The sequence below is a fragment of the Paracoccus sp. J55 genome (assembly GCF_000513975.1).
In the GTDB taxonomy this organism is placed as follows: Bacteria; Pseudomonadota; Alphaproteobacteria; order Rhodobacterales; family Rhodobacteraceae; genus Paracoccus.
Genome location: NZ_AZVA01000007.1, coordinates 111,484 through 166,340 on the forward strand (window position 1 = coordinate 111,484; position 54,857 = coordinate 166,340).

Annotated in this window: 54 protein-coding genes (2 of these 54 only partly in view); 29 read left to right on the plus strand and 25 right to left on the minus strand. The window is 68.2% G+C overall.

The window, feature by feature from the left end; genetic code table 11:
- Positions 1-522 carry the 3' end of a PhoX family phosphatase gene (locus PARJ55_RS0109050; RefSeq protein ID WP_028712740.1) on the plus strand. The gene continues 1,470 nt to the left of window position 1, outside the view, so 522 of the gene's 1,992 nt are visible here — the last part of the coding sequence; its start codon lies off the left edge, out of view; it ends in the stop codon at positions 520-522.
- Positions 523-583: 61 nt separating this feature from the next.
- On the opposite strand, the gene PARJ55_RS0109055 is transcribed toward PARJ55_RS0109050, so the two are convergent.
- The 4 genes from PARJ55_RS0109055 to aztA all read right to left on the minus strand — a co-directional run bounded on the left by PARJ55_RS0109055 (position 584) and on the right by aztA (position 4,469).
- Positions 584-1,822 (minus strand): metallochaperone AztD, encoded by a 1,239-nt coding sequence (locus PARJ55_RS0109055; RefSeq protein WP_028712741.1) that lies wholly within the window; start codon positions 1,820-1,822, stop codon positions 584-586.
- A gap of 61 nt (positions 1,823-1,883) precedes the next feature.
- On the minus strand, positions 1,884-2,813 hold the full coding sequence (aztC, locus tag PARJ55_RS0109060) for a zinc ABC transporter substrate-binding protein AztC (RefSeq protein ID WP_028712742.1): 930 nt from the start codon (positions 2,811-2,813) through the stop codon (positions 1,884-1,886).
- A gap of 19 nt (positions 2,814-2,832) precedes the next feature.
- Positions 2,833-3,699 carry a zinc ABC transporter permease AztB gene (aztB, locus tag PARJ55_RS0109065; protein ID WP_028712743.1) on the minus strand — a complete coding sequence of 289 codons (867 nt, stop codon included), beginning with the start codon at positions 3,697-3,699 and terminating at the stop codon, positions 2,833-2,835.
- Positions 3,699-4,469 carry a zinc ABC transporter ATP-binding protein AztA gene (aztA, locus tag PARJ55_RS0109070; RefSeq protein WP_028712744.1) on the minus strand — a complete coding sequence of 257 codons (771 nt, stop codon included), beginning with the start codon at positions 4,467-4,469 and terminating at the stop codon, positions 3,699-3,701. The genes aztB and aztA overlap by 1 nt, the downstream gene beginning before the upstream one ends.
- A 219-nt stretch (positions 4,470-4,688) precedes the next feature.
- Here aztA and PARJ55_RS0109075 point away from each other — a divergent pair, with 219 nt between their 5' ends.
- The 9 genes from PARJ55_RS0109075 (at position 4,689) to PARJ55_RS23930 (ending at position 12,986) form a co-directional block, all read left to right on the plus strand.
- A complete protein-coding gene (locus tag PARJ55_RS0109075; RefSeq protein WP_036697877.1) occupies positions 4,689-5,348 on the plus strand; it encodes a DUF1007 family protein in 660 nt (219 codons plus the stop codon).
- On the plus strand, positions 5,336-6,232 hold the full coding sequence (locus PARJ55_RS0109080) for a nickel/cobalt transporter (RefSeq protein WP_028712746.1): 897 nt from the start codon (positions 5,336-5,338) through the stop codon (positions 6,230-6,232). The genes PARJ55_RS0109075 and PARJ55_RS0109080 overlap by 13 nt, the downstream gene beginning before the upstream one ends.
- Before the next feature lie 172 nt (positions 6,233-6,404).
- Positions 6,405-6,911 carry a transcriptional repressor gene (locus tag PARJ55_RS21765; protein ID WP_051416216.1) on the plus strand — a complete coding sequence of 169 codons (507 nt, stop codon included), beginning with the start codon at positions 6,405-6,407 and terminating at the stop codon, positions 6,909-6,911.
- Complete coding sequence (locus tag PARJ55_RS21770) at positions 6,908-7,978, plus strand: GTP-binding protein (protein WP_036697873.1); 1,071 nt, start codon at positions 6,908-6,910, stop codon at positions 7,976-7,978. The genes PARJ55_RS21765 and PARJ55_RS21770 overlap by 4 nt, the downstream gene beginning before the upstream one ends.
- Complete coding sequence (locus PARJ55_RS0109095) at positions 7,975-9,117, plus strand: NAD(P)/FAD-dependent oxidoreductase (protein WP_036697872.1); 1,143 nt, start codon at positions 7,975-7,977, stop codon at positions 9,115-9,117. The genes PARJ55_RS21770 and PARJ55_RS0109095 overlap by 4 nt, the downstream gene beginning before the upstream one ends.
- 49 nt (positions 9,118-9,166) lie before the next feature.
- Positions 9,167-10,525 (plus strand): cysteine--tRNA ligase, encoded by a 1,359-nt coding sequence (gene cysS, locus PARJ55_RS0109100; RefSeq protein WP_028712748.1) that lies wholly within the window; start codon positions 9,167-9,169, stop codon positions 10,523-10,525.
- Between the two features lie 145 nt (positions 10,526-10,670).
- Positions 10,671-11,786 carry a GTP-binding protein gene (locus PARJ55_RS21775; protein WP_051416217.1) on the plus strand — a complete coding sequence of 372 codons (1,116 nt, stop codon included), beginning with the start codon at positions 10,671-10,673 and terminating at the stop codon, positions 11,784-11,786.
- 43 nt (positions 11,787-11,829) lie between these two features.
- Positions 11,830-12,711: an NAD(P)/FAD-dependent oxidoreductase gene (locus PARJ55_RS0109110; protein WP_028712749.1), complete on the plus strand. Its 882-nt coding sequence runs from the start codon at positions 11,830-11,832 to the stop codon at positions 12,709-12,711.
- 101 nt (positions 12,712-12,812) lie between these two features.
- Positions 12,813-12,986 (plus strand): hypothetical protein, encoded by a 174-nt coding sequence (locus PARJ55_RS23930; protein WP_156929460.1) that lies wholly within the window; start codon positions 12,813-12,815, stop codon positions 12,984-12,986.
- Positions 12,987-13,083: 97 nt separating this feature from the next.
- Here PARJ55_RS23930 and PARJ55_RS0109120 read toward each other — a convergent pair whose 3' ends face one another.
- Positions 13,084-14,247: an S-(hydroxymethyl)glutathione dehydrogenase/class III alcohol dehydrogenase gene (locus tag PARJ55_RS0109120; protein WP_028712750.1), complete on the minus strand. Its 1,164-nt coding sequence runs from the start codon at positions 14,245-14,247 to the stop codon at positions 13,084-13,086.
- A 127-nt stretch (positions 14,248-14,374) separates the two neighbouring features.
- On the opposite strand from PARJ55_RS0109120, the gene PARJ55_RS0109125 reads away from it, so the two are divergent.
- Positions 14,375-15,388, plus strand: a complete 1,014-nt coding sequence (locus PARJ55_RS0109125) for a GlxA family transcriptional regulator (RefSeq protein ID WP_036713950.1) — start codon at positions 14,375-14,377, stop codon at positions 15,386-15,388.
- 25 nt (positions 15,389-15,413) lie between these two features.
- Here PARJ55_RS0109125 and PARJ55_RS0109130 read toward each other — a convergent pair whose 3' ends face one another.
- Genes PARJ55_RS0109130 through PARJ55_RS0109150 form a run of 5 tightly spaced genes read right to left on the minus strand, consistent with a single transcriptional unit; the run spans position 15,414 to position 18,479 of the window.
- Entirely contained in the window at positions 15,414-16,625 is a 1,212-nt protein-coding gene (locus PARJ55_RS0109130; RefSeq protein ID WP_028712752.1) for a GTP-binding protein, read from the minus strand.
- 24 nt (positions 16,626-16,649) lie between these two features.
- On the minus strand, positions 16,650-16,868 hold the full coding sequence (locus PARJ55_RS0109135; RefSeq protein WP_028712753.1) for a hypothetical protein: 219 nt from the start codon (positions 16,866-16,868) through the stop codon (positions 16,650-16,652).
- Between the two features lie 8 nt (positions 16,869-16,876).
- Positions 16,877-17,533 carry a bifunctional diaminohydroxyphosphoribosylaminopyrimidine deaminase/5-amino-6-(5-phosphoribosylamino)uracil reductase RibD gene (gene ribD, locus PARJ55_RS24525; protein WP_051416218.1) on the minus strand — a complete coding sequence of 219 codons (657 nt, stop codon included), beginning with the start codon at positions 17,531-17,533 and terminating at the stop codon, positions 16,877-16,879.
- A 10-nt stretch (positions 17,534-17,543) separates the two neighbouring features.
- The gene (gene hisI / locus PARJ55_RS0109145; protein WP_028712754.1) at positions 17,544-18,008 is read right to left on the minus strand and encodes a phosphoribosyl-AMP cyclohydrolase; all 465 of its coding nucleotides are present in this window, start codon (positions 18,006-18,008) and stop codon (positions 17,544-17,546) included.
- Positions 18,009-18,026: 18 nt separating this feature from the next.
- On the minus strand, positions 18,027-18,479 hold the full coding sequence (locus PARJ55_RS0109150) for a nuclear transport factor 2 family protein (protein WP_028712755.1): 453 nt from the start codon (positions 18,477-18,479) through the stop codon (positions 18,027-18,029).
- 110 nt (positions 18,480-18,589) lie between these two features.
- On the opposite strand from PARJ55_RS0109150, the gene zigA reads away from it, so the two are divergent.
- The 3 genes from zigA to PARJ55_RS0109165 all read left to right on the plus strand — a co-directional run bounded on the left by zigA (position 18,590) and on the right by PARJ55_RS0109165 (position 20,817).
- Positions 18,590-19,813 (plus strand): zinc metallochaperone GTPase ZigA, encoded by a 1,224-nt coding sequence (zigA, locus tag PARJ55_RS0109155; protein WP_028712756.1) that lies wholly within the window; start codon positions 18,590-18,592, stop codon positions 19,811-19,813.
- Positions 19,814-19,894: 81 nt separating this feature from the next.
- Positions 19,895-20,563: a DUF1826 domain-containing protein gene (locus PARJ55_RS0109160; RefSeq protein WP_028712757.1), complete on the plus strand. Its 669-nt coding sequence runs from the start codon at positions 19,895-19,897 to the stop codon at positions 20,561-20,563.
- Positions 20,563-20,817, plus strand: a complete 255-nt coding sequence (locus PARJ55_RS0109165; RefSeq protein WP_028712758.1) for a DUF6525 family protein — start codon at positions 20,563-20,565, stop codon at positions 20,815-20,817. Before PARJ55_RS0109160 ends, PARJ55_RS0109165 begins: the two co-directional genes overlap by 1 nt.
- 203 nt (positions 20,818-21,020) lie before the next feature.
- Here the strand turns inward: PARJ55_RS0109165 and PARJ55_RS0109170 are convergent, their stop codons facing one another.
- Genes PARJ55_RS0109170 through ssuD form a run of 3 tightly spaced genes read right to left on the minus strand, consistent with a single transcriptional unit; the run spans position 21,021 to position 24,263 of the window.
- Entirely contained in the window at positions 21,021-21,605 is a 585-nt protein-coding gene (locus PARJ55_RS0109170) for an NAD(P)H-dependent oxidoreductase (RefSeq protein ID WP_028712759.1), read from the minus strand.
- Positions 21,606-21,637: 32 nt separating this feature from the next.
- Complete coding sequence (locus PARJ55_RS21785; protein WP_051416219.1) at positions 21,638-23,095, minus strand: FAD/NAD(P)-binding protein; 1,458 nt, start codon at positions 23,093-23,095, stop codon at positions 21,638-21,640.
- A gap of 4 nt (positions 23,096-23,099) precedes the next feature.
- Positions 23,100-24,263 (minus strand): FMNH2-dependent alkanesulfonate monooxygenase, encoded by a 1,164-nt coding sequence (gene ssuD / locus PARJ55_RS0109180; RefSeq protein ID WP_371255977.1) that lies wholly within the window; start codon positions 24,261-24,263, stop codon positions 23,100-23,102.
- 504 nt (positions 24,264-24,767) lie between these two features.
- Here ssuD and PARJ55_RS0109185 point away from each other — a divergent pair.
- The 4 genes from PARJ55_RS0109185 to PARJ55_RS0109200 are packed head-to-tail and all read left to right on the plus strand — an operon-like array spanning position 24,768 to position 28,182.
- Positions 24,768-25,601 (plus strand): MetQ/NlpA family ABC transporter substrate-binding protein, encoded by an 834-nt coding sequence (locus PARJ55_RS0109185; RefSeq protein WP_036713952.1) that lies wholly within the window; start codon positions 24,768-24,770, stop codon positions 25,599-25,601.
- A 10-nt stretch (positions 25,602-25,611) separates the two neighbouring features.
- Positions 25,612-26,412 carry a MetQ/NlpA family ABC transporter substrate-binding protein gene (locus PARJ55_RS0109190; protein WP_028712762.1) on the plus strand — a complete coding sequence of 267 codons (801 nt, stop codon included), beginning with the start codon at positions 25,612-25,614 and terminating at the stop codon, positions 26,410-26,412.
- A complete protein-coding gene (locus tag PARJ55_RS0109195) occupies positions 26,412-27,548 on the plus strand; it encodes a methionine ABC transporter ATP-binding protein (RefSeq protein WP_028712763.1) in 1,137 nt (378 codons plus the stop codon). The genes PARJ55_RS0109190 and PARJ55_RS0109195 overlap by 1 nt, the downstream gene beginning before the upstream one ends.
- Positions 27,529-28,182: a methionine ABC transporter permease gene (locus PARJ55_RS0109200; RefSeq protein WP_028712764.1), complete on the plus strand. Its 654-nt coding sequence runs from the start codon at positions 27,529-27,531 to the stop codon at positions 28,180-28,182. Before PARJ55_RS0109195 ends, PARJ55_RS0109200 begins: the two co-directional genes overlap by 20 nt.
- A gap of 64 nt (positions 28,183-28,246) precedes the next feature.
- On the opposite strand, the gene PARJ55_RS0109205 is transcribed toward PARJ55_RS0109200, so the two are convergent.
- The 5 genes from PARJ55_RS0109205 to PARJ55_RS0109225 form a co-directional block, all read right to left on the minus strand.
- On the minus strand, positions 28,247-29,638 hold the full coding sequence (locus PARJ55_RS0109205) for an LLM class flavin-dependent oxidoreductase (RefSeq protein ID WP_028712765.1): 1,392 nt from the start codon (positions 29,636-29,638) through the stop codon (positions 28,247-28,249).
- The gene (locus PARJ55_RS0109210; protein WP_232215686.1) at positions 29,639-30,838 is read right to left on the minus strand and encodes an SfnB family sulfur acquisition oxidoreductase; all 1,200 of its coding nucleotides are present in this window, start codon (positions 30,836-30,838) and stop codon (positions 29,639-29,641) included.
- Between the two features lie 2 nt (positions 30,839-30,840).
- A complete protein-coding gene (locus tag PARJ55_RS0109215) occupies positions 30,841-32,070 on the minus strand; it encodes an SfnB family sulfur acquisition oxidoreductase (protein ID WP_028712767.1) in 1,230 nt (409 codons plus the stop codon).
- A 599-nt stretch (positions 32,071-32,669) separates the two neighbouring features.
- Complete coding sequence (locus PARJ55_RS0109220; protein ID WP_028712768.1) at positions 32,670-33,089, minus strand: hypothetical protein; 420 nt, start codon at positions 33,087-33,089, stop codon at positions 32,670-32,672.
- A gap of 132 nt (positions 33,090-33,221) precedes the next feature.
- Positions 33,222-33,791 carry a hypothetical protein gene (locus PARJ55_RS0109225; protein ID WP_028712769.1) on the minus strand — a complete coding sequence of 190 codons (570 nt, stop codon included), beginning with the start codon at positions 33,789-33,791 and terminating at the stop codon, positions 33,222-33,224.
- 127 nt (positions 33,792-33,918) lie between these two features.
- On the opposite strand from PARJ55_RS0109225, the gene PARJ55_RS22990 reads away from it, so the two are divergent.
- Positions 33,919-34,326, plus strand: coding sequence for a hypothetical protein (locus PARJ55_RS22990; protein ID WP_028712770.1), 408 nt, complete (start codon positions 33,919-33,921; stop codon positions 34,324-34,326).
- 245 nt (positions 34,327-34,571) lie between these two features.
- Here PARJ55_RS22990 and PARJ55_RS21795 read toward each other — a convergent pair whose 3' ends face one another.
- Positions 34,572-35,012, minus strand: coding sequence for a CAP domain-containing protein (locus PARJ55_RS21795; RefSeq protein WP_230378897.1), 441 nt, complete (start codon positions 35,010-35,012; stop codon positions 34,572-34,574).
- A gap of 633 nt (positions 35,013-35,645) precedes the next feature.
- On the opposite strand from PARJ55_RS21795, the gene PARJ55_RS21800 reads away from it, so the two are divergent.
- The 4 genes from PARJ55_RS21800 to PARJ55_RS0109255 all read left to right on the plus strand — a co-directional run bounded on the left by PARJ55_RS21800 (position 35,646) and on the right by PARJ55_RS0109255 (position 41,096).
- Positions 35,646-38,462, plus strand: coding sequence for a hypothetical protein (locus PARJ55_RS21800; protein WP_036713954.1), 2,817 nt, complete (start codon positions 35,646-35,648; stop codon positions 38,460-38,462).
- 284 nt (positions 38,463-38,746) lie between these two features.
- Positions 38,747-39,301 (plus strand): type 1 glutamine amidotransferase domain-containing protein, encoded by a 555-nt coding sequence (locus tag PARJ55_RS0109245; RefSeq protein ID WP_028712771.1) that lies wholly within the window; start codon positions 38,747-38,749, stop codon positions 39,299-39,301.
- Between the two features lie 103 nt (positions 39,302-39,404).
- Positions 39,405-40,541, plus strand: a complete 1,137-nt coding sequence (locus PARJ55_RS21805; protein ID WP_084637810.1) for a YihY/virulence factor BrkB family protein — start codon at positions 39,405-39,407, stop codon at positions 40,539-40,541.
- A gap of 72 nt (positions 40,542-40,613) precedes the next feature.
- Complete coding sequence (locus PARJ55_RS0109255; protein ID WP_028712772.1) at positions 40,614-41,096, plus strand: pyridoxamine 5'-phosphate oxidase family protein; 483 nt, start codon at positions 40,614-40,616, stop codon at positions 41,094-41,096.
- A gap of 276 nt (positions 41,097-41,372) precedes the next feature.
- Here the strand turns inward: PARJ55_RS0109255 and PARJ55_RS21810 are convergent, their stop codons facing one another.
- The 3 genes from PARJ55_RS21810 to PARJ55_RS0109270 form a co-directional block, all read right to left on the minus strand.
- Positions 41,373-41,717, minus strand: a complete 345-nt coding sequence (locus PARJ55_RS21810) for a hypothetical protein (RefSeq protein ID WP_028712773.1) — start codon at positions 41,715-41,717, stop codon at positions 41,373-41,375.
- Positions 41,718-41,869: 152 nt separating this feature from the next.
- Entirely contained in the window at positions 41,870-42,811 is a 942-nt protein-coding gene (locus PARJ55_RS0109265; RefSeq protein ID WP_028712774.1) for a GTP-binding protein, read from the minus strand.
- A 2-nt stretch (positions 42,812-42,813) separates the two neighbouring features.
- Positions 42,814-44,448 (minus strand): amidohydrolase, encoded by a 1,635-nt coding sequence (locus PARJ55_RS0109270; protein WP_028712775.1) that lies wholly within the window; start codon positions 44,446-44,448, stop codon positions 42,814-42,816.
- A gap of 105 nt (positions 44,449-44,553) precedes the next feature.
- Here PARJ55_RS0109270 and PARJ55_RS0109275 point away from each other — a divergent pair, with 105 nt between their 5' ends.
- The 6 genes from PARJ55_RS0109275 (at position 44,554) to PARJ55_RS0109300 (ending at position 51,009) form a co-directional block, all read left to right on the plus strand.
- The gene (locus PARJ55_RS0109275; RefSeq protein ID WP_028712776.1) at positions 44,554-45,498 is read left to right on the plus strand and encodes a LysR substrate-binding domain-containing protein; all 945 of its coding nucleotides are present in this window, start codon (positions 44,554-44,556) and stop codon (positions 45,496-45,498) included.
- A 106-nt stretch (positions 45,499-45,604) separates the two neighbouring features.
- On the plus strand, positions 45,605-47,197 hold the full coding sequence (locus PARJ55_RS0109280; protein WP_028712777.1) for an ABC transporter substrate-binding protein: 1,593 nt from the start codon (positions 45,605-45,607) through the stop codon (positions 47,195-47,197).
- An 18-nt stretch (positions 47,198-47,215) separates the two neighbouring features.
- Positions 47,216-48,187, plus strand: coding sequence for an ABC transporter permease (locus PARJ55_RS0109285; protein WP_028712778.1), 972 nt, complete (start codon positions 47,216-47,218; stop codon positions 48,185-48,187).
- 48 nt (positions 48,188-48,235) lie between these two features.
- Positions 48,236-49,069: an ABC transporter permease gene (locus tag PARJ55_RS0109290; RefSeq protein ID WP_028712779.1), complete on the plus strand. Its 834-nt coding sequence runs from the start codon at positions 48,236-48,238 to the stop codon at positions 49,067-49,069.
- A 3-nt stretch (positions 49,070-49,072) separates the two neighbouring features.
- Positions 49,073-50,062: an ABC transporter ATP-binding protein gene (locus tag PARJ55_RS0109295; RefSeq protein WP_028712780.1), complete on the plus strand. Its 990-nt coding sequence runs from the start codon at positions 49,073-49,075 to the stop codon at positions 50,060-50,062.
- Positions 50,059-51,009, plus strand: a complete 951-nt coding sequence (locus tag PARJ55_RS0109300) for an ABC transporter ATP-binding protein (protein WP_028712781.1) — start codon at positions 50,059-50,061, stop codon at positions 51,007-51,009. Before PARJ55_RS0109295 ends, PARJ55_RS0109300 begins: the two co-directional genes overlap by 4 nt.
- A gap of 46 nt (positions 51,010-51,055) precedes the next feature.
- Here PARJ55_RS0109300 and PARJ55_RS0109305 read toward each other — a convergent pair whose 3' ends face one another.
- From PARJ55_RS0109305 to PARJ55_RS0109315, 3 genes are all read right to left on the minus strand, one after another.
- A complete protein-coding gene (locus PARJ55_RS0109305) occupies positions 51,056-52,369 on the minus strand; it encodes an MFS transporter (RefSeq protein WP_028712782.1) in 1,314 nt (437 codons plus the stop codon).
- A 157-nt stretch (positions 52,370-52,526) separates the two neighbouring features.
- Positions 52,527-54,053 carry an AMP-binding protein gene (locus tag PARJ55_RS0109310; protein ID WP_028712783.1) on the minus strand — a complete coding sequence of 509 codons (1,527 nt, stop codon included), beginning with the start codon at positions 54,051-54,053 and terminating at the stop codon, positions 52,527-52,529.
- On the minus strand, positions 54,050-54,857 hold the 3' portion of the coding sequence (locus tag PARJ55_RS0109315) for an aldehyde dehydrogenase family protein (RefSeq protein WP_028712784.1). 602 nt of this gene lie beyond the right edge of the window; only the last 808 of its 1,410 coding nucleotides appear in the window; its start codon lies beyond the right edge, outside the window; the stop codon is at positions 54,050-54,052. Before PARJ55_RS0109315 ends, PARJ55_RS0109310 begins: the two co-directional genes overlap by 4 nt.

The following is a 54,857-nucleotide window of genomic DNA, read 5'->3' on the forward strand; positions in this document are numbered from 1 at the left end:
TTCGGCCATATCATCGAGATCCTCGAGGACGGGGGCGATCTGGCGGCGACCAAGGGCAGCTGGGAGATCCTGCTGCAATGCGGCGATCCTTCGGTGGCCGAGGTGGGCGCGACCTTCTCGACCGCAACCACGGCGAATGGCTGGTTCGGCATGCCCGACAATTGCGCCATCGACAGCGACGGGCGGCTCTGGGTCTCGACCGACGGCAATTCGCCTTCGGATACCGGGCGCACGGATGGTCTTTGGGCGGTGGATGTCGAGGGCGCGGCGCGCGGCACCTCGCGGCTGTTCTATCGCGTGCCCGTGGGGGCCGAGATGTGCGGCCCCTGTCCGACGCCGGACCTGACCACCTTCTTCGTGGCGGTGCAGCATCCCGGCGACGGCGGCGAGGATTGGGAGGGCCACGGCCGGCCGTCCTATTACGAGGACCTGTCGACCCGCTGGCCGGATTTCCGCGACGACATGCCGGTGCGCCCGGCGGTGGTGGCGATCACGAAACAGGGCGGCGGCCGGATCGGCTGATACGTCCTGCCCGAATTAAAGAAGGGGGCGGAAAACCGCCCCCTTTCGTGTCGTGCCTGCGTCAATGCGTGACGCCGCTGCCGCCGGTCACGGCGATGTTGTAGGGCTTGCCCTCGACCTCGACCGTCCCGAGTTCTTCGAGGCTCTCGGTCGCGATGCGGCGCACCAGACCTGCGTTGGGGTCGGTGACGACGATTTCATTGCCGGCCATGGCGATGCGCGGGCGCGGGTCGTTCCAATGCCCGTCCATCGAATAGGGCTCCGTCACCTTGGCGCTGGCCGCGATCTCGGCCTTCAGCAGGTCGATGCGGTGCAGGCTGCCGTCCTCGGTCAGCACGTAGCCGGTCGAGGGCTTGGCCGGGTCGAGCGCGAAATCCACCCGGCGGAAGGGCAGCTTGATGTAGCGGTAATGCGGCTCGTCCACCGGGTCGAGCACCACCAGCCCGTCGGGGCCGTAATTGCCCAGGAACACCTGGATGCCGGTCGAACCCAGCAGCGTGCCGGTGGTCACGCCCTGCGGCAGATCCTCGGGATAGGGCAGCAGCTTGTATTCCGGGCCGTTCGCGCCGGCCTTGACGGTCAGCACGCCCTCCTTGCAGCCGGCGGCCAGATAGGCGCCCGAGAAGGCCTCGCCATGGATCGCGGTGCAGGTGGCCAGCTCGCCCGCCGGATTGCCCTCGGCATCGAAGGCCTGCAGGCCGAGGCGCGGCACCGAGGCGTCGCCCTCGACCTTCTCGTCCGAGGCGACGGTGGAGAGCCAGCTTCCCCCCAAGGGCGCGACGAACCCGTGATGGGCGCGGGCCTGCGGGAACTTCACCGGCTCGACCTTGCCCTCGGCCAGCGCGCCGCCGTCGAGGATCTCGGCATAGCCGCCATTGTCGTAGTTCAGCACCACCTTGCCGTCATGCTCGACCAAGTGGAACGGGCGCGGCCCGGTCAGGCTGGCGTCGATGGCCGCGGGATCGCCCACCTCGATGTCGCGATGGTCGCCGTGGTCGTGGAACGAGATGCCGCTGCGGATGAACTGCACCGTATCGGCATCGGACTGCACCGCGGCCACCACCGCGCCGCCGGCAACGGAATAGAGCTTGACCTGGCCGGTGGTCGGGAAGGTCCAGCGATGGTCGGGTTCGGACAGGTCGAACGCGGTGACCTGACCTTTTTCATGGTCGCCGACGAAGACGCGGTAAAGCGTGACGTCGCCATGGTCGTGATCGTGGTCGTGGTCGTGATCCTGGGCGACGGCGCCGCCGGCCAGGATCAGCGCCAGGGTGCTGGCGCCCGCGAGTTGTCTGAACATGGATGGTCTCTCCTTGATGAGGTTCGGGATGAAGGAATTGAAGCGGCCCGGCGCGGTCGGGTCAGTCGGCGGCCAGCGCCGCGGTGATGGCACCGGCATTGTGCCGCATCATCGCGATGTAGTCGGACGCGGGACCGTCCGGCCCGGACAGCGCGTCGGAATAGAGCGTGCCGGCCAGCGGCAGTCCGGCCTCGCGCGCGATCTGCTCCAGCAGCCTCGTGTCGCTGATGTTCTCGGCGAAGATGGCCGCGGCCTTGCGGTCGCGGATCTCGCGGATCAGGCCCGCGATATCGGCCGCAGCGGCCTCGGATTCGGTCGAGATGCCCTGCGGCGACAGGAAATCCACGCCATAGGCGGCTTCGAAATAGCGGAAGGCGTTGTGGGCGACCACCACGGTGCGGCGGTCCTCGGGCAGGGCGGCGACGGCGCTGCGGATCTGGGTATCGAGGGCGTCCAGTTCGCCGGCATAGCGGGCCGCATTCGCCTCATAGGCGGGGCAGCCCTCGGCATCGGCGGCGCAGAAGGCGGCGGCGATGTTCTGCACATAGATCTTGGCATTCGGCACCGATTGCCAGGCATGGGGATCATGCGCGCCGGCATGGAAGATCGCCTTGCCGTCGATATAGTGGTAATGGCCGCCGCCCGGCTCCTCCATGGTCTCAACCCCGTCGGTCAGGGTGGCGACGGCGGCATCGGTTCCGCTGGCGGCGATCAGGCGGGTCAGGAAGCCCTCGAACTCCAGCCCGTTGGTCAGCACCACATCGGCGCCGGCCAGCGCGATCGCGTCGGCCGGGCGCGGCTCATAGACATGCGTGTCGGAATCCGGGCCGACCAGTACGTTCAGCCTGATCCGATCGCCGCCGACCTCTGCCGCGAAATCCCCGATGATCGAGAAGGTCGCGACCACGTCCAGCGGTTCCGCCTGCGCAGCCGCAAAGGAAGAAAGCGTGATTGCCGAGCAGGCGGCGATGCGGAAGAGCCAGTCTTTCATGGGATATCCTTTCATGGCGTCAGGCCGTCCGGTGGTGGCGGCGGGGCAGGGCGGGCCGCAGCACGCCGCGCGGCCCCGCCAGAAGCGAGACGAGATAGACCACCCCTGCCGAGAGGATGATCGCCGGACCCGAGGGCAGGCTGGCGTGATAGGACAGCAAGAGCCCGCCCAGCGAGGAGACGATGCCGATCCCGACCGAGACGACGCACATCGCGAGGGTCGTGTTCACCCAGAACCGCGCCGCAGCGCCCGGCAGGATCATCAGCCCGACCGACAGCAGCGTGCCAAGCGCCTGGAACCCGGCGACCAGGTTCAGCACCACCAGCCCCAGGAAGGCGAAGTGCACCACGCCCCCCAGGCCCGAGACCGAACGCAGGAACAGCGGATCGAGGCATTCCGCCACCAGCGCACGCCACAGCAGCACCGTGGTCGCCAGCGTGACGGCGGCGACAAGCCCGATCAGCCGCAATGCATCGTCGTTCAGCGCCAGCACCGTGCCGAACAGAACATGCATCAGATCGACGCTGGAGCCGCGCAGGCTGACCATGACGACCCCGATGGCCAGCGAGACCAGGTAGAAGGCCGCCATCGAGGCGTCCTCCTTTTGCACCGTCAGCCGTGCGACAGCGCCGGCGCCAAGCGCCACGATGGCACCGGCGATCAGCCCGCCGATGGTCATCGGCACGATCTCCAGCCCGTAAAGCAGGAAGCCCGCCGCCGCGCCCGGCAGGATGGCGTGGGACATGGCGTCGCCGGTCAGGCTCATCCGGCGCAGCATCAGGAAGACGCCGACCGGGCAGGCCGAGAGCGACAGCAAGAGCGCCCCCGCCAGCGCGCGCTGCATGAAGGCGAATTCCATGAAAGGCGCCACGACCCAGTCGAACATCACGCAGCGCCTCTGGCCGGGGCGGGGGACGGCTCGCACCAGGGCGCCTTCTCGTCCCAGGCTTCCTGGAACTGCCGGGCGCGCTGCATGTTTGCGGGCGTGACGACCTTGGCGGTGGGTCCCCAGGCGATGGGACGGCGGGCAAGCAGCAGCGCCTGCGGGAAATGCGCCCGCACCAGGTCGAGGTCATGGACGACCACGACTACCGTGCGCCCTTCGCCATGCCAGTGCAGGATCAGGCCGATGAGGTCGCGGATGGTCTTTTCGTCGATGGCGTTGAAGGGCTCGTCCAGCAGGATCAGATCGGCATCCTGAACCAGCACCCGGGCGAACAGGGCGCGCTGCAACTGACCGCCCGACAGGCTGTCGATGGGACGCCCTTCGAAGCCCTCCAGCCCTACGGCGCGCAATGCATCCGCCACGGCCTTGCGATCCTCGGCCCGGTGCCGGCCCAGCAGGCCGCGCTTGCGCCACAGGCCAAGCGCGACCAGGTCCACCACCCGCGCCGGAAAGCTGCGGTCCAGTTCGGATTGCTGCGGCAGATAGGCCAGGCTGGTCCGCGGCGCGATGCGGCAGCTGCCGCTGAGCGGATTGAGCAGCCCGGTGATGCATTTGACCAGCGTGGACTTGCCCGATCCGTTCGGCCCGACCACGGCGAGCAGCGCGCCGGCCGCAACCGGGCCGTTCAGGTGATGGACAGCGGCATGGCTGCCATAGCCGACCGTCAGATCCTCGAAGGTGATACAGGCATCGGCCGTGCGGGGGTTCATTTCAGGCGGCTCCGGGCGTCGCTGCATGACAGACTCGAATTTGCGTGATGTTATTACATTACCGAACTGCGACGGCAAGAGACGAGGTTCAACAACCCTCCGCTTCCGTCCGAGAGGGTGGCACGGCACGTGAAAGCGGGCCGAGACTCCGGCGGGGAACTGCCGAGACGCCGGTTTTGTGATTTGTCCAGGCGGACGCCAGCGCATAAGGCAGGCTCCATGCGCTGTCTCGGGCTTGCTACACTGTGTCTGCTGTCGGTCCTTTCGCTCGGAAAGGCCGAGGCGCATCCGCATGTCTTCATCGACACCGGGCTGACGTTCCGCTTCGACGGTGAGGGCAGGCTGGGCGCCGTCAGCGTGGTCTGGGCCTTCGACGATTTCTCCTCGATGCTGATGGTCGAGGACATGGAGATGGACAAGGACGGCGATGGCGTGCTGACGGATGACGAGATCGCCCGCCTCACCGCCATGTTCAGCGACTGGCCCGAGGATTTCGCGGGCGACCTCTATCTGACCCGTGACGGCAAGCCGGTTGCGCTGTCCGGCCCTTTGGACATTGCCGTGCGCTATCAGCAGGGCCGGATCATCGTGACCCATATCCGTGCGCTTCTGGACCGGATCAGGCCCGAGGACGAGCGGATCGAGGCGCAGGTCTATGATCCGACCTATTACACCTTCTATGACCTGGCCGGAGCCCCCCGGATCAACGGCCGGGACGATTGCCGGATCGAGATCGAAAAGGCCGACATCGCCGCCGCGCAACGCAAATATGGCGACGAACTGGCCAAGCTGACCAATGACGAGATCATGGATCAGGGCAAATATCCCGATGTGGGCGGCGATTTCGCTGACGACATGAGGCTGGAATGCGCAAGGTGATCCCCGTCACCCTGCTGGCTCTTGCGGTGGCCGCCGGCCTGGTCTTCTGGACCGGGCTGGACGACCGAGTCGCCCGGATGGCGGTGGGCTGGCAGCGCGACTATCAGAACGCGCTGGCGCGTGCCTTGCGCGCCCTGCGGGGCGGCGAGGCCGGGGCGGTCACGACCTTTCTGGGCATCTGCTTCGCCTATGGTTTCCTGCATGCGCTGGGGCCGGGACACGGCAAGGCGCTGATCGGTGCCTATGGGGTCGCGACCGACGTGCCGATGAAGCGCATGGTCAGCCTGGCCGCGATCACCAGCCTTGCGCAGGCGACGGTGGCGGTGGTCCTCGTCTATGTCGGCGTCTGGATCTTCGGCGGCGCGCGCGACCGCGTCGAGGGCGCCTCGGCCAGTCTCGAACCGTTCTCGGCCGCGGCGATCGCCCTGCTGGGGGTGATCCTGTGCTGGCGGGGATTGCGCAGGCTGGCCGCCGGCCGGCATCGGCACGGTCACGCGCATTCCGAAACCTGCGGCTGCGGCCATGCCCATGTCCCCGATGCCCAGGAGGTTCTGGCGACCCGCTCGTGGCGCGAAGCTGCCGCGCTGGTCGCCGGAGTGGCCCTGCGTCCCTGCACCGGGGCGCTGTTCCTGCTGATCCTGACCTGGCGGTTCGGTCTGGACGCCGTCGGGATCGCCGGGGTCTATGCCATGGGGATCGGCACCATGATGGTGACGGGCCTTGCCGCGGTCGTCGCGGTCGGCTTGCGTCGCGGCGTGCATGTCTCGCTGCCGGCCTTTGGTCGCGCGCCGGTCCTTGCCAGCCTGGTCGAGATCGTCCTCGGCGGTCTCGTGGCGATCTTTGCCTTCTCGACGGCGCTGCGCCTGCTCCAGACGCCGTTCTGAACTGCGCCGATCCCGGCGCGTCTACCCGACAGGACCAGAGGGGTTGCCAATCAAGCTGGTTGCGGCCTGCGGGGTCCGCCTTGATCCGGCCGCGGGCCATTCATGCCGGCGAGGCTTGCGCGCGTTTTGGTAACGTAATAACATTACGTTCATCCATTGGCGAGGCAGTTGCATGTCGGGGTCCGGTCCCAGTCCTGCTCACACCCTGAGCATCGAAGCGGTCGAGCGCATCTGCGCCGAACGGGGCGTCCGCTTCACGCCGCTGCGGCGGACGGTGCTTGAGGTATTGCTGAAATTCGACGGCCCCGTCAGAGCTTACGAGCTGTTGCGGGCATTGGGCCACAGGCTGGGCCGGCCCCTGGCCCCGCCGACCGCCTATCGGGCGCTCAACTTTCTGCTGGAGCAGGGGTTCATCAGCCGGATCGAGACGCGCAACGCCTTTGTCCCCTCGGCGCATCCACAGGATCGCTATGCCGGTCTCTTCTTTCTCTGCAACAGCTGCGGCGCCACGGTGGAACTGGAACTGGCCGGCCTTGCCGAGGTCCTTTCCGAACGCGCGGCTTCGCTGGGCTTCCAGGTCGGACGTCGCGTCATCGAATTGCAGGGAACTTGCGCCGATTGCCGGGATGCCGCCGCCGTCCCCAAGCGCCAGGGCCGGATAAGGGCGGGGCGGGCATGACGGACCCTTCCCCGACGCCTCTTCCCGTCACGCTGCTGACCGGCTTTCTTGGCAGCGGCAAGACCACGGTGCTGAACGGGCTGCTGCGCCATCGCGATTTCGGCCGCACGGCCATCATCATCAACGAATTCGGCGAGATCGGGCTGGACCACGAACTGGTCGTCTCGACGACCGAGACTCTGGTCTTGCTGCAGTCGGGCTGCATGTGCTGCGCCTTGCGGGGCGATCTGCTGGACACGCTGGTCGAACTTGCGGAACGGCGCGAGGCGGGAGAGCTGGACTTCGAGCGGGTGATGATCGAGACCACCGGGCTGGCCGATCCGGCGCCAATCCTGCACACGCTGCTGACCAGCATGGACCTGTCCGAGCGTTTCGTGACCGATGGCGTCGTGGCGACGGTCGATGCCGCGACGGGGCCGGACACCCTGCGCCGGCACGAGGAAGCAAGGCGCCAGGTTGCCCTGGCCGATCTTGTCCTGCTGACCAAGACCGACCTGCCCGAGGCCGACGAGCCCGCCGCCCGCCGCGAAATCGCGGCGCTGAACTCCGCTGCGCCGGTCCAGATCGCGTTGCAGGGCCGGATCGATCCCCGGCGGCTGACCGGGCTGGGGCACTTCGATCCGACGATGAAGTCGGCCGAGGCGCAGGGCTGGCTGCGGCAGGAGGCCGTTCCGGTTCCGAAGCTGGCCGATCTTGACGCCCTCAGGCATCTGGACGCGATCCGCTCGGTCTCCTGGGTGATCGACGAGCCGATTTCGGCCACGGCCTTCGATCTCTGGATGGAGATGCTGATGGCGCAGCGCGGCGCCGATCTGCTGCGCTTCAAGGGGTTGATCCACCTGCAGGGCGTGCCGCATCCTTTCGTGGTCCACGGCGTCCAGCACATCTTTCATCCGCCGGTCCTGCTGACCGACTGGCAGGGCGAGGATCGCCGCTCGAAACTGGTGCTGATCCTGCGCGACTTCACCGATCCCGAGCTGCGGGATCTCTTCTCCGCCCTGAACTCCGTTGCCGTGTCCGAGCATGTGCTGCCCGTCGGCTATCTTTCCGCCGAGGTGACGCCATGAGCCTGTCCGAAGACCGTCGCATCCCCGATCACGTCACCGTGGCCATCGTCGGGGCGGGGCCGGCGGGCCTGGGCGTGGCGCGGGTGCTGCGCGACCTGGCGATCCCCGATGTCTGGGTGCTGGAACGCGGCCGGATCGGGCAAAGCTTCCTGCGCTGGCCCTCGGGCACGCGGCTGCTGACGCCGTCCTTTCCCGGCAATGTCTTCGGCCTGACCGACCTGAACGCGATCAGCTATGACAGCTCGCCCGGCTGGTCGCTGAAGCGCGAACATCCCGACGGCGGGCGCTACGCCCAATATCTGGAGCAGGCGGCGCTGGCCTTCGGGCTGAACGTCGCATGCGGCATCGAGGTGCTGGGGCTGGAGCCGCATGGCGAGGGATTCGCCCTGCGCACGGGCTGCGGCGAGATCGGCGCGGATTTCGTGATCTGGGCCTGCGGCCAGTTCGGCACCCCTTCGGATGGCGGCCTGATCGGTGCGGAACATGCCCGCCACTACGCCGCGGTCGGCCGTTGGCAGGATGTGCCGGGCGACGAGGTCTTCGTCATCGGTGGCTATGAAAGCGGCATCGACGCGGCGCTTGGCCTTGCCCGCGCGGGCAAGCGGGTGACGGTGCTGGAACGCGGGGCGGCGCCCTGGCAGGACGGCGACAAGGATCCCAGCCGCGCCCTGTCGCCCTTTACCCGCCAGCGGCTGGACGTGGCGATGAAGGGCGGCGCCATCACGCTGACCGACGGCGCCGAGGTCGTCGCGCTGGAAGAGGAGCCGGGCGGCATCCGCATCCTTGCGGGCGACGGGCGCAGCTGGCTTTCGTCCCATGCGCCGATTCTGGCCACGGGTTTTGCCAGCGGCACGGCGCCGGTCTCGGGCTGGTTCGACTATGACGAAACCGGCCTGCCGCTGCTGACGCCACAGGACGAATCCACCGAATTGCCGGGCCTGTTCCTGGTCGGGCCCGAGGTGTCGCATAACGGCCATCTCTTCTGCTTCATCTACAAGTTCCGCCAGCGTTTCGCCGTGGTCGCCCGCGCCATCGCCGGGCGGCTCGGTGCCGACACCTCGGCGCTGGAACTCTATCGCGCCAACAACATGTATCTGGACGATCTGGCCTGTTGCGATGCCGACAAATGCCTCTGTTGAGGCCCGTCCCCGCGCAACCGATCCGGCATTTTCCACACAAAGACGACAGATGACCCTATATCTCACCAACAGCCTGGGCGGCGAGAAACAGCCCTTCGTCCCCCGCAATCCGCGCGAGGTCCGCATGTATGTCTGCGGCCCGACGGTTTATGACTACGCCCATATCGGCAATGCCCGCCCCGCCGTGGTCTTCGATGTGCTGGTGCGGGTGCTGGAACGGCATTTCGGCCGGGTGATCTATGCCCGCAACCTGACGGATGTGGACGACAAGATCAACGCGGCTGCGGCCGCAGCGGGTGTTCCGATCGGGACAATCACCGAACGGTTCACAACGGCCTATCACGCCGACATGGCCGCGCTGGGGGTGCGGCCGCCCGGCATCGAGCCGAAGGTGACGGATCATATTCCGCAGATCATCGACCTGATCCGGCGCCTGCTGGCGGCGGGGCACGCCTATGAGGCCGAGGGCCATGTGCTCTATCATGTGCCCTCCTTTGCCGATTACGGCATGCTCTCGCGGCGCAAGCGCGACGAAATGATCGCGGGCGCGCGGGTCGAGGTCGCGCCCTTCAAGCGCGATCCGGCGGATTTCGTGCTGTGGAAGCCCTCGGACGCCACCCAGCCCGGCTGGGACAGCCCCTGGGGCCGGGGGCGGCCCGGCTGGCATATCGAATGCTCGGCGATGATCGAGCATCACCTGGGCAATCCCATCGACATCCACGGCGGAGGCGTGGACCTGCAATTCCCGCACCATGAGAACGAGATCGCGCAAGGCACCCGCGCGCGCTTCTGGATCCATAACGGCTTCGTCACGGTCGAGGGGCGGAAGATGTCGAAGTCGCTCGGCAATGTGCTCTTGCTGCGCGACCTGTTGGGGCAGGCGCCGGGCGAGGCGGTGCGGTTGGCGCTGCTCTCGGCGCATTACCGGCAGCCACTCGGCTGGACGGCGCAAACGCTGCCGCAGGCGGTCAGGACGCTTTCCCGGCTTTACGTCGCCATCGGCGACGGGCCGGGCGATCTGCGGCTGTGCCGGGACAGCCCGCTGCTGGCCCGTTTCCGCGCCGCGCTGGACGACGATCTGAACACGCCGGCGGCGCTGGCCGAGCTTTTCGTGCTGGCCACCACGGCGCGCTCGGTCGATCCCGAACTCAGGCCGCGCTATGTCGCCGCCCTGGTCGAGGCGGGGGCGGAGCTTGGCCTGCTGCAAAGGACCGAGCGCGACTGGCAGGCGGAACTGGCCGCGTGCCAGACGGGCCAGAAAGACGTGGCCCGCATCGATGCGCTGCGGGACGAACGCGCCGCCGCCCGCGCCGGCCGCGATTTCGCCACGGCCGACCGTATCCGCGACGAGCTGTTGGGGCTTGGCATCGCGGTCGAAGATCCCCCGCTTGTGGGGCAAGGCGGATGAGGGCGCGCCGCAGCATCCAGCCGCGCGGCGTGTCGGGCGGCATGATCGGCCCTGTGCGGGCCTATCAACTGGCTGCCGCCCTGGTTCGGCCACGGCTGCCGCATCCGGCCAAGGATTTACCGAAGATCGAGGCGAGGATATCCGCATGAAACCCGGCAGAACCATCGAACAGCTTCCCGTCTTCCTCCTCACCGGCTTTCTGGGTGCGGGCAAGACCACGCTGCTGAACCGCATCCTCGAGAATCCCGCCTTTCACGACACGGCCCTGATCATTAACGAGTTCGGCCTGGTATCCGTCGATCACGATCTGGTCCGCGAGGGGCGGGAGCGGCCGGTGGTCACCACCACCGGCTGCATCTGCTGCACGGTCGGCAGCGACCTGCGCTCATCCCTGGATGAGCTGCTCGTGGGCCGCCGCGATGGCAGCCTGCCGCCATTTTCGCGCGTCATCGTCGAGACCACGGGGCTGGCCGATCCGGCGCCGATCATCAACAGCCTGATCCCCGGCGGGGTGGCGGCCATGTCGCTGCGCGATCACGCGGTGGCGCGGGCCTTTCGGTTGTCGGGCGTGATCACGGTCGTGGATGTCCAGGGCATCGGCGCGGCACTGGACAGCCATCCCGAAAGCCTTCGCCAGATCGCCTTCGCCGATCATGCCGTTCTGACCAGGACCGACGTGGCACCGGCGGGCGATTGGCCGGAAAAGCTAAAGCGGCTCAACCCGGGCCTGAGGATTCATGACGGAACCGATCCGTCGTTCCGACCGGCCGCGCTGCTCGAACCTGCCAGCTATTCCGCTTTCGGCAAGGGCGAGGGGGTCGAGGCCTGGCTGGCGGCGGAAGCGAGCCATGACCATGGTCATGGCCATGGCGGCCATTTCCACGACCTGAACCGGCATGGGAACGTCGTCGCCATCCCGCTTGTCCGCGACGATCCGGTCGATGAGCGCGCGCTGCGGCAGTTCCTCGTCCGGCTGACCGCGACGCCGGGCAACGGGCTCTTGCGGATCAAGGGATTGGTCGCGCTTCAGGACGATCCTTCCGCGCCGGCGCTGATCCATGCCGTGCAGCATCGGCTCTATCCGATCATGCGGCTGGAGGGCTGGCCGCAGGAGCAGGCCGCAAGCCGGCTGGTGATCATCGGCACCAATCTCGACGAGGGCGCCATCCGCGCCGAATTCGAGGCGCTTTCGGGCAAGCCTCAGCCGTTTCTCGCCATGGCGTTCCAGGCATTCAAGCAGGGCGGCAGGCCCTTCGGTTGATGGGCCGCCCGGGGCCGGGGCCCGGCAGGACAAGGAGAGTGTCATGAAACAGGACGTCATCGTCATTGGCGGCAGCTACGCCGGGATGGCCGCGGCGCTGCAGCTTCTGCGGGCGCGACGCTCGGTCCTGATCGTCGATGCGGGCCGGCGGCGCAATCGCTTCGCCAGCCATTCGCATGGCTTCCTGGGACAGGACGGCGTCGACCCGGCGGTGATCTGGGCGACCGCGCGCGAGCAGCTTCTGCGCTATCCGAGCCTGACCTGGATCGACGCGACAGCCGTCGATGCCGCCGGGCAACGAGAGGAGTTCCGCGTTACCCTGGAGGACGGTTCCGGCCATGAGGGCAGGCGCCTGCTCTTCGCCATCGGCGTCCGCGACATTCTGCCGGACATTCCGGGGCTGGCGGAGCGCTGGGGCAGGACCGTGTTCCATTGCCCCTATTGCCACGGCTACGAACTGGACCGCGGCCGGATCGGCTTGCTGGCCAGCGGGCCGATGGCGCTGCACCAGGCGCAGCTTCTGCCGGAATGGGGCGAGGTCACGCTGTTCACCAACGGCGCGGTGACGCCGGATGCGGCGGCCCTGGCCGACCTTGCCGCCCGGGGCGTCGGGGTCGAGACGGCGCCGGTCGTGCGGCTGGACGGCGAGGCCGAGGTGGTGCTGGCCGACGGGCGCCGCCTGGGCTTTGCCGGGCTGTTCACCGCCGGCCGCAATGTCCCGGCCTCGCCGCTGGCCGAAAGCCTGGGCTGCGAACTGGAGGAGACCCCTTTCGGCACCCAGATCCGCACCGATGCGGCGAAGGAGACCACGGTGCCCGGCGCTTTCGCCTGCGGCGATGCGGCGCGGGTGCCGCATTCGGTCTCGCTTGCCGTGGGGGCCGGGGCTTGGGCCGGGGCGCAGATGCATCGTTCGCTGGTGTTCTGACGAATAAGCGGCGAAGTTGCTCCTACGGGACGGCGCCGCTTCGGTATCCGGCGACAGCTGCGGTAGCGGCAGCAAACATTCAACCAGACAAGAGAGCGCCAATGCGAATTGCCAGCACCGTCCTTATTCTCGCGCTCCTTGGAGGATGCGCAGAAAGCGGCCCCAAGGCCCACCTGGTCGATGAAGCCACGGAACGCGCGACCCTGGATGTCGAGGCCCGGGCGGCGGCGCATGCCCTGTCGCTTTATCTGAACGGCATGGTTCCGTCCCCCTAGCTCCGGGCAGGACATCGCGCGATGATATTCCCGCCGGCCGGCTTCGGGCGCAGGCGAACCCCGGATATGCAGGATGTCCGGGGATTGCCTCATCCGCTCACGCCGGGACGATCTTGCCCGGCAGGTTGTTCACCCGCATCGTTTCCTGCGGCTGGTAATGGATGACCGAGCGGATCGACTCGCCCGCATGCAGCAGGTCGAAGGCGGTATTGATCTGCTCATGCGTCATGTTGTGGGTGATATAGGGATCGACGTCGAAATCGCCCCGCAGCCATTCGTCCACCATGCCGGGCAGCTGGCTGCGCCCGCGCACGCCGCCAAAGGCCGAGCCGCGCCAGACCCGGCCGGTGACCAGCTGGAAGGGCCGGGTGGCGATCTCTTCGCCCGCGCCGGCGACGCCGATCACCGTGCATTCGCCCCAGCCCTTGTGGCAGCATTCCAGCGCCGAGCGCATGACATTGACGTTGCCGATGCACTCGAAGGAGTAATCTACACCGCCGCCGGTCATGTCGATGACGACCTGCTGGATCGGCTGCTGGAAATCCGCGGGATTGATGCACTCGGTCGCGCCAAGGCCGCGGGCCAGCGGGAACTTGTTCGGGTTGGTGTCGATGCCGATGATCCGGCCGGCGCCGACCATCTTCGCCCCCTGGATCACCGCCATGCCGACCGCGCCCAGGCCGAAGACCGCCACCGTCGCGCCGGGTTCCACCTTGGCGGTGTTCCTGACCGCACCCATGCCGGTCGGAATGGCGCAGCCCATGACGCTGGCCTTGGCCAGCGGCGCCTCGGTCGAGATCTTCGCCACCGAGATCTCGGGCAGAACCGTGTATTCGCTGAAGGTGCTGGTGCCCATGTAGTGATGGATCATCTTGCCCTTGTAGGAGAAACGTGAAGTGCCGTCGGGCATGACGCCGCGGCCCTGCGTTTCGCGGATGGTCTGGCACAGGTTGGTCTTGCCCGACCTGATATAGGGGCAGTCCGGATCCTCGGGGATGTAGAGCGGGATGACATGATCGCCCGGCTTGACCGAGGTGACGCCGCGGCCGATCTCTTCGACGATCCCGACGCCCTCATGGCCGAGGATGGCGGGGAACAACCCCTCGGGGTCCTTGCCCGACAGGGTGAACATGTCGGTATGGCACAGGCTGGTGGTGACGATACGGACCAGGACCTCGCCGTCCCTGGGGCCTTCAAGGTCGATTTCCTCGATCTCCAGCGGGCGGTTCGGTTCCCAGGCGATGGCGGCGCGGGTTTTCATCTCGGACAGTCTCCTCGGCTTGCATCCAATCACGTAATGTTATTACGTTACTGATGCTGCAGGAACCTGTCCGGCCGGTCGATTTCGGACAGGGTTCCCGATGTTCAGGCCAAGGGACAGGAAGCGAATGACAGGGCAGGGGCCAGCCGCGCCCGGCAGGGACAGCCACCGGGTGCATATCGTCATCTATCCCGGCTTCAAGTCGATGGAGGCGGTCGGGCCGGTCAATGTGCTCAGCTATGCCAACCGCCATCTGGCCGAGCGGGGCGATCCGCGCCGCTACGACATCGTGCTGACCGCGCCCCGGCCCGGCGCCATCCCCTCGGATACGCCGATCACGCTTGCCGCCGAAACCGGATTGCCCGAGACCGGCCCGCTGGCCACGGTCATGGTCGCCGGTGCGCTGGACATCCAGGCGGCGCTGGCGCGGGAAGCCGGGCTGGTGGAGTGGTGCCGCAGGCGGGCCTTCGAGGCGGAACGCTTCGCGGCCCTTTGCTCGGGGTCGTTCTTCCTGGCCGCGGCGGGGGTCCTGGACGGACGCCGCGCGGCGACGCATTGGAGCGTGGCCGAGCTGTTGCAGCGCCGCTTTCCCGGGGTCCGCGTGGATGCCGACGCGATCTTCGTGCAGGACGGCAGCCTGTGGACCTCGGCCGGGGTGACGGCGGCGATCGATCTGGCGCTGGCCTTCGTCGAGCAGGATTTCGGCCGCGACCTGGCGCTGGCCGTGGCGCGCGACCTGGTGATCTATCTCAAGCGGCCGGGAGGGCAGTCGCAGTTCAGCGCCGCCCTGACCAGCCAGATGCGCGGCCCGCCGGGGATGCGGGACATCCAGTCCTGGCTGCTGGCCAACCTGCACCAGCCTTTGCACATCCCCGACATGGCCGCCCGCGCCGGGATGAGCCCGCGCAACTTCACCCGTCTGTTCGCCGCCGAACTGGGCACGACTCCGGCCAGCTATCTGGAAGGCGCGCGCTGCGAACGGGCCAAGGCGCTGCTTCTGGACAGCGACCTGCCGCTGAAGGCCATTGCCTTCCGCTGCGGCTTCACCTCGGACGAGCAATTGCGCAAGGCCTTCCTGCGCCGGTTTTCGCTGACGCCGCGCGACTATCGCGACCGTTTCAGGACGTCGCGGCCGGGGTGACAGGCGCAACGCCGGGCCGGGCGGTCTATCGCTGCGACAATCGCGCCGTGCTTGCCGGCCAGGGATCGTCGAAGGCTTCGCCCGCCCTCCACGCCGCGACCTCTGCAGGGGTGCAGAAGCAGCCCCTGACCGCATCGGAGAAGTCCGCCAGCCCGTCGCGATCCCCGATCACGGTCAGCCGGCAGCGCCGGTCGCCGAACTCGGGCGACATGCCTTCAAGGCGCCGGCGCATCTCTTGCCGTTCCTCGGGCAGCAGGTTCAGGCTTTCGTCCTCCAGCGCCGCGACTTTCCAGTAATTGACGATCTCCAACCCGATGCTGCCGGCGGTCTGGTTCCACAGCAGTTGCAGCCTGTCGCGTGAAGGCAGCCAGAAGAAGCCCTTGCTGCGATGGATGCCGGTGCCGAGGGAATGGTTATAAACCTTCCACAGCCTTTGCGGGTGAAAGGGGCGGGGGTCCGCGATCACGATGCTGCCGAGCCGGTAGCCTTCGGCGCCGGACATCGAGGCGGTGCCGCGGCTGCGGTCCCAGTCGGTCAGCTCGGCGCCCAGGGTGGCGACGCGCGCATGGTCATAGGGCGGCAGGGCCAGCACATCGGCCAGCCGGACATTGCCCCATTGCATCCCCATGATGTCGGCGAAGGGGTTGAGCGGATGGACGGCCTGCGCGACAGTGCGCAGCGTCTCGCCGGATACCCGGTCCATCTTGCTCAGCAGAATTCGGCTGGCGAACATGATCTGCTCGGCCAGCAGGTTCTCGATCCCGCGCCGACCCTCGGCCAGATGGTGCGAGGCGGCGGGCAGGATGGCGCGGCCCAGGTCGTGGTCCTGCGCCAGCGTCACCGTGTCCACCACCGACAGGAAACCGTGCAGCCGCAGGGCGGGATGCACGCGGATCGCTTCCAGAAGCGGCCAGGGATGGGTGCTGCCCGAGGTTTCGATCAGGATATGCGTGGCGCCTGCGCCGGTCACTTTGTCCACGGCGCCGGCGAACTGCTTCAGCCCCTGCGCGTCGCTGATGCTGCCGGCCGGAATGGCGGCAAAGCGCGGGTCGCGGCGCGAGATCACCTCGCTGGTGTCGAGGATCGCGCCATCGACATCAAGCGCGCTCATCTCGTTGACAATGACGCCAAGCCGCACGCCCGGCATGCCCCGGGCCTGCACCAGGAGGCTTTGCAGGAGCGTGGTCTTTCCGGCGCCGAGAAAGCCGTTGAGAATCGTGACCGGAATCTGCGGCATGGTGTCTTCCTGAATGAATGCGGGTCAACCGGCGGCGAGCTTGCCTGCGGCCGCGCGGAACCATTCAAGCGTCCTCGCGTGATGGCCCTCGCCCCAGCGGTCGATGAATTTCTGGGTGTGGAAGTCATGCCTGTCCTCAAGCGCGGCGATGCGCCCGGCCACATAGCCCGGGGTCAGCGGGATGCCGCATTTGACGGTGATGCAATGTTCCCATTCATCATAGGTTTGCGGAATGTAGTTCATCCAAATCCTCATGCAGGCGTTGGAGAAAGCGCGGCGGATAGTGGGTCGTCGCGCCACAGGGCAACCGAAGTCAGGCCGAGGCCGCCGAGGCGGCGCAGAAGGCCATCCGGGCCGAGATCGCAGGCCATGTCCGGCATGCGGCGGGAACCTTGCAGGCGAAGCCCGTGCCGTCCGCTCCGCGTCTCCAGCAGGGCGTCGGCGCCCTCGGGGACCGCCCCCGCCCGTTCGGTCAGGATCAGTTCCGGCTCTCCGGTCCGGGTGCGGTGCAGGAAGCCGGACATGATCGCGGCGGCGTCAGCTGCGCCTTCGCCGATCGTCACCTCGATGCCGGCCGCGCGCAGCCGGGCGAAGCCGCCGCCGTCCACGCGGGGATCGGGATCCTGCATCGCGGCAACGACACGGGTCACCCCGGCAGCAATGATCGCATCGGCGCAGGGCGGGGTCCTGCCCCAATGGCAGCAGGGCTCCAACGTGACATAAAGCGTGGCTCCGCGCGCCGCCGCCCCGGCGCGGTTCAGCGCGACCCGCTCGGCATGGGGCCGTCCGCCCGGCTGCGTCTCGCCTTCGGCGATGATCGTGCCGCCTTTCACGATCACGCAGCCCACGGGCGGATTGGGCCAGACATGGCCGCGCATCCGCCGGGCCAGCGCCAGCGCCCGCGCCATCCAGAACGCATCAGAGCTGCGTGGGATTGGGCGCATCGCCGTAGACCTGAACCGGATCGAAAAGCTTTTCGGACTCGGTGAAGACGAGCCGTGGCGCACCGTCCCCGCCCAGCGGCACGGCGCGATAGAAGCAGGAGCGATAGCCGACATGGCAGCTTGCGCCCCCGGCGATCTCGACCCGCAGCCAGATCGCGTCCTGATCGTCGTCGATCCGCATCTCGACGATCTTCTGGATCAATCCGCTGGTCGCGCCCTTGTGCCACAGGCATTGCCGCGAACGGCTCCAGTAATGCGCCTCGCCGGTTGCGATGCTGCGTTCCAGCGCCTCGGCATTCATCACGCCCATCATCAGCACCTCGCCGGTCGCGGCGTCGGTGGTGACGACCGGGATCAGCCCTGCGGCATCGAATTTCGGAGCCAGCGCGTGGCCTTCCTCGACCTGCGCGACGGTGAGACGGGGGGAAAAGAGCGACATTGTGTTTCCGTGCTTGAATTACGACGAAGATGGCATGCGCGAGGAGTGGTGCCCGGTGATCAGCCAGACTCCGTCGATTTCCTCGAAGGTGAACAGGTAGCGGGCCGGCAGCGTCTGTTCCGCGCCGTCGCGTTCGAAGGTGAAGGTGTAATGCCCGCCGACAACCACGGTGCCCAGCTTGTGGCTGATCCGCTTGCGCAGCGTGTCGATACGACAGCGCAAGTTGGGATTGGCGAGGAAGCTTTCGAAATAGGCCCGGCGTTCCTCGGCATGGCCGCCGATCTCGTCCGCCATGGTCGGGACCAGGATGGCATCGGTGGCGTAAAGCGCCAGCAGATCCTCCAGTCGGCCCAGGGACACCACCTCGGCCCATCGCATCAGGGCCTGGCGCACCTGCGCCAGATAGGGCCGCGCGGCTGCCTCGAACAAGGCATCCTCCCGGACGCGGCTGGTCGTCACATCTTCCAGCATGGCTCTGCTCTCCTCGCTGTCCGGGGTGGGCCGGCCTGAAAACGGCATTGCAGGTCCCGGTGATTCTGGCTATTGGAGTAACGTAATAACATTACACTTACGAGGACGCCATGCCGACCAGCCAGCAAACCCGCGACAATCGCCTGCCCGTCACCGTCCTTTCGGGCTTTCTGGGCGCCGGAAAGACCACGCTGCTGAACCATATCCTGAACAATCGGGAGGGGCGCCGCGTCGCGGTCATCGTCAACGACATGTCCGAAGTGAATATCGACGCCGATCTGGTCCGCGACGGGGCCGAGCTGAACCGGGCCGAGGAAAAGCTGGTCGAGATGACCAACGGCTGCATCTGCTGCACCCTGCGCGACGACCTGCTGCAAGGGGTGCGCAAGCTGGCCGAGGAGGGCCGCTTCGACTATCTGCTGATCGAGGGCACCGGCATCGCCGAGCCGCTGCCCGTCGCCGCGACCTTCGATTTCCGGGACGAGAACGGCGACAGCCTGTCGGATGTCGCGCGGCTGGACACGATGGTCACGGTCGTCGATGCGATCAACCTGACCAAGGATTTCGCCAGCGACGATTTCATCGCCGAACGCGGCGAAAGCCTGGGCGACGAGGATGAGCGGACGCTGGTCAACCTGCTGACCGACCAGATCGAATTTGCCGATGTGATCGTGCTGAACAAGGCGACGGATGCGGGACCCGAGCGGCTGGACCGGGCGCGCAAGATCGTGCGCGCGCTGAACCCGGACGCGCAGCTGATCGAGACGGATTTCGGCCGTGTCGAGGCCGATGCAATCTTCGATACCGGCCTGTTCGATTTCGACCGCGCGCATATGCATCCGATGTGGGCGAAAGAGCTTTACGGGTTCCAGGACCATGTGCCCGAGACCGAGGAATACGGCATCTCGTCCTTCGTCTACCGGGCGCGGCGGCCGTTCCATCCCCGCAAGATCTACGACCTCTTCAACGGCGAGTTGCCGGGCGTGATCCGGGCCAAGGGGCATTTCTGGATCGCAAGCCGCCCGAACTGGGCGGTGGAGTTCAGCCTGGCCGGCGTCGTCTCCTCGGTTGTGCCGCTGGGCGGCTGGTGGGCCTCGGTGCCGCGCGAACGCTGGCCGACCCATCCCGACAGCCTCGCCGAAGTGGCGAAGAACTGGGAGGAACCCTGGGGCGACCGGCGTCAGGAGCTGGTGTTCATCGGTGCGGGCATGGACCCCGCGGCCATCACCAAGGCTCTGGACGACGCCCTGGTCGACGCCTGGGACTTCACGCCCGAGGCCTGGGCGAGATTGCCCGATCCCTTTCCGCAATGGGGCCAGCGCCGCGTCGCCTGAGCGCGGCGGCTGACAGAAAGGACGAAGGGCAGGGCTGCCCCCGTCCACGAGAGAACCATACAGGTGAGGAGAAGCCGCTGCATGACCGAAACCGTTTCCGCAACTCCGCAAGGAGCATCCCCCGATCAAGCCGAGGCGCGGGAAATCCTCGAATCCGACAGCGGGCTGGTTCTGCAGCAGGTTGCCCAGCCGGGGGTCGGCGCGGCGATCTGGCGGCGCAGCCTCTCGTCCGGTTTTGCCGAATGGATCGAGGGCATTCCGCTTGACCAGATGCCGGCGCTGCGCGCCCTGGTGGATTTCCGCGCGGTCGAGAACTGCATCCATGCCGCCTGCGATCTGTCCGGGCTGCCCGCCGGGACGATGCGCGACCTGCTGGCCAGCGACATCGGGGCGCTGGCGCTGATGCTGGCGCAGATCATGCGCAATCCGCTGATGCATCTCCGCTTCGAAGCCGTGACCACGGATGCCTGCCGGAAATTCCATGTCGACCAGATGCCCGCGCGGCTGCTTTGCACCTATCGGGGGCCGGGAACGCAGTTCGGGTTGCAGGACGAAAGCGGCCAGGTCGTGCCGGCCGGCGAGATGCGCACGGGCGAGGCCGCGATCCTGCGCGGCGGGCTGTGGCCCGGCGAGGAGGTCACGACGCTGCTGCACCGTTCCCCGCCCATCGCCGGAACCGGCGGGGTGCGGCTGTTCCTGGCCCTCGACCCCGCCGTGGAACCCGCAGCCGAGGCGCGGAGGCTGCACTGATGCGCGGCAACCTTGCCACCTCGCTGCGCCGCCGCCGCCGGCCCTGTCCGATCGCGCAATACGACCGCCTGCCGCCCGAGTTGCGCCGCTGGCTGGCGCAGGCGGCACTGCCCTGGAGCCCGGTTTCGGCGCTGCGCCTGTGGCGGAAGCTGATGGCCGAGACCGCGGGCAATGCCGAGGCCGTCTGCCGACGCCTCGACCTGATCGAGGCGCGGATGCTGATGCGCGATGCGCCGCGGATCTGGGCTGACTAGCTGGGGCTTCGCGGCATACTGGTTGCTCGTGACCAGCATCCGGGTGTTGGGAGGGTGTCGGGACCGGGGCGAAACAGGGGTCCGGGATTGTCCCGGGGCCGGCAAGGGCCCGGCCGCGGCATGGGCGAAGATCGGCGGCACGTTACCACTATAGCCAAGTCCTGCGAGATCCGCGTCCTGCGCGGGGATGCCTGGGGAGCCTCTCAGAAGGCCTGCAGCACCGGCGGGGGCGCGGCGGAGGGCTGGGGGACGGTATAGGGCGACAGGAAGGGGGCGAACTGGTCCACCGCCCGGCCCAGCCGGGTATGGGCGGCATCGTCGGCCAGCTTGCCGCCGGTGAATTCGCGGTCGGCGACATAGACTCCGGTGGCCAGGGTCTGCGCCTCGAAAAAGGCCATCAGCGGCCGCAGCTGGTGTTCGATCACCAGCGCATGGCGGTCGCCGCCGCCGGTCGCGGCCAGAAGCACCGGCTTGCCGGCCAGCATGGGGGGATCCAGCAGGTCGAGGACATGCTTGAACAGCCCGGCATAGCTGCCCTTGTGGACCGGGCTTGCGATCACCAGCGCATCGGCATGGATCAGCTCGGTGAGATGCGACAGCGCCTCTGGGTCGAGGTCGCTGATGTGGCGAGCATGGCCCAGAGACGGGCCCAGATCGGCAAGATCGAAGACATGGCCGACGGCGCCGAAGCGGTCGGCGGCCAGATCCACGGCGGCCTGGACCAGGGCGCGGCTGCGCGAGGGGGCGGAAAAGCTGCCGGCAAAGCCGGTGATGGTCAGGGCGGTCATGATGATCTCCTGTTCTGTGCGGTCCCGAAGGGTCAGGACAGAGGCGGCGTGTGGCCGGCGGCGACGGCGGGTCGTGTCGCCGCCGGGTGCAGGATGGGGCCCAGCAGGGCATGGCGGGCGATCTCGCGCGCGATCTGGCTGGTCTGGGAGGCGCATTCCGGTGCCCCGGTCAGCTCTCCCAGATGGCCCCGGGCCAGCGGGCCGGCGATAAGGATGCGGTTGCTGGCGCGTCCCTGCGCATCCAGTGCCCGGCAAATCTCTGTGGTGGCAAGGCCCAGGCCCAGCGGACAGGGCACGATCAGCCCCAGCCGCGCCAATGCGCCAAGCGCCGGGTTGGCGTCGATACATCGGTCCTGCGCGGGGCCGGTGGTGACGATGATGCGGTCGAAATGCGCCTGCTGCGGCTGGGACCGGCCGCGCGGACGCCAGCGGACATCCACGCCGCCGCCGCGCCTCGTCGCGTCCAGGAGATGCCCGGCGACGAATTCCAGCCGGCTCTGATCGGTCAGCCGGGCCAGCACGGCCTCGGTCTGCGGGGCAAGGCGATAGCGGTGCACGTCCCACCAGACGCGCAGGTGGCGCAGGAAGCGCCGCCGCTCGGTCATGTCCAGCGCCGCCCAGATCTGCGGGGCCTGTGCCCGCAGCCGCCAGAAGGTGGCGTGCCAGCCGTTGCCGCGCGCCTGATCGTCGACGATGGCATGGCGCACCCGGCGCAGCAGGTCCGAGACGCGCCGCGCGGGCGGGGCGGTGAAATCGGCCTGGCTGTCATGCTCGGCCGCGCCCTGGCCACGGGCGTGCAGCCCGCGCCGCGACAGGCAGGTGATCTGCCCGGCATGGCCCTGGCGGTCCAGCGTGGCGATGGCGTCGGCGGCGCTGAGCCCGGCGCCCAGGATGAGGACCCGCGCCTGCTGCGGCACGGCGGCCAGCGCCTCGGCATCGCCCGGATCGGCGACCAGCTGGCTGCTGCCGGCCAGTCCGGCCAGGGGCCGGGGCAGGGCAGGGGCGGGATGGCCGCTGGCCAGCACCAGCAGGTCGGCGTGGATGCGGTTGTCGTCGGAAAGCAGCAGCAAAAGATCGCCATTCGCGCCATGCGCCACATCGCTGACCCGCGCCCGGATATGGCGCACCGCGCCCGAGGCCAGGTGCGGCGCCAGCCGCTCGGCGACATAGCGGCCGAACAGCGCGCGCTGGACATAGAGATCGCCATTCGGCGCCGTCGCCTGCGGGTCCGGCAGGTCCGGATTCTCTGCCAGCCAGTCCGCGAAATCGCTGCGGTTCTCGGGGTCGATCGACATGCGATGCGCCGGCACGTTCAGCCGGTGCGCCGGGTCGGTGGCGGAATAGGCCAGCCCGCGGCCCAGTTCCGGCCGCGGCTCGACCACGGTCAGGCGCACCGGCAGCCGCATCCGCGCCAGCTGCCATGCCAGCGAGGCGCCGGTGAAGCCGCCGCCCAGAATGACGATGCGCAGGGGGTTCTGGATCGCGGTCATGGTCTCAGCCTCCGGCTACGGCAAGACGTGGCGCGGGCGGGGCCGGGCGATGGTCGTTGCCGATCGTCTCGCCGAAGGGGCCCATGTTGGCCGCAAGGCTGGCCTGCGGCAGCGGGTGGTCCAGCGGCAGCAGGGGCAGGACGCGTTCGCCGAAGCTGTAGGCTTCCTCCAGATGCGGATAGCCAGAAAGGATGAAGGTATCGATGCCGATGCGCCGGTATTCGTCGATGCGCTCGGCCACGGTTTCGGCATCGCCGACCAGTGCCGTGCCGGCCCCGCCCCGCACCAGGCCGACGCCGGCCCAGAGGTTCGGGCTGATTTCCAGCTTGTCGCGGCGCCCGCCATGCAGCGCCGCCATGCGCGCCTGCCCGACCGAATCCATCCGTGCGAAGGTCTCCTGCGCCTTGGCTATGGTGGCGTCGTCCAGCCGGCTGATCAGCTGTTCGGCGGCCTGCCAGGCCTCGGCATTGGTGTCGCGCACGATGACATGCAGCCGGATCCCGAAGCTGACCTCGCGGCCCTCGGTCGCGGCCAGCCGGCGCACGGATTCGATCTTGTCGCGCACCTGGGCCGGCGGCTCGCCCCAGGTCAGGTATTTGTCGATCTGCCGCGACGCCACCTTGTTCGCCGCTTCCGACGAGCCGCCGAAATACAGCGGCGGGCCGTTTTCCTGCAGCGGCGGGAACAGCAGCTTGCCGTCGTCGATCTTCAGGTGCCTGCCGTGGTGGTTCACGGTTTCGCCGGCCAGCAGGGCCTTGTAGACGTTCAGGAATTCCTCGGTCACCTCGTAACGCTCGGCATGGTTCAGGTGGATGCCGTCGCCGGCGTTCTCGACCGGGTCGCCGCCGGTGACCACGTTGATCAGCAGCCGCCCGCCCGACAGCCGGTCCAGCGTCGCGGTCATGCGCGCGGCCAGCGTCGGCGATTGCAGCCCCGGCCGCACCGCGACCAGAAAGCGCAGCTTTTCGGTCTGCGAGGCCAGCGCCGCCGCCGTGACCCAACTGTCCTCGCAGCTGCGGCCGGTGGGCAGCAGCACGCCGTAGTAACCCAGGGAATCGGCGGCTTGCGCCACCTGGCGCAGATAGGGCAGGTTGACCGCCCGGCCGCCCTCGGCCGTGCCAAGATAGCGGCTGTCGCCATGCGTCGGCAGGAACCAGAGCACGCGGATCTTGTCGGGAGTAGGGATGCTCATGTCGGAGTCCTTTGCTGATATCACGGCCGGGCAGCGGATGCCGGTCTTTCTCGCGCCTCAGGAAAACACTTAAATACGACCAAGTATATAGTGATTTAGGGCGCGACAGGAATTTGGGCTGAAACCGGCATTTCCTGCCGCCGATTTGGAAAAATTCGCTATGCGAGCGGTGGCTGGGGGACTGATATTCTCTGCCCGGCGCGGAAGCCTCGGGCGTCCCGCGGAAGAACGCGCCCATGGGTCCGGCCGGATTCGCCGGGTCGGCCCTGCGCCGCCGGACCCGGACTGGCGCGGCGCCACAGCCGCGGCCGGTCTGCCGCGCTTCCTCCATGCCCGGCCGGGGAACCGAGCCTGCGTCGCTGCCAGGGGAAAGAGAACGATGCTCTCCCAGCAGCACGACCTTTGGAATGGCCGCAGGATGAGTGGCGGCGTAGCAAAAGACGATCAGAATTATCGTTTTTTGACCGCAGAGGATCAGCCATGAGTTCAGCAACGAGGTGGAGAACGCGTATCCCTGTTACGGTCGCCGCGCTGATGCTGTTGGCCGGCCCGGCGCCGGCCGGGGTCAGGATCGGCGTGACGCCCGGCGCGCTTGCCGATTCGATCAACGTCGCCGCCGAGGAGGCCAAGGCCCAGGGGCTGGAGGTCGAGGTTGTCGAGTTCAGCGACTGGACCACGCCCAACCTGGCGCTGGAGAATGGCGATCTGGATGCCAACTATTTCCAGCACCAGGCTTTTCTGGACAATGCCGTCCAGGAAACCGGCTATGACCTGACCTCGGTCGCGCTGGGAATCCTGCCCAATATCGGGCTTTATTCGGAACGATACGACCGGCTTGACCAACTGCCGGACGGCGCGCGCGTGGCGGTGGCCAGCGACCCGGTGAACCAGGGGCGGGGCCTTGCGCTGCTGCAGACCGCCGGGCTGATCTCGCTGCGTCCCGGCGTGGGCTGGAAGGCGACGCTGGACGACATCGCCGACAATCCCAAAGGGCTGGAATTCGTCGAGGTCGAGGGGCCGCAGCTGGTCCGCGCCGTGTCGGATGTCGATCTGGCGCAGGGCTATCCGGCCCATTACGTCAACGCCGGACGCGGCGATTTCGCGGGCAAGGCGCTGATCTATTCCGGGCTGGACGACACGCATTTCGCCATCCGCTTCGTGACCCGGACCGACAATTCCGACGATCCCGAGATCGCCGGCTTCATCCGCATCTATCAGCAATCTCAGGCCGTGCGCGACCAGATCGACGCCTCGAATGCCCATAACCCGGCGCTTTACTCGCTGCCCTGGCTGGCAGCGGCCAAGACCCAATAAGGAGACAGGAATGAAACTCGTGACATTCGCCCTTGCCGCCGCGCTGTCGCTGGCCGGGCTGTCCGCCTCGGCCGAGGCGCTGAAGATCGGCGTCGTGCCGGGCGCCTATGGCGATGCCGTGAACGTCGCCGCCGAGGAGGCCAAGGCCAAGGGGCTGGAGGTCGAGGTGATCGAATTCAGCGACTGGACCACGCCCAATTCCGCGCTGGCCAGCGGCGACATCGACCTGAACTTCTTCCAGCACCAGCCCTTCCTCGAGAATGCCGAAAAGGAACGCGGCTATGATTTCGAGGTGGTGGGGCAGGGCATCCTGGCCAATCTCGGCCTCTATTCCCTGCGCCACAAGAGCTTTGACGAGATCCCGCAGGGCGGCACCGTCGCCATCGCCAACGACCCGGTCAATCAGGGGCGCGGCTTGCTGCTGCTGGAGAAATCCGGCCTCATCAAGCTGCGCGAGGGCGTGGGCTTTCTGGGCACGCTGGACGATATCACCGAGAACCCGCGGGCGCTGAAATTCACCGAGGTCGAGGGGCCGCAGCTTGTGCGCATCACCGGCGACGTGGATCTGGCGCAGGGCTATCCGCATTTCATCGTCGCGGCGGGAGCCTTTGATCCGACCTCGGGGCTGGCCTATTCCGGCATCGAGGACAAGCAATTCGCCGTCAGCTTCGTGTCCCGCGCCGACAACAAGGATGACCCGCGCATCGCGCAGTTCATCGCGCTGTTCCAGCAGTCGCAGGCGGTCAAGGATCAGGTGCGCCATTCCTTCGCCGACAGCGACAAGCTGTATATCCTCGCGTGGCAAGGCTGATGACGGGCCTGGCTGCAAATCTGGGCCGGCGGAGCGCGGTGACCGAGCTGGCCCCGGCCGCCGCCGCCACCACCCCGGCGCTGCGCAAGGCGGGGACCGTGCGCTTCGAAGCCCTGGGCAAGAGCTATGCCTCGTCGGCGGGGCAGGTGCAGGCGCTGGCGGGGATCGACCTCGACATCCGCGCGGGCGAGATCTTCGGCATCATCGGCCGCTCGGGGGCGGGCAAGTCCAGCCTCTTGCGCACCATCAACCGGCTGGAGCGGCCCAGCACCGGCCGCGTGCTGGTCGATGGCGAGGATATCGCCGCGCTGGACGAGGCAGGGCTGGTGGCGCTGCGCCGCCGCGTCGGCATGGTGTTCCAGCATTTCAACCTGCTCTCGGCCAAGACCGTGCGGGGCAATGTGGCGCTGCCGCTGCGCGTGGCCGGCCTGCCCGGGGGCGAGATCGCCCGCCGCGTCGACCAGGCGCTGGAGCTGGTCGGCCTGACGGGCAAGGGCGATACCTATCCCTCGCGCCTGTCCGGCGGCCAGAAGCAGCGCGTCGGCATCGCCCGCGCACTGGTCAGCCGCCCCGAGATCCTGCTCTGCGACGAGGCGACCTCGGCGCTGGACCCGGAAACGACGGTTTCGATCCTGCGGCTGTTGCGCGACATCAACCGGCGGCTGGGCCTGACCGTGGTGCTCATCACCCATGAGATGAGCGTGATCCGCGAGATCTGCGACCGCGTCGTGGTGCTCGAGGCCGGGCGGATCGCCGAACAGGGCCCGGTCTGGCAGGTGTTCGGCGCGCCGAACCATGCCGCGACGCAGGCGCTGCTGCAGCCCCTGCAGCACGGCCTGCCCGAGGACCTGGTCCAGCGCCTGCGCGACAAGCGGCACGGGGCGGGCGACGAAACGCTGGTCGAGCTGAGCTTTCTGGGCCGCAACGCCCCGGACCTTGGCCAGCTTGCCGCCGTGACGGGGCAAGGGGCGGGGCGGGGCCGGCTGCGGCTGGTCAGTTCGCAGCTGGAACGCATCCAGGGCCATTCCATCGGCAAGCTGCTTGTGGCGCTGGGGCCGGGCGTCGCGCCCGAGGCGCTGGCCCCGCTGGCCGATCAGACAAGGATATTGGGATATGTTGACGCCTCAGATGATTGATCGCCTGCAACAGGCATTCTGGGATACGGTGCTGATGGTCTCGGTCTCGGCCGGGATCGCGGTGCTGGTGGGGATTCCGCTGGCGGTGTTCCTGGTCACCTCGGGACCGGGCGGCATCTTTCCGGCGCCCCGGCTGAACCGCATCGTCGGCACGGTGGTCAACGGCTTTCGCGCCGTGCCCTTCATCGTGCTGCTGGTGGCGCTGATCCCGTTCACCCGGCTGGTCGCCGGCACCACGATCGGGGTCTGGGCGGCGATCGTGCCGCTGGCGGTTTCGGCGACGCCCTTCTTCGCCCGCATCGCCGAGGTCTCGCTGCGCGAGGTCGATTCCGGGCTGATCGAGGCGGCGCAATCCATCGGCTGCCGCCGCCTCGACATCGTGCGCCATGTCCTGCTGCCCGAGGCGCTGCCGGGCATCATCGGCGGCTTCACCATCACGGTGGTGACGATGATCGGCGCATCCGCCATGGCGGGGGCGGTCGGTGCCGGGGGGCTGGGCGACGTGGCCATCCGCTATGGCTACCAACGCTTCGACACCACGGTGATGCTGGTGGTCATCGCCATCCTGATCCTGCTGGTCTCGGCCGTGCAGTTCACCGGCGATTACGCGGTGCGCCGGCTGCGGGCGCGCTGATCGGGAAAGGAAATGGGGGCTGACTCCCCCCATACCCCCGTGGATATTTTTCCAAGAAAGAAGCCTATTCGGCCGCCAAGGCGGCTGCCGGGCGAAAGGCCTGGGCGCTGTGGCGTTCGGGCAGCCTGTCGCCCTGGCCGAACAGCTTGCGGCGCAGCGTCCCCGGGGCATATCCGGTCTTGTAGCTGCCGCGGTCCTGCAATTCCGGCACGATCAGGTCGGCGAAATCCTCGTAGGTTTCGGGGGTGACCAGCCGGGTCAGGTTGAAGCCGTCGATCTCGCCCTCGCGGATCCAGGATTCCAGTTCGTCCGCGACCTCGGCCGGGTCGCCCACGGCCAGCGGATAGCGCCCGCCAAGCGCCAGCTGGCCCAGGAGGTCGCGCTTGGTCCAGCCCCGGCTTTCGGCCAGCGTCGCCGCCGACTGGATCGCGTTGGTCGGGCCATAGGGGATGGGGTCGTCGAGGCCGTAGCGGGCAAAGTCGATGCCGGTCGAGGCGGCGAAATGCGCCAGCCCCGCCTCGGGGCTGGAATGGGCGCGGTATTCAGCCAGCTTCTCCTGCGCGGCGGCGGCGTTGTGGTCGGTCACGACATTGATGCCGAGGATGACCTTGACGTCCTCGGGGCGGCGGCCGGCGGCGACCACCGCCTCGCGGATGCTGCGCGAGGCCTTGCGGGCCAGCGCCTTGTCCGGGGCCGAGATGAAGACGCATTCCGCATGCCGCGCCGCGAATTGCTGGCCGCGCCCCGAGGTGCCGGCCTGGAACAGCACCGGCGTGCGCTGGGGCGAGGGTTCGCTGAGGTGCCAGCCCTCGACGTCGTAGAAGCGGCCGTGATGCACGATCCGCCGCACCTTGGCCGGGTCGGCATAGACACGGGCGTCGCGGTCGCGGATCACCGCGTCGTCGTCCCAGGACCCCTCCCACAGCTTGTAGAGCACGTCGAGATATTCGTCCGCCTGGTCATAGCGCAGGTCGTGGCCGGTCAGGCCGTCGCGCCCGACCGCGCGGGCGGCGCTGTCCAGATAGCCGGTGACGATGTTCCAGCCGATCCGTCCCCCGGTCAGGTGGTCGAGGGTCGAGATGCGGCGGGCAAAGGTATAGGGCGCCTCCTGGTTGACGTTCACCGTGACGCCGAAGCCAAGGTTCTGCGTCACCGCCGCCATGGCCGAGACCAGCAGGATCGGGTCGTTCACCGGCAGCTGCACCGACTCGCGCAGCGTCAGGTCGACGCCGCCGCCATAGATGTCGTAGGTGCCCAGGATGTCGGCCAGGAACAGCCCGTCGAACAGGCCCCGCTCCAGCGTGCGCGCCAGCCCGGTCCAATAGTCCAGCCGGATGTAATCCGCGGAACGGTCGCGCGGATGCGTCCATTGCCCGTGGTTGATATGGCCCACGCAGTTCATGTTGAAGGCGTTGACGATGATATGCTTGCCAAGGCGCTTGTCCGTGCGGGCCATTCAGATCGCTCCATGTCGCGGCGGGTTGACGCCGTTCAGGCTGTGGTTGCCGATGGCGTGGTATTTCCAGCGCACCGGGTCGTGCAGCGTATGGGTGCGCACATTGCGCCAGTGGCGGTCCAGGTTGTCCTCGGCGAAGGTGGCCGAGGTGCCGGTCAGCTCGAACAGCTTCGAGGCGGCGAGCAGCCCCGCCGTCGTCGTCAGCGCGCGCGCCGCGGCCACCGCCAGCGAGGCCTGCGCCACGGTGAATTCCGTCGGATCGGCGATGGCCTCGTCCACGGCGCGGCCGGCGCGATCCACGAGCGCCTCGGCCGCACGCAGCCGGACCGAGACCTCGCCCACGCCGGCGACCAGCAGCGGGTCGTCTGCCGCGGGTTCGACCCCGGCGTCGATCCATGGCCGGGCGCGGTCGCGGATGAAGGGCAGGGTGGCGGCAAACGCGCCCTGGCCGATGCCGAGGTCGATGGCCGCGTGCATGATCTGCGCCAGCGGGCCGATGGGCGTCGGGCGCTCGAAACTGGACTGGAAGGGGACGACCCATTCCGGCCGCACCTCGACCTGCCGGAAAGCGACCGAGCCCGAGCCGGTGGTGCGCTGCCCGAAGCCGTCCCAGTCGTCGGTGACGGTGACGCCCGGCGCCTCGCGCGGGATGAAGACCAGTTGCTGGCGGTCGTCCTCGTCCACGACCAGCGTCGGGATCCAATGCGCATAGATGGCGCCGGTGCAATAGAACTTGTCGCCCTGCACCAGCAGCCGGTCGCCTTGGCGCAGCAGCCGGGTGCGGCGCTGGAAGTCGCGGGCGCCGATTTCCGCCAGCGCATTGCCGAAACGGTGCCCCGACAGCGCCAAGCCGTCGAAGAAGGCGCGCTGTTCCGGGCTGCCGCCGCTGCGCAGCACCTCGAGCGCATAGAAATGGTTCTGCGGGATCTGCGCCAGCGACCCGTCGGCCGCCGCGACGATGGCGATGACGCGCGCCAGCGTGACGGCCGAAACCGCCGCGCCGCCATGTTCGCGCGGCACGGTGATGCCCCAGAGCCCCGAGGCGGTAAAGGCGTCGAGCTGCTGCCAGGGCAGCCGCCGATCGCGGTCGCGGTCCGAGGCGCCGGGCGCGAATGCGGCGGCAAGGCGGCGGGCGGCCTCGATGGCCTCGGCATCCGAGGCGATCACATGCACGCCCTGCGGAGGAGATGCGGTCTTCATGCTCAGTTCCATTGATGGCGGGCGGGCAGGGCGCCGTTCAGGTGCCAGTTGCCCAGCAGGTGATGTTTCCAGCGCACGGGATCGTGCAGCGTATGGGTGCGGGCATTGCGCCAGATCCGCCCCAGGTTCGGGCCTTCGCGTGTCGCGGCCGAGCCGGCCAGCTCGAACAGCTTTTCTGCGGCGTTCAGGGCGATTTCCGTGGTCAGGATCTTGGCCTCGGCCACGGCGACCGAGGCGCGGGCGCTGGCCTCGGCGGTGACTTCGCCCGCGGCGATGTCGTCGAGCAGGCGCGCGGCGTCGTGCAGGACGGCCCGCGCGGCCCACAGGTCGACCTGCAACCGCCCGATATCGCTGATGACATAAGGGTCGTCCTGGGCCCGGGCGACGCCGGAATCCACCCAGGGCCGCGACTTGTCGCGAATGAAGCGGACCGCCTCGTCCAGCGCGCCGATGGCGATGCCGCTGTCGATGGCGGCCTGGATCAGCTGCGAGACGGGGCCGGCCAGTCCCGGCACCTCGGCGCGCTGCCAGACCGGGATGATCTGGTCCTCGGCCACCGGCACGTCGTGAAAGATCACGCTGCCCGAGGCGGTGGTGCGCTGGCCGAAGCTGGACCAGTCGTCGACCACCTGCACGCCGGGCGCGTCGCGCGCCACCCAGACCTGGACCGGGCGGCCCTGCTCGTCGGCGGCGCGGGTCGGGATCCAATGCGCGAACATCGCCCCCGTGGAATAGAAGCGGTGGCCGTTCAGCCGCAGGCCCTCGGGGCCGCGGCTCAGCCCGGTGGCGTTATGGGTGACGGGTTTGCGGCTTTTCTCCGGCCCGGCATTGCCGATGCGGGCGCCGGCAAGGATGTCGGCGAACCAGCGCGCCTTCTGCTCCGGGCTGCCCGCCTCGGAGAGCAGCTGGATGACGCCGAAATGGTTCTGCGGGATCTGGCCGACCGAACTGTCGGCGGCGCAGAGGATCTCGAACACCTCGGCCAGCGTCACATGGTCCAGCCCCGGCCCGCCCCAGTCACGCGGCACGGTGATCGCGCCAAGGCCCGAGGCGGTGAAGGCGGCGATCTCGTGATGCGGCAGGATGCGGTGGCGGTCGCGCTCGGCCGCCTTGGGGGCCCAGCCGGCCGCCAGCTGCCGTGCCGCCTGAAGCGCCTGTTCCCGCGTCTCGATCAGGGCCGGCACGACGGGCTTGCCGGGATCTGCCGGGATTTTCGCGGGGTGAAAGGTCATGGCGGTGCTCCTGTGCTGGCGGTCGGGCGGGCCGGGCCGGAATGGCTGCCCGGCCCGCACGGCATCGAAAGCTGCCCGATGCGGCCACAGGATCGCCTTGCGGAGGTTCGATCTCCATTCCAAAGATCGGCGGGGGCAGAGCACAGGCTTCCACCAGGCGCGGCGCGGACAGTAAGCCCATGCCCCGGTCGGGACGGGCTGTCGGTCCAGGGGCGGCGGATGGGCGGCGTTCAGCCAGCAATGGCCGATATGGAGGACCTGCCCCCGCACCGGGTCGCGCAGCGCATGCGCCCGGCCGGCCGGGATCGGGCGCCTTTCAGTCCTTTGCAGGAGCTGGCCGATCTGCCCTGCGGGCACCTTTATCTGCGCCAACCCTGTCCGGACGAAGGGTCACATCGGCTCGGTGGCCTTCGGCCATCCGCCTCATGCGACCGGCGCCGGGCGGCGGAACCGTTTCGGACGAGAGGATCCTGCTTGTGAACGGGGCCGTCTGTCGCGACCGCCATCCAGAGGGCCGGGACAGCGTACCGCCACCGGGGCCGGTCAGCCGCCCGCTGCGCCGGCGGCTGGCGCCAAGGCCCGGGCTTGCCCGGCTTTTCTCAGTTCGAGAAAGCCTCGATCAGGTTCAGGACGGCGAGGATCTTTCGGGTGCCGCTGTCGACACGATAGATCCGGTCGTCGTCCCGATAATAATTCCACCCCCGGCGCTGCTCCAGACCGTATCGGTCCAGGTTGCGGATCAAGGTGTAATTGCCAATGCGAAGCGTGTCGCCTACCCGGGTGCCATAGCGTTTGCCGACCTGACCCGGCGGAACACAGGGCGGGTTCTTCTTGGCAAGTCCCGGCGGGCAATCGGCAACATGGCGAGCCTGCGTGCGGGGCTTGTCCTTGTGGCCGCGATGGTCGTGATGACCCGCGAAACCGCCCTTGCCGTTGTTCCGCCCGGGATCGGCCGCGACCGGCGCGGCGCCCGTCGCGGCAACAACCAAGGCGGCCATCAGTATCGGCGCCAGTTTCATCGTTCGTGCTCCAAGCAGTATCCAGCGAAACATATAGCCTCAACGGGGCGCAAGGTTGCATCACGAAAACAGGCGCTGGCGGAAAGGCGCCGCCGGGCTGCAGGCCGCGCGGCATGCGCCGGGGCATGTCCATCACCCCAGGCTGTCATATCTGCGCACGATCCAGCTGATGTCATAGGCCAGCCAGACCGCGCCGATCAGCGCGACGCCTTGCAGGGTCCGGGCGCGAAGCGCCGCGAAGGCGACGGACAGGCCCAGGGCCAGCCTCAGGAAATATTCGGGCCCCAACGCATGAAGATAGTCGCTGCCCTTCATCAGCGTGTCGAACAGGTCAAAGCCGAATGTCAGGGCAAAGACGCCGAAGAACCAGCGGCGGCGGCGCATGAAGAAGCTCTCGCTTTCGGCATGGTCGGGCAGCGCGTCGGGAAAGATCAGCGTCGCCATCACGAAATGCAGCGAGGCATAGCAAAGAACGAAGACATAGGCGCCGAAATGCCAGTCGCTGATACGGCGCAGCCCGAATTCCCACCACCAGAAATGCACCGCGCCCAGCAGGACGATGACCGCCCAGACCGTCTGGGCCAGCATGCCCTCGGTCCGGGCGGGCGACTGGATGCGCCGCGACAGCCCCGACAGGACGCGGGTGATCCCCAGCCCCAGGATCATGCTGACGAGAATGCGAAGATGGCCGTAAGCATCCATCGCCAGGCTCCTTCATCCTTCCACCGTCCCCATCCATCCTGAAAGCCGGGATCGCGTTTTTCCAGCCCCAAGGCGGAAATTTATCGTAACCTGCCCGGAGAGATCATTGCATTGAAAGGATTGGGACATGCCTTCGTTCAAGGTTTCGTGGATCGCCATCGCTCTTCTCCTCCCGCAGGTCGCGCAGGCTTCCGAGGTCTGCGACGGGGTCGGCCGCATCCAGGACGACGCGGGCAGGAGTGCCTTCCGCGCCTTCGTCACCGGCGCGCTGACCGAGCCGCCCCCCGCTTCGCAGATCGCCGTCGACGATGTCCTGCGGCAGGGCGCGTGGACCATCGTCGGCGCGGAAATCCCCGATGCGGACGGCGTGGGTTACTTCCTGTATCAGGAACGGGGCGGCAAGCAGATGTTCTACGGCATCTGGGGCGGGATGGCCGATCCGTCAGAGGCCGCCGAGGTCGCCAAATGGGCGACCGACCAGGGCGCGCCTGCCTCATTGGCCCGGTGCTTCGCCAGCATAGCGACCGCGGAGTGAGGCCGAAGGCAAGCCGGAATCGGAACCCTGTCCCCGCGCTGCCTCCGGGGGGCGTAACCGCTGTTTCCCGCTTCCGGTGTGCGCTGGCCGATGTCCGCGGCCTCGCTCATCCGCTGCTGTCCGCGATGAAACCGGGCAGCTGTTCAGGAAGAAGCGGGTCGGACGCCGGCCCATGCGCGTCTCGCGTCCGGGTCTCCATGGCGCTCATCCGCCTGCGGTGCGGGGGCATGGCCCCGCCGTGCCCTTCATCTTCCGCTGGGCGCGGCATAGATGGCCGACCAGAACCGGGTCCGGCCATCCGAGCCCGTCGCATGGCCGATGCCGAATTGCCGGACCTGCGGAATCAGGATGTTGGCGCGGTGTCCGCTGGAGCCGTTCCATTCCCGCAGCACCTGATCGACCCCGTAAGGGCCGGCGGCAATGTTCTCGGCGGTGATCCGGGGCGAATATCCCAGCGTCTTGATCCTTTGCGCCGGCCCGCTGCTGCGGCTGCCGGCATGGGTCATCCTGCCCCGGCGGGCCATATCGCAGGCATGCTCGGCCGCCGCGCGGGCCAGCAAGGCGTTGGCGCTGACCGGAGGCAGGCCGGCCTGGATGCGGGCGCTGTTGGTTGCGGCCAGGCCGGAGCCGATGACCGCCGCGCTGGGGGCGCTGCATTCGACCTCTCCCGGCGGTGATGCCTGCACGTCGTGGTCCTTGACGGGATCCCGGGCGTCCGGGGGCGAGCAGGCGGCAACCAGTATGCAAGCCATCATCGTCGCGCGGGGGTTGTGCGGGAATGCATGCGGCATCGTCCTTCTCCTGGCCTTATGGAAGAACGCCTGCGGCATGACTGGGAAATTCCGGTGAAATAACTCAATAAATCTTGTGCATCCATGCCTGCGCTTCTGGCAGCGCAACGCAAAGCGGGCGATCCTCGAACACGTTATGCGTGCATAACCTGTGATGCGGCTTATTGTTCCGCAGGCTTCGGACCACCGCCAGGCACCGGAACAAACCCGCCGCCAGCAGGACCGGGCCCGGCCCTTCGGGAGACGGGCCATGCCGGCCACGGTCCAGCCCTTGCCGGCGCCGGGTTTGCGGCAGCTCTGGATCGACCGGCGCCGGCTTTCCATCGCGTCGCGGTGCGGGCGAACTGGCCTCTCGGCGCGAAGGTGCTGCCCTCGCCCGGCAGCCGGCCAGAGGACAAGGCGACGAGGCCGCCCGTCGGGACCGCTGCCGAATGACGGGCCCCGACCACCAATCTGATCCATTTGGACAAGTCGACATGGTCCCCGCTTCCTCTCAGGATGGCCGAAGATCGGTTTCCGAGTAAGGTCATGGCCCGTATCCTTCTGACCCTCGCGTTCCTGTTCGGGCCGGCCCTTGCGCTGGCCGAACCCTTGGCCGGGCGATGGTCGGGCACCTATGCCTGCAATGCGCTTGGCGGCGCGCAGTTCACCCTGGAAACCGAGCAGGCGGGAAACGGCATCATCTCGGGCACCTTTTCGTTCGAGATCGGGACCGGCGGCCATGCGCTCAAGGGCGCCTACAAGGTCATGGGCCGGGGCGGCGCGGACGGCTTCCGGCTGCAGCCGCGCGACTGGATCGAGCGCCCGCCGGGCGTCGAGGCCCTTGCGCTGAGCGGCAGGACCCGCGACGGCGGCGCCGTCATCGAGGGCGAGATGGAGGGCTGCGCCCTGAACGACAGGTTCCTCGGCGCCTCGGCGGAAGGGATGGCCGTGCGGCTGGAGGACGCGAACAGCGAGCCCGTGCCGCCGACCATGGGCCCGCCGGCCGGGCGCTGGAAAGGAGAGGTGATCTGCCGCGGCCAGCGCAAGACCACGCTGTCGCTCCCGATCGAGGCGGTGATCCTGACCGACGGTGATCGCGTCGCGGCGGATGCGCGGGTGCATGTGGCCAACCAGCAGGGCGGCGTGCCCGCCGAGCAGCGCACGATACTGGGCGGGCAAAGCGCCGAGGGGCGGCTGGAGCTGGCCGGGCTCGGCAGCCTTTCCCCCGGCGGCCCGCGGTTCCAGATCAACGGCCTGTCCCTCGCCGTCGACGGCCAGTCGCTGAGCGGCCCAGTCAATATGCGCGGCTGCGACAAGGTCAGCCTGACCTATGCCGGCCCCGCCGCTGTGCCGCCCCTGCCCGACAGCATGACCGGCAGCTGGGTCGGCACGGCGGAACAGCAGAACGGCGCCATCGCCATGCATTTCGAGCTGCGGAACGGCCAGGCCGGGGGCTTCGGCGAGCTTCGCCTCGGCGCCCCGGCGCATCTGCCCGTGGAGCGGCGCAGCAAGCTGCATCTTGTCCTGGCGCCGGTGGGAGAGCTGAACGGATGGCAGCTGATGCTGCCGCTTGGCCAGCGCGCCTTCGAGATTTCGCAAGACGATGTCCGGCGGCACAGTTCCGGCCCGGTCGGGCCGTTCGCCAAGGCCGGCGCCTATCTGGTGTCGGAAACCCCGGCCGGCGGGCTTGAGCTTGTGGCGCTGATCCGGTCGGGCGATTTCGCCGTGGCCGCCTCGCTCATGCCGGGCACGCCGCCGGGGCCCAAGACAAGTGTGTTGGTCTTGCAGCGGTCCGAGGGCGGGCTTGCCGATGCCGTCGTCGCCGGCGAAACGCCGCCGGTGATCTTTCCCGAACCGCTGGGGGGAACGCTGGCGGCGGCGCGCTCGCGCGAGGCGCAATGCGCGGTCTTGCAGGAATGGATCACCCCCTATTCCGAAGGCAAGGACATGCGCGGGACGGTGATCGCCAATCTGCAGCGCGAGCTGGCAGAGGCCTTCACCGACGCGAAGTTCGAGCCGGTGTTCGGCCTGCCCTTCGCCCTTCTGAGCGACGAGGAGCGCAGGGCGCTGGCCCGTTTCATCCGCGAGGATTGCGAGCAGGGACAAGGCATGGCCGACGTGGGCTTTGCCGGCGCGCAAGTGATCGGGCACCAGAGGGGCTATCGGGAAATGGTCAAGCGCCTGACCGATGTGGCGGAATCCTCGCGTTGGGCCGAGGCCGCGCTGGACGAGGCGCAGGCGCTCTCCAGCACGGCGGCTTCCCTCGCCCGGATCGAGCAGCTGAAGGCCGGGGCCCGGGATCGCGCGCGGGAGCTTTCGGCGCGGCAGATCGCCGGGCTTGACGCGGGGCTGGCGCTTCGCGCGCGTCAGATCCGCACCGATATCCTGCGGGCCGATATCGACCGCGACCTGCCCGGACTTTCCGCCGGCAGCCGGGAAGACGGCGCCCTCGACCAGCTTTTCCGGCTGGCCGGGCGCATCGCGGATGAGGATGTCCTGCCTGACGCGCGGCAAGAGCTGCATGATCGCATCGCGCCTCCTGCCCTGAAGATAAGCGACGAATACGTGACCGCGCTGATGGCCGAGGTCGATACCTTGCCGGCCTCGTTGCAGGGCCTTGCGGATGCCCGGCGGATCGGTGCCGCGCTTGGGCCGGTCGTCGAGGCGGTGCACGAGCATTTCGGTGCCGACCTCCGGCCCCGCATCCAGCCGCTCTTTCTTCGCCGCAGCATGATCGAAAGCGATCCGGCCGTGCTGGAAGCTTTCCGGAAACTGCTGGCGGATGCCCCCTCCGGTCGCGGCGCGAAAGAGGCGGTCCGGGCCGCTGCCGCGCAATATCTCGACGAGGCGGCGATGCAGCGCCTGCCCGAATATGATGCGGTTTACAAGGCGGCTCTGGAACATGCCGAGTGGCGCGCGATCATCATCACCGACAACAGCCGCAATCCCGGCGGGGACGAGCCGCGTGCCGAGGATATCGCCCGGTTCGCGCTGGACCGCGTGCGCGAGGTGAACGCGACGATCTCGCAGATCGAGGACGACTGCCTGCAGGGGGTCGCGGCCATCGGCAACAGTCCGGCGCGCGGGATCGAGTGCCTGACCATGCCGGCGGTCTGGACGGGGCAAAAGGGCTTTGCATCCGAGCTGGTCTCGGTCACCAAGATATCCTGCTCTCCCGACGCCGGGGGGTTCCGATGCTATTTCCAGCAGGAGATACAGTTTTTCGGCCCCGGCGGCGCCCGCATGAATCTTGAGGATTTCATCGGCACCTTCGGAGAGAGGGCCGCCCGGCTGGAGGTTCAGGAGGCGCTTTTCATCCCCGGGAACGAGGGCTGGCAAGTGCTCTGGGGCGACTTGAGATAGGGCGGAGGCAATGCCGGTGGGGGGCCTCGCCCATCCCGGAGGCCGCATCAGGCGCCCGACCGGGCGGTTCGGTCCCGGATCGGCGGGCAAAAGACGTCTTTTCTGGCCGCGAAAGCAGCCTGACCCGCACCCGGCCCTGAAGGGTCGGTCGCCGAAGGCTTGCGGTGCAATCGGCCGGCTTGTCCGGTCCGCCGGCCGGGCCGCCAGGAACATCCCGCCCGTTTCCCTGTTGTTGTCCCCATGCTGCTGAAGGCGTGAAACCTGCAACAGGAAAGGACGACGACATGCCGAAGATGGCCGATGCCAGGATTCTCATCCTCGCCACCGACGGGTTCGAGCAATCCGAACTGGAAGTGCCGCGCGACCGGCTGCGCGAGGCGGGCGCGACGGTCGAGATCGCCTCGCCCGACGGAGAAAGCATTCGAGGCTGGCAGGGCGAGGATTGGGGGCAGAGGGTCCAGGTCGATCTGGATTTGTCCTCGGTCGATGCGTCGGGCTATGACGCGATCGTGCTGCCGGGCGGCCAGATCAACCCCGACAAGCTGCGCATCGAGGCCGGCGCGGTCGATCTGGTGCGGCGCTTTCACGACGAGGGCAAGATCGTCGCGGCGATCTGCCACGGGCCCTGGCTGCTGGTCGAGGCGGATCTGGTCGAGGACCGCAAGGTGACCTCTTACAAGTCCATCCGCACGGATCTGGTGAATGCGGGCGGCATCTGGACCGACAGCCCGGTGGTATCGGACGAGCGCATCATCACCTCGCGCAGCCCGGACGACCTGAAAGCCTTCTGCGGCGCCATCATTGCCGAGCTTGAGGGTGGCGGCGCGCAGCCGCGCTGACGGGCGGCGCAAGGGACGAACACGGGCCGTTCCTCCGGGAAAGGGATCCGCGCCCGTCCCTTTGCGTTGAAATTCAGTCATCCGCGTCTCACAAGGGCCTTTCATGCCGATCTCTCCCGACAGGCCAACCGACGATCTGGGCCATGGCGCGGACACTCCCGCCGAAATTCCCAGGAACGGCTGGCGGCAGATATTCCGACGGGTCCGGTCCGAAATCGCCGAGGACCATGTCGGCGTGGTGGCGGCAGGTATCGCCTTCTATGGGCTGGTCGCCATCTTCCCGGCCATCGCGGCGCTGGTGGCGATTTCCGGCCTGATCCTCGATCCCGCCGATCTGGGCAGCACCATGGAGCGGATATTCGCCTTCCTGCCCCCCGATGCCGCGGCGATCATCCGAGACCAGCTCGTCAAGGTCACCGATGGCGGGACCGGCACCGGGCTCGTCGCAGTCTCGGGCCTGGGGATCGCAGTTTACGGCGCGATGAAAGGGGTGATGACGCTGATCGAGGGGCTGAACATCGCCTATGACGAAGACGAGACGCGCAGCCTGCCGATGCTCTACCTGACCGGCTTCGCCTTGACGCTGGCGCTGATGATGGGCTTGATCGTCGCGATCGGCCTGATCGTGGTGCTGCCCCTGGCCGCCGATCTGCTGCATCTCGGCGGAAGGGTGCAGGCGGCGATCTCGTGGATCGCCTGGCCGATCCTTGCAGGCTTTGCGGTGCTGGGGCTGGCGGTGGTCTATCGGTTCGGCCCGTCCCGCAAGGCGGCGAAATGGCGCTGGCTCAGCCTGGGTGCGGCGCTGGCGGTCTGCGTCTGGATCGCCGCATCCTTCGGATTTTCGCTCTATGCCAGCAATTTCGGCAGCTATACCGAAACCTACGGAACGCTGGCCGGGGTGGTGATCCTGCTGACCTGGCTCTGGCTGTCGGCCTATGTGATCCTGGCCGGCGCCGAACTGAATGCCGAGATCGAACAGCAGACCGCACGCGACACGACGGCCGGCGCACCGCAGCCCATGGGCCTGCGCGGCGCCGTCAAGGCGGACACGCCTCCGCCCGGAACAGCGCATCCGAACGGCGAAGGCGGGAACGGCACGGATGGGGCGTCCGGCGCCTCGGCGGAAGGCTCGCCCCGCCATGAGCTTCTGCTGGCCGGGGCGCTGGCCCTGCACGCCCTGATCCGCATGGCGAAGCCTCGCGGCAAACAATCGCATGAGCATGATCGCCGGCTTGGGTAGATTCCAGCCCGATGCATCTTCAGGAACATTTCCCGGCGCATTGTGTTGGACCGGCATGAACAGGAGGCGAGCATGACCGATCATGACGACCACGTCGAGAAATTCTGGAGCCGGCTCGGCGGCATCAACTCCGGCATGCTGGGCTTGATCCAGGACGCGCGGCTTGTGCCCATGTCGCATTATGCCGAAGCCGAAGCGGGCAGGCTGTGGTTCATCACCGCCAAGGGGACGGATCTGGCCCGCTCGCTGGCCGCTGGCGGCAAGGAGGCCGTGCATGTGGTCGGCGACGAGGGGAAAGGGCTCTTTGCCCGGATCCACGGCACGCTGGCCCTGTCCGACGACCGCGCCAAGCTTGACGAGCTGTGGAACGCCGTGGCCTCAAGCTGGTTCGAGGACGGCCGGCAGGACGAGGATGTCCAGCTTCTGCGCTTCGATATTGCCGAGGCCGAGGTCTGGCTGACGGGCGGCAGCCTGTCCTTCCTCTACCAGATCGCGAAGTCCAAGGTCACCGGCGACAAGCCGGATATGGGAGAGCATTTCACCCTTTCCTTCTGACCCTCGCCGCGGCGGCTTGTCCCGGCCCTTCACCTGGTGGCGACCGGTCGCGAGCCGCGGAAATCGGGCGGACGACCCGCGCCATCTTCGAGATCGCGCCGGAGCCGTGCTGCCCGGGGGCTTGCAGAGCCATGCATTCGACTGGCGCGACATCTGCGGCGGCGTCCAGTCGGGCAGGATCGGCCCGGATCGGCCGCTGCACAGGTATTCCGCCCGGATGAAATCCGGCAACAGCACCACGCCCGCGCCATCGGCCTATGCGCCGGCAGATCGCCATCATGGGCGCTGATGGACCGCCCCGCAAAGCCCGCTTTCCCGGTGGGTGCCGGCGCTGCAGGCCGGGCAAACGCCGGGCGACAATTCGCTGGGACGCCTGACCTCGGCATGCGGCCAGCCTGGTGCCGCGACCAGCAGGCGTTTGACCGGGCAGATCTTGCGCCAGATGGTGGACTTGTCCGAAGGCGCGGCGGAGATGCGGATCGTCATGTCGAAATCCTCCTCGGCCATGTCGAAGATCGACTTCGACGCACTGCCGCCGTCGCAAGTTGCCCGGCAAGGGGCGGGTGCGGTGCATCGCATCGCCTGCTGCGGCAGTTCGCGGTGGATGCCGAGCCCGACCATTTTCGATATCCTTGCTCCGCTGCTTCCCGGCAAGCAGGCCGAGACGGGAATTCGTCGCGACGGCGATCCTGGGCGGCCTGACGGAGAGCCATGGCGTCGACGCTGGCCGGGCTGCTGGCCTGGTTTCTGCCGGGAACCGGCGAAGGCGCGCATCAGCGGCGCGCCAAGGAGTTCGTGCCGAAGGAGATGCCGAACCCTTCGAGCTCGGCGGCCAGCCGCGCCAGAGCCTCTGCATCCGGCGCGATGGCGACCAGCCGGTTCATGGCCATGCCTTCGGGCGCCTCGGCCGGTTCCAGCGCCAGCACGCCCGCGGCCAGCTGCAGCAGATGCGGGCGCTCCGCGTCGGGCAGGCGGACATAGCCCTTCAAGCGGTGGATGGCGCGCCCATGCCGCGCGATGATTGCGGCCAGCCCTTCGCGGTCCGGGGGTGGGGAAATCCCGATGATGCGGCTGGCGAACAGCCGACCATGGTCGCGGTCCGGGGCCAGGGCCACTAGGCTGCGGCCGTCATGGGGCGTCGCCAAGGCCTGCATGAAGCCGCCGTCCACCGCCAGATGCTGGCTGGCCAGCGGGTTGAGCCGGGCGACCAGCCGCGCCGCGCGGCGCAGCGCAGCGCGGCCGGCGATGTCGGCGCGCGACAGGAACACGGCGTCGGCGCCGCGGATCTGGCTTTCCGCAACCCTGCCGATCCGGGGATCGGCCAGCCGCTCGGCCAGGCTTTGCGGATCGACCACCGCCACCACCGCCCGGCAGTCCAGCTCGGGCTCGGCCAGGGCAAAGGCGGCCAGCCGCTGCGGCTCGGCCACGCCGCTGGCCTCGATCACCAGCCGGTCCACCCGGTCGCGAAGGCTCAGCGCCCGCTCGAAGGCGTCGAACAGCCCGCCGCCCATCGAGCAGCAGATGCAGCCGTTGCTGAGCTGGATCGTGTCGGCCGAGCGGCCGGCGATCAGTGCCGCATCGACCGCGATGTCGCCGAAATCGTTGACCATGACCAGAATGCGCTCGCCCTGCCGGTCCAGCAGCCGGTTCAGCAGCGTGGTCTTGCCCGCGCCCAGATAGCCGCAGAGCAGGTTGACGGGCAGCGGCGCGGCCATGGTCAGAACGACCCGGCCGCGACCGGCCTGCCGCCGAAGACGGTGCCCCAGACCCGGACCTCGCGCAGGTGCTCGGGGCCGAGGGTATGCGGATCGTCCTCGAGCACGGCGAAATCGGCGCGCTTGCCGACCTCGACCGAGCCGAGCTCGCCGTCCAGCTTCAGCGTATGGGCGGCGCCCAGGGTGATGGCGTAAAGCGCCGCCTCCAGCGGGATGCGCTCGGACGTGCCCAGCTGCCGGCCGCTGTCGGTTCGGCGATTGACCGCGCACCAGGCGGTGACCAGCGGCGCCAGCGGCGTGATCGGCGCGTCGGAATGGATGGCCAGCGGAATGCCCATCTCCAGCGCGCTGGCGCAGGGGTTCATGCGGCAGGCGCGCTCGGGGCCGATGGTGATCTCGTAATGCTTGTCGCCGAAATAATACAGGTGGTTGGCGAACAGGTTCACGCAGCATTGCAGCGCGGCGATGCGGCGCAGTTGCGCCCGGTCGGCCATCTGGCAATGTTGCAGCACATGGCGGTGGTCGGGGCGGAAATGCCCGGCCAGCGCCGCCTCCAGCGCCTCGATGGCGGCAAGGCTGGCGCCGTCGCCGTTGACATGGATATGCATCTGGATGCCCTGGCGGTTCAGATCGTCCACCATGGCGTTCAGCGCCTCGGGGGCGATGTTCCAGATGCCGTTGTCGGTGCCGCGATGATAGCCCGGGGCCAGCAGTTGCGCGGTGAAGCCCTGGATCGAGCCGTCGGTGACGATCTTGACCCCGCCCAGCCGCACCCGGTCGGTCGAGCGCGCCCGCAGCTCCTTCGCCCGCGCCGCCACCGCCGCGGGTGGCAGCGCCATGGCCGACAGCATCGGCACCAGCCGCAAGGGATAGCCGGCCTCGGCCGTGGTGGCGAACAGGTCGGCCAGCGTCTCCTCGGCCAGCTCGTTCAGCAGGTCGGTCGAGGTGGTGACCCCCGCCCGGCAGGCCGAGCGCGCGAAGTTCCAGATCGCCTCGGGATCGCCGCCCATGGCGCGGAAGCTGGCGCCGACCCGGCGCATGACCGGGAACATGGCGCCCATCTCATGCAGCTCGCCGTGCAATTCGCCGTCCTCGGTGTGGATGACGCCGGGCACGTCGGTGTTCTCGTCATAGCCGGCCAGGTCCAGCGCCACGCTGTTGGCGGTCAGCAGGTGCATGTTGGAATGCAGCACCACCACCGGCCGCGTGGTCGAGACCCGGTCGAGGTCCAGCCGCGACAGCCGGTCGCCCGGCACGAAAAGCGGATCGAAGCCCCAGCCGACGACGGGCCCGTCCCCCAGTTCCTCGGCGCGGTCGCGCAGGCGCTGGACCAGCGCGTTGGTGCTGGTGACGCCCTGCCACAGCCGCCCGTCCGGGGCCACGCGGTCGTAATGCCCCAGATAGGTGAAGCGCCAGACCGAGCCTTCCATCATATGGGCATGGCCCTCGACGAAACCGGGCATCAGCACCTTGTCCGCGAATCGGTCGTCGTGGTGCAGATCTCCGCGACCACGCATCTCCTCGGGGCCGCCGACGGCAAGGATGCGCCCGTCATGGGACACCATCACATGCGTCGCCTCGGGCCGCGACGGGTCCATGGTGATGATGCGGCGTGCTGAAAAAACGGTCGGGATCATGCAATTTCTCCGTCAGATGCGGCTTCGCGGGCAGATTAGCCGTGACAAACATCCTGCGTGAAATGCATAATTGCGCGGGATTTCCGCTATTTTCCTGAGGGTCGGATGCATTACACCCTGAAACACCTGCGCTATATCGAGGCGGCCGAGCGGCACCAGTCGATCACCGCCGCGGCCGAGGCGCTGGCGGTCTCGCCCTCGTCCATCGCCGCCGCCATCGACCATGTCGAGGCGCAGCTGGGCCAGCCGGTCTTTGCCCGCGTGCCCTCGCGCGGGATCGCCGCGACCAGTTTCGGGCGCAAGATCATCGACGAGATCCGCTTGCTGCTGGTGGCGCAGGCGCGTTTCGACGGCAAGATCGCTGATCTTGAACAGCGCATCGACGGCACCGCCCGCATCGCCTGCTTCACGCCGCTGGCGCCGATCCTGCTGCCCACGATCCTGTGCGAGGTGCGCGAACGCTATCCGAACCTGATGATCGAGGTGATGGAGGGCAACTGGGAGGAGGTGGTGCGCGCCGTCGATACGGGCGACGCCGATTTCGCATTCTGCTACGGGCTGATGAACGAGCTGGCCTATCGATTCCTGCCGCTTTTCGTCGGCCATCCCCATGCCGCGCTGCCGGCGGCGCATCCGCTGGCCAGCGGCCGCTTCGTCACGCTGGAGCAGCTGGCGCCCGAGCCGCTGGTGGTGCTGGACCTGGACCTGTCGCGGCGCTACCTGATGGACCTGTTCGCGACGCGGGGCCTCAAGCCGAACGTGGTCTATTCGGCGCGCTCGACCGACATGATGCGGGCGCTGATCGCGGCCGGCATGTGCTACGGAATCTTCAACATCCGCCCGATGAGCAAGCAGACCTATGCCCGCGGCGACCTGGTGCGCCTGCCGCTGGCCGGCGAACACGACGCGCCGCGCGCCGGGGTTCTGACCCGGCGCGACGTGCAGCTGACCCCGGTTTGCGAAGCGATCATCGCCACTTGCGAGATGCAGGCGATGCGCGGCGAATTCGACCGCGCCTTCGTGCGGCCCTACCTTCCACAGGATTTCTGAGGAATTCGGGCGCAAAAATGCATTTGCCGCAAAGCCTGCCGATGACCGATCCATAAGGACGCAGCGTCAACGCAGAATTCGGCGCGCGCCCAACACGGAGAACCAGATGACCCTTCCCCCCGCCTTCTCGCGTCGTTTCCTGCTGGCCGGTGCCGTGGCGCTGGCCGCGATCGCCACCGCCCCCGCGCTTTTTGCGCAAGAGGCGCAGCAGGGCGGCACGCTGGTCGTGGCCTCGGTGCAGAAGCCGCGCCACCTGAACGCCGCCGTGCAATCGGGCATCGCTACCGGCGTGCCGGCGGCGCAGATCTTCGCCACGCTGCTGCGCTATGGCGAGGATTTCACCCCGCAGCCCTATCTGGCCGAAAGCTGGGAATTCAGCGATGACAGCAAGGTGCTGACCCTGAAGCTGCGCGGCGGCGCCACCTTCCACGACGGCCAGCCGATCACCGCCGATGACGTGATCTGGTCGCTGGGCGTGGTCAAGGAGAACCACCCGTTTTCCAGCATGCTGGAACCGGTCGAGGCCTTCGAGGCGCCCGATCCGCAGACCGTGGTGATCCGCATGAAGCAGCCGCATCCGGCGATCCTGCTGGTGCTGTCCTCGGCGCTGACGCCGATCCTGCCGAAGCATGTCTTCGACGACGGCCAAGACATCAAGTCGAACCCCAAGAACAATCTGCCCGTGGGCTCGGGTCCGTTCAAGGTGACTGCCTTCGAGCCGGGCCAGCACATCATCCTTGAACGCTATGACGGCTTCTTCCTGGAGGGGAAGCCCTATCTGGACCGCATCGTGATCCGGCAATACCAGGACGCCAACTCGGGCGTGCTGGCGCTGGAATCAGGCGAGGCGCAGATGTTCCCGCTGCTCGACTCGACCCGGCTGATTCGGCGGCTGGAGAAGTCCGGCGGCCTGACCGTGACCGATCAGGGCTATGCCGGCATCGGCCCGGTGAACTGGCTGGCCTTCAACACCAAAAGCCCCGGACTGTCGGATGTGCGCGTGCGCCAGGCCATCGCCTATGCCATCGACCGCAATTTCATCACCAAGGCGCTGCATTCCGGCCTGTCGAAGCCCGCGATCGAGCCGGTCGTGCAGGGCAGCCCCTTCTTTACCGAGGAGGTCGAGCATTACGACTTCGACCTTGACAAGTCCAAGGCCCTGCTGGCCGAGGCGGGTTTCGGCGAGGGCGGCAAGACGCTCAAGCTGCGCATCGACTACATCCCCGACAACGAGGAACAGCAGCGCGCCATCGCCGAATATGTCAAGGCGGCGCTGGCCAAGGCCGGGGTCGAGGTCGCCGTGCGCGCCTCGCCCGATTTCCCGACCTGGGCGCAGCGCGTGGCCTCGTATGACTTCGACATGACCATGGACCAGGTGTTCAACTGGGGCGACCCGGTGATCGGGGTGAACCGGACCTATCTGTGCTCGAACATCCGCGAAAGGATCATCTGGTCCAACACCCAGCAATATTGCAACGAAGGCGTGGACAAGCTGATGAACGAAGCGGGGGTCGAGCCGGACCTGACCAAGCGCAAGGACCTTTACGCCCAGGCGTTCAAGCAGATCACCAGCGACATCCCGATCCATTTCATCAACGAAGTGCCCTATCACACGGTCTATTCGCAGGCCGTGCAGAACCCGCCCGTCTCGATCTGGGGCGCGATGGGGCCGATGGATGAGGTCTGGCTGAAGCAGTAACCGGCGGAGGCAATCCCGATGTTTCGACCTATCCTGCGGCAGCTGCTTTATGCGGCCGCCCTGATCCTTGCTGTCCTTGTCCTGAACTTCCTGCTGATCCAGCTCGCCCCCGGCGACCCGGCCGAGGTCATCGCCGGCGAGATGGGCGGCGCCAGCGCCGAGGTCATGGCCGCGATCCGCCAGCAATATGGGCTGGACAAGCCGCTGCCGACCCAGCTGGCGCTGTATCTGGGCCGCGCGCTGCAGGGCGACCTGGGCATGTCCTATTTCTACAACCGCCCGGTGGTCGACCTGATCCTGTCGCGGCTGGGACCGACGCTGCTGCTGGTGGCGACCGCGCTGGGTTTCGCGCTGGTCGTCGGCACGCGGCTGGGGATGCTCGCCTCGCGCAACCCGCGCGGCATCGCCTCGGCGCTGGTCACGGTGCTGTCGCTGATCGGCTATTCGGCGCCGGTGTTCTGGACCGGGCTGATGCTGGTGATCCTGTTCGGCGCCACCATCCCGCTGTTTCCCATCGCCGGCATGATCGACGTGGTGAAACAGGGCGGCCCGCTGGTCCGCGCGCTGGACATCGCCCATCATCTTGTGCTGCCGGCGCTGACGCTGGGGCTGGTCTATCTGGCGCAATACAGCCGGCTGACCCGCGCCTCGATGCTGGAGGTGCTGGGCGCCGACTATATCCGCACCGCCCGCGCCAAGGGCGTCAGCGAGCGGCAGGTCTTCGGCCGCCACGCCTTCCGCAACGCGCTTCTGCCCGTCGTCACCGTCGCGGGGATGCAGTTCGGCGCCATCATCTCGGGCGCGGTGCTGGTCGAGACGGTGTTCAGCTGGCCCGGCCTTGGCACGCTGGCCTTCCAGTCGATCCTGGCGCGCGACTATCCGACCGTGCTGGGCATCCTGTTCTTCTCCACCCTGATCGTCATCATCGCGAACCTGCTGACCGACTTCGTGTCGCGCCTGCTGGACCCGCGCCTTGCCGGAGGTCGCTGAGACATGACCGCGCCCGCCAGAACCACGGTTCCAGCCGCCCGCGGTCCCATGGCCGAAGCCTGGGACATCTTTCGCCGCAGCCCCTCGGCCATGCTGGGCCTGGCGCTGCTGATCCTGGTCATGGGAATGACCTTCGCCGGACCTCATATCTATCAGGTCGATCCGTTCGAGATCGTCTGGGCGCCGCTGACGCCGCCCGGCGAAGAGGCGACCATTCCTCTGGGCACCGACAACCTGGGCCGCGACATCCTGGCCGGGCTGATCGCGGGCGGCCGCGCCACGCTGGCGGTGGGCTTTGCCGCCGCAGCGATCACCATGCTGATCGGGGTGCTGATCGGCGCCTATGCCGGCTTCTACGGCGGCTTGGTCGACGACATGCTGATGCGCGTGACCGAGTTCTTCCAGGTGCTGCCGCCCTTGCTGTTCGCCATGGTCGTGGTGACGCTGTTCCAGCCGACGCTGGTCAACGTGGCGCTGGCCATCGGCATCGTCAGCTGGCCGCAGACCGCGCGGCTAACCCGGTCCGAGTTCCGCCGCATCCGCACGCTGGAATATGTCAGCGCCATGCGTGCCATCGGCGCCGGCGACGGCAACATCATCTGGCGCGTCATCCTGCCCAACGCCCTGCCGCCGCTGATCGTCTCGGCCACGCTGACCATCGGCATGGCGATCCTGTTCGAGGCCGGGCTCAGCTTCCTTGGCCTGTCGGACCCCAACGTCATGTCCTGGGGGCTGATGATCGGCTCGGGCCGGGAATACCTGCTGGACGCCTGGTGGGTGGTGACGCTGCCCGGCGCGATGATCTTCCTGACCGTGCTGGGCGTCAGCCTGGTCGGCGACGGGCTGAACGATGCGTTCAACCCCCGGATGAGGGAGCGCTGAGCCATGACCGAACCCGTTCTGGACATCCGCAACCTCAAGGTCGATTTCACCACAAGGCGCGGCGTGGCCCATGTGCTGGACGACGTGTCCTTCAGCGTCGCCCCGGGCGAGCTGCTGGCCATCGTCGGCGAATCCGGCTGCGGCAAGAGCATGACCGCGCTGTCGGTGCTGGGCCTGATCCCCTCGCCCCCCGGCAAGGTGGTCGGCGGCAGCATCCTGTTCCAGGGCCGCGACCTGACCAAGCTGCGCCAGTCCGAGATGCGCAAAATCCGCGGCGGCGACATCGCCATGATCTTCCAGGAGCCGATGACCTCGCTCAATCCGGTCTTCACCTGCGGCGAGCAGATCGCCGAGGCGGTGCGGCTGCACCAGAAGGTCAGCCCGAAGGCCGCCTTCGCCCGCGCCGTCGACATGCTGCGCGCCGTCGGCATCCCCGAGCCGGAACTGCGCGCCCGCGCCTATCCGCACCAGCTTTCCGGCGGTATGCGCCAGCGGGTGATGATCGCCATGGCGCTGTCCTGCGAGCCGAAGCTGCTGATCGCGGACGAGCCGACGACGGCGCTGGACGTGACCGTGCAGGCGCAGATATTCGGCCTGCTGGACGAGCTGCGGCAAAAGACCGGCACCGCCATCGTCCTGATCACCCATGACATGGGCGCGGTGGCGGAAATGGCCGACAAGGTCGCGGTGATGTATGCCGGCCGCGTCATCGAGCGCGGCCCGGCCGACGCGGTGCTGGATAACCCCGGCCATCCCTATACGCGCGGCCTCTTGGCCAGCATCCCGCGCGTCGATGCCGACCCGGATGCCGATCTGCCGGAAATCCCCGGCATCGTGCCGGCGCTGACCGACCTGGGGCGCGGCTGCGCCTTCGCGCCGCGCTGCCCGCTGGCCGTCGAAGCCTGCCGCGCCGCCCAGCCCCGCCATATCGCCATGACCGGCGATCACTCGGCCGCCTGCATCCAGCTTGAATCCCGCGAGGTCCCGGCATGACCCAGCTTCTTTCCGTCCGCGACCTCAAGGTGCATTTCCCCACCGCGAAGAGCGGCACCGTCCATGCGGTGGACGGGGTCAGCTTCGACATCCAACGCGGCCAGACGCTGGGCATCGTCGGCGAATCCGGCTCGGGCAAGACCACCACGGCGCTGGCGGTGATGCGCCTTGCCCCGATCACCGGCGGCGAGATCGACCTGGACGGCACGCCCGTCAGCCGCATCGAGGGCGAGGCGCTGCGCCGCGCCCGGCCGCGCTTCCAAATGGTGTTCCAGGACCCGTTCTCGTCGCTCAATCCGCGCGACCGGGTCGGGCGGATCATCCGCCAGCCCATGGACCTGCTGGGTCTGGGCGAGCCCTCCGGCCGCGACGCGCGGGTCGAGGAGCTGCTGACCCAGGTGGGCTTGCGCCCCGAGCTGAAATCGCTTTACCCGCACCAGTTCTCCGGCGGGCAGCGACAGCGCATCGGGCTGGCGCGAGCCTTGGCGACCAAGCCCGACCTGATCGTCTTCGACGAGCCGGTCTCGGCGCTGGACGTGGCGGTGCAGGCGCAGGTCCTGAACCTGATCCGCCGCCTGCAGCGCGAGACCGGGCTGACCTATCTGTTCATCAGCCACGACCTCGGCGTCGTGCGCCATATCTGCGACGAGATCGCGGTGATGTATCTGGGCCAGATCGTGGAAAAGGCGCCGGCGGCGCAGATCTTCGCCGCGCCGCGCCATCCCTATACCCAGGCGCTGATCGCCGCCGCGCCCTCGCTTGCGCCCGAGCATCGGCGGCGGGGCGGCGGCGCGCGGCTGCAGGGCGACCCGCCCAGCCCGGTCAACCTGCCCAAGGGCTGCCGCTTCGCCTCGCGCTGCCCGATCGCGGTCGAGGATTGCCGGCAGCGGATGCCGGCCCTGCGCGAAGTCGCCGCCGGGCAGGCGGTCGCCTGCCATCTGGCCTGACGGCCGGCCGGGAAAAGGGGCCTGCCGCCAGGGCAGGCCCCTTTCGTCATTTCGACACCGCGGCGGCCAGCTGCGGATCGCATCCGAGACCTTCGTCGTCATCGGCGGGATCGTCGCGGAACGGGCGGTCCGGGCGGATCAGCAGCGCGCAGGCCGCGCCCACCAGCAGCAGGACCAGCGAGGCCGCGAAGGGCAGGTCCCAGCGCCCGGTCAGGTCGATGATCAGCCCGAAGACGATGGGCGAGATCATCCCGGCCAGCCCGAAGCCGAAGTTCATGAAGCCGCTGGCGGTGCCGGAATATTGCGGCGCGATATCCATCGGCGTGGCCCAGATCGGCGCCACGATCAGCTCGGCGAAGAAGAAGGCCGCGCTGAGGCTGATCGCCACGGTGACCAGATCGGTCGAGAACATCACCGGCAGCATGCAGGCGAAGGCGCCAAGGAAGCCCAGGATGATGACACTGATCCGCGCCAGCGTCACGTTGCCGGTGCGGCGCAGGATGCCGTCGCTGAGCCAGCCGCCCGCCAGGTCGCCCACCACCCCGGCCAGGAAGACGCCGGCGGCGAAGATGGCGGATTTCTTCAGGTCCAGCTCGTGCTGGTGCAGGAAATAGGACGGGATCCAGTTCAGGAACAGCCACAGCGTCCAGCCATAGCAGAAATCGGTGATCGTCACCGGCAACATGCGCTTGAGCAGCCGGCCCCAGGGCAGGGTCTTGCGCTCGCCCACGATCTTCTGGTCGGGCAGGGCCTCCAGCTCTTCGGGCGTGATGCCCTTGTGGCTGCGGGGATCGTCGCGGAAATACCACCACCACAGCGCCACCCATAGAAAGCTGATCAGGCCGACGATGATGAAGGCCTCGCGCCAGGACAGCGCGATGATCAGGAAGGCGATCAGCGGCGGGGTCAGCGCGTTTCCGAAGCGCGCGAAGGCATGGGTGATGCCCTGCGCGAAGCCGCGCTTTTCGGCCGGCATCCAGTTCGACAGCGCCCGGGTGGCGGTCGGGAAGGCCGAGCCCTCGCCCATGCCCAGAAGCACGCGCGCGATGATCAGCGAGACCGCGCCCTCGACGAAGCCGATCATCACCGTCGCGGCCGACCAGACCGTGCCGCAGATGATCAGCGTCTTGTGCGGCCCCAGCCGGTCGCCCAGACGGCCGCCCAGGATCTGGAACAGCGCATAGGGATAGGCGAAAGCGGAAAACGCCAGCCCCAGCTCGAAATTCGTCAGGCCCAGTTCGGCCTGCATGGCGGGGGCGGCGGTGCTGATGTTCACCCGGTCGATATAGGTGACCAGATACATCAGGCAGATGACGAACAGAACCCGGTCCGTCGTCCTGAATCGGGTAAGCCTTAGCATGTCTCCTCCCTGGATTATGCTGGATGTGTTGGCACGTCCGTTTGCGGCCCGTTGCGCGGTCCCCTGTTGAAGTCCCGCCCTCCTCCGACGGGTCTTCGGGCTTTTGGCGCCGGGCCGGGTTCTTGGGAATCACACCTCCTTCCTGCCTCTTTGGACGCTATTGCGTCAGTTGCGCCAGCTTCAGGCGCTGGATCTTGCCCGAGGGGCCCTTGGGCAGTTCGGCCATCAAGTGGATCACCTCGGGCGACTTGAACGCCCCCAGCCGCTGCTGGCAGATCGAGATCAGCTCGGGCGGCTGCAGCGCCGAGCCGGGGCGCAGGGTGACGGCCGCCTCGACCCGCTCGCCATAGCGGGCGCATTTGCGGGCAAAGGCCGCGGCCTCGATCACGTCGGGATGGGTGTAAAGCGCCTCGTCGATCTCGCGCGGGGCGATGTTTTCGCCGCCCTTGATGATCAGCTCCTTCAGGCGGCCGGTGACGAAGACGTAGCCCTCCGCGTCCATCCGGCCCAGGTCGCCGGTGCGCAGCCAGCCGTCCGCGGTCAGCGCGGCGGCGGTCGCGACCGGATCGCCCAGATAGCCGCGCATGACATTGGGCCCGCGCACTGCGATCTCGCCCTCGGCTCCGGGTGGCAGCGGGCGCAGGTCGGGCGACAGGATCGCCACCTGGTTGCCCACTGCCCGGCCGGGCGAGCCGATCTTGCGCGGACCCGGCGGCAGCGGGTTCGACAGGATCTGCGCCGCCGTCTCGGTCAGGCCCATGGTCTCGACGATGGGAATGCCGAAGCGGCGCTCGAAACCCGCCTGCACCTCGGGCGCCAGCGCCGCCGAGGCCGAGCGGCCGAAGCGCAGCCGCGCCCGGGCCTCGGGCGACGGCGCGCCCTCGCCATGCAGCAGATGCGAGATGATCGTCGGCACGACCGAGAACCAGCTGGCCCCGTGCCGCTCGCAGAGGCCCCAGAACTGGCTGGCCGAGAAACGCTCGCAGACCACCACCGAGCCGCCCGAGAGCAGCGGCGCCAGGATGGTCACGCAAAGCCCGTTGATGTGATAGATCGGCAGCACGCAGAGCGCCCGGTCCTCGGGGCAAAGCTCATGCGCCAGCGCGGTGGTCCAGCCGCCGGCCAGCAGGCTGGCATGGCTGTGCAGCACGCCCTTGGGCCGGCCGGTGGTGCCCGAGGTATACATCAGCAGCGCGTCGTGCCCGGCGCCATGCGGATGCGGTGCCGCCGGTTCGCAGCCGGCGGGCCAGCGGAAGCCGTCCCCGGCCTCGATGACCATGGGCTCGGCGGGATGGGCGGCCAGCGCGCTGTCGAGCAGCCCGCGCTGGCCCGGATCCAGCAGCAGCGCCCGGGCGCCGGAATGCGACAGCGCATAGCCGACGGCCTCGGCCCCGGCGACCAGGTTGATCAACGTGGCGCGAAAGCCGCCGTAGAGCGCGCCGAACAGGCCCAGCACCGCATTGCGGCCGTTGGGCATCATCAGCGCCACGCTGTCGCCAAGCGACAGGCCCAGCCCGGCCAAGTGCCCGGCGATGCGGGCGGCCTCGTCCCGCAGTTCGCGCCAGGTCAGCGCGCCGCCGTCGCCGGGGAAAATGTGGCTGGTGGTATCGCCCCGCTCGGCGGCGCGGATGTCGAGCCAGTCGCGGACGGTGCCTTGCGGCGGGTGGTGCGGGTCCAGCCTCATTGCCCGACCTCCTGCCAGTAATCGCCAAAGATCTCGTCCAGCGCCGGCTCGCGTGGCGGGATCGGACGCACGACGCGGGTGCGCTGCATGAAATGCCGCCAGTTCAGGTTGGCGTCGATGGAATTGCCGCCCCAGCTGCCGCAGCCCATCGACAGCGAAAAGGGCAGCCCGTTGTCGAAGGCGCCGCCGGTGGCGAAGCAATGCGCCTGATTGACGATGACCCGGCAGACCGGCAATTCGCGGCCCAGCCAGAGCGGGCGGCCGGTGTCGCGCGAATGCAGCCCGACCGAATGGCCGGCGCCCTGATGCAGCAGGATGCGCCGCGCCAGCTCGGCCGCATGGCCGAAATCGCGGGCACGGTAGAGCGCGGCGATGCGGCTGAGCTTTTCGCCCGACAGCGGATGATCGGGACCGATGCCCTCGGTCTCGACCGCGATCAGACGGGTGCCGGGCGGGACCTTGCCGGCCAGCCCCAGCCTGTCGATCATCACCTCGGCATCCTGGGCGATGATCTCGCGGTTCATGTGCCCGTCCTGCCAGAGCCGGGCAACGATGCCCGTCGCCTCGGACGGCGGCAGCACCGCACCGCCCTCGGCCGCCAGCGCGGCCAGGAAGGCGTCGTAGACCGCATCGACCACGATCAGCGCGTTTTCCGACGAGCAGGAGGTGGCGTTGTCGAAGGTCTTCGAGGCGGCGATCCTGCCGGCCGCCGCCGCCAGGTCGGCGGTCTCGTCCACGATCACCGCGACATTGCCGGCGCCGACGCCGATGGCGGGGGTGCCGCTTTCATAGGCGCGGCGCACG

Bases quoted from the DNA above. Each gene is read 5' to 3' on its own strand.
- PARJ55_RS0109255 (WP_028712772.1), top strand. From the start codon at position 40,614: ATGACCGATCATGACGACCACGTCGAGAAATTCTGGAGCCGGCTCGGC.
- PARJ55_RS21800 (WP_036713954.1), top strand. From the start codon at position 35,646: ATGGCCCGTATCCTTCTGACCCTCGCGTTCCTGTTCGGGCCGGCCCTT.
- PARJ55_RS21770 (WP_036697873.1), top strand. From the start codon at position 6,908: ATGACGGACCCTTCCCCGACGCCTCTTCCCGTCACGCTGCTGACCGGC.
- PARJ55_RS21785 (WP_051416219.1), bottom strand. From the start codon at position 23,095: ATGACCGCGATCCAGAACCCCCTGCGCATCGTCATTCTGGGCGGCGGC.
- PARJ55_RS0109110 (WP_028712749.1), top strand. From the start codon at position 11,830: ATGAAACAGGACGTCATCGTCATTGGCGGCAGCTACGCCGGGATGGCC.
- PARJ55_RS0109220 (WP_028712768.1), bottom strand. From the start codon at position 33,089: ATGAAACTGGCGCCGATACTGATGGCCGCCTTGGTTGTTGCCGCGACG.
- PARJ55_RS0109160 (WP_028712757.1), top strand. From the start codon at position 19,895: ATGACCGAAACCGTTTCCGCAACTCCGCAAGGAGCATCCCCCGATCAA.
- PARJ55_RS0109295 (WP_028712780.1), top strand. From the start codon at position 49,073: ATGACCGAACCCGTTCTGGACATCCGCAACCTCAAGGTCGATTTCACC.
- PARJ55_RS0109130 (WP_028712752.1), bottom strand. From the start codon at position 16,625: ATGCCGCAGATTCCGGTCACGATTCTCAACGGCTTTCTCGGCGCCGGA.
- cysS (WP_028712748.1), top strand. From the start codon at position 9,167: ATGACCCTATATCTCACCAACAGCCTGGGCGGCGAGAAACAGCCCTTC.
- aztA (WP_028712744.1), bottom strand. From the start codon at position 4,469: ATGAACCCCCGCACGGCCGATGCCTGTATCACCTTCGAGGATCTGACG.
- PARJ55_RS0109055 (WP_028712741.1), bottom strand. From the start codon at position 1,822: ATGTTCAGACAACTCGCGGGCGCCAGCACCCTGGCGCTGATCCTGGCC.
- PARJ55_RS23930 (WP_156929460.1), top strand. From the start codon at position 12,813: ATGCGAATTGCCAGCACCGTCCTTATTCTCGCGCTCCTTGGAGGATGC.
- PARJ55_RS21775 (WP_051416217.1), top strand. From the start codon at position 10,671: ATGAAACCCGGCAGAACCATCGAACAGCTTCCCGTCTTCCTCCTCACC.
- zigA (WP_028712756.1), top strand. From the start codon at position 18,590: ATGCCGACCAGCCAGCAAACCCGCGACAATCGCCTGCCCGTCACCGTC.
- PARJ55_RS0109170 (WP_028712759.1), bottom strand. From the start codon at position 21,605: ATGACCGCCCTGACCATCACCGGCTTTGCCGGCAGCTTTTCCGCCCCC.
- PARJ55_RS0109195 (WP_028712763.1), top strand. From the start codon at position 26,412: ATGACGGGCCTGGCTGCAAATCTGGGCCGGCGGAGCGCGGTGACCGAG.
- PARJ55_RS0109285 (WP_028712778.1), top strand. From the start codon at position 47,216: ATGTTTCGACCTATCCTGCGGCAGCTGCTTTATGCGGCCGCCCTGATC.
- ribD (WP_051416218.1), bottom strand. From the start codon at position 17,533: ATGGCGCGGGCGCTGGCGCTGGCCCGGCGGATGCGCGGCCATGTCTGG.
- PARJ55_RS0109095 (WP_036697872.1), top strand. From the start codon at position 7,975: ATGAGCCTGTCCGAAGACCGTCGCATCCCCGATCACGTCACCGTGGCC.
- PARJ55_RS0109280 (WP_028712777.1), top strand. From the start codon at position 45,605: ATGACCCTTCCCCCCGCCTTCTCGCGTCGTTTCCTGCTGGCCGGTGCC.
- aztC (WP_028712742.1), bottom strand. From the start codon at position 2,813: ATGAAAGACTGGCTCTTCCGCATCGCCGCCTGCTCGGCAATCACGCTT.
- PARJ55_RS0109165 (WP_028712758.1), top strand. From the start codon at position 20,563: ATGCGCGGCAACCTTGCCACCTCGCTGCGCCGCCGCCGCCGGCCCTGT.
- hisI (WP_028712754.1), bottom strand. From the start codon at position 18,008: ATGTCGCTCTTTTCCCCCCGTCTCACCGTCGCGCAGGTCGAGGAAGGC.
- PARJ55_RS0109080 (WP_028712746.1), top strand. From the start codon at position 5,336: ATGCGCAAGGTGATCCCCGTCACCCTGCTGGCTCTTGCGGTGGCCGCC.
- PARJ55_RS0109305 (WP_028712782.1), bottom strand. From the start codon at position 52,369: ATGCTAAGGCTTACCCGATTCAGGACGACGGACCGGGTTCTGTTCGTC.
- PARJ55_RS0109225 (WP_028712769.1), bottom strand. From the start codon at position 33,791: ATGGATGCTTACGGCCATCTTCGCATTCTCGTCAGCATGATCCTGGGG.
- PARJ55_RS0109120 (WP_028712750.1), bottom strand. From the start codon at position 14,247: ATGAAAACCCGCGCCGCCATCGCCTGGGAACCGAACCGCCCGCTGGAG.
- PARJ55_RS0109215 (WP_028712767.1), bottom strand. From the start codon at position 32,070: ATGACCTTTCACCCCGCGAAAATCCCGGCAGATCCCGGCAAGCCCGTC.
- PARJ55_RS21805 (WP_084637810.1), top strand. From the start codon at position 39,405: ATGCCGATCTCTCCCGACAGGCCAACCGACGATCTGGGCCATGGCGCG.
- PARJ55_RS0109265 (WP_028712774.1), bottom strand. From the start codon at position 42,811: ATGGCCGCGCCGCTGCCCGTCAACCTGCTCTGCGGCTATCTGGGCGCG.
- PARJ55_RS0109300 (WP_028712781.1), top strand. From the start codon at position 50,059: ATGACCCAGCTTCTTTCCGTCCGCGACCTCAAGGTGCATTTCCCCACC.
- PARJ55_RS0109270 (WP_028712775.1), bottom strand. From the start codon at position 44,448: ATGATCCCGACCGTTTTTTCAGCACGCCGCATCATCACCATGGACCCG.
- PARJ55_RS0109210 (WP_232215686.1), bottom strand. From the start codon at position 30,838: ATGAAGACCGCATCTCCTCCGCAGGGCGTGCATGTGATCGCCTCGGAT.
- aztB (WP_028712743.1), bottom strand. From the start codon at position 3,699: ATGTTCGACTGGGTCGTGGCGCCTTTCATGGAATTCGCCTTCATGCAG.
- PARJ55_RS21810 (WP_028712773.1), bottom strand. From the start codon at position 41,717: ATGGTCGGGCTCGGCATCCACCGCGAACTGCCGCAGCAGGCGATGCGA.
- PARJ55_RS0109185 (WP_036713952.1), top strand. From the start codon at position 24,768: ATGAGTTCAGCAACGAGGTGGAGAACGCGTATCCCTGTTACGGTCGCC.
- PARJ55_RS22990 (WP_028712770.1), top strand. From the start codon at position 33,919: ATGCCTTCGTTCAAGGTTTCGTGGATCGCCATCGCTCTTCTCCTCCCG.
- PARJ55_RS0109310 (WP_028712783.1), bottom strand. From the start codon at position 54,053: ATGAGGCTGGACCCGCACCACCCGCCGCAAGGCACCGTCCGCGACTGG.
- PARJ55_RS0109125 (WP_036713950.1), top strand. From the start codon at position 14,375: ATGACAGGGCAGGGGCCAGCCGCGCCCGGCAGGGACAGCCACCGGGTG.
- PARJ55_RS0109290 (WP_028712779.1), top strand. From the start codon at position 48,236: ATGGCCGAAGCCTGGGACATCTTTCGCCGCAGCCCCTCGGCCATGCTG.
- PARJ55_RS0109205 (WP_028712765.1), bottom strand. From the start codon at position 29,638: ATGGCCCGCACGGACAAGCGCCTTGGCAAGCATATCATCGTCAACGCC.
- PARJ55_RS0109245 (WP_028712771.1), top strand. From the start codon at position 38,747: ATGCCGAAGATGGCCGATGCCAGGATTCTCATCCTCGCCACCGACGGG.
- PARJ55_RS0109190 (WP_028712762.1), top strand. From the start codon at position 25,612: ATGAAACTCGTGACATTCGCCCTTGCCGCCGCGCTGTCGCTGGCCGGG.
- PARJ55_RS0109150 (WP_028712755.1), bottom strand. From the start codon at position 18,479: ATGCTGGAAGATGTGACGACCAGCCGCGTCCGGGAGGATGCCTTGTTC.
- PARJ55_RS0109075 (WP_036697877.1), top strand. From the start codon at position 4,689: ATGCGCTGTCTCGGGCTTGCTACACTGTGTCTGCTGTCGGTCCTTTCG.
- PARJ55_RS0109135 (WP_028712753.1), bottom strand. From the start codon at position 16,868: ATGAACTACATTCCGCAAACCTATGATGAATGGGAACATTGCATCACC.
- PARJ55_RS21765 (WP_051416216.1), top strand. From the start codon at position 6,405: ATGTCGGGGTCCGGTCCCAGTCCTGCTCACACCCTGAGCATCGAAGCG.
- PARJ55_RS0109275 (WP_028712776.1), top strand. From the start codon at position 44,554: ATGCATTACACCCTGAAACACCTGCGCTATATCGAGGCGGCCGAGCGG.